This is a genomic window from Phaeodactylibacter xiamenensis, from assembly GCF_000759025.1.
Classification (GTDB): Bacteria; Bacteroidota; Bacteroidia; order Chitinophagales; family Saprospiraceae; genus Phaeodactylibacter; species Phaeodactylibacter xiamenensis.
In genome coordinates, this window is the sequence record NZ_JPOS01000039.1 from 346,030 (window position 1) to 403,700 (window position 57,671).

The following is a 57,671-nucleotide window of genomic DNA, read 5'->3' on the forward strand; positions in this document are numbered from 1 at the left end:
GCTGCCGACCAGCATTAAAGCGCCGGCAAACCAGATCCAACCTGCAAACCTGCGTCGGGTTTTTTCGGGTACAGCGGGCTGAGGGACAGGGCGCTCACCATCGAGGATGGCAGACATTTCCTTCCAGCCAGTGGAAGGCACTTCGTGCTCAAAGTCCTCCAACTGCTCCCGTAAGTGCTGAAATCCGTCTTTACGCTCCTTCATGCTCGCTCAATTTAATCATTTCACGAAGTTTTTTCTTTCCATCGGACAGATGCCATTTTGAGGTGCCCTCGCTGATGCCCAGCATATCGGCAATTTCCCGGTGATTATACCCGTCCAGGGTGTAGAGGGAAAAGACCGCTCGTGTGGCGGCAGGCAATTGCTGTACCAGCTCCAGTAATTCTTCCAGAGCCAGGTTTTGCATGGCTTCGTTATCGACCGGTATATCTCCTGAGGTTTCAAAATCCATACGCTTGCGGTAGCTGGCTTGCCGCCTTAACCAGTCAATGCAGGTGTACATGATGACTTTGGCAATCCAGGCTTTGAAGGAACCCCGGCCTTCAAATTGCCCTACCTTTTGGAAAACCTTGAAAAATCCGGCATTAAGCATGTCCATAGCTTCCTCTTTTCCGTTGGCGAAGCGCATACAAACCCCCATCATATATCCCCCGTAGCGGTCGTACACGTACTTTTGAGCCAGGCGGTCCCCTTTGACGCACCCCTCCCGGAGCACCTCATCAGAACTGTCAGGCTTGCAAACAATGGCTGTGGACATGCTGGGCAACGATTTTGGTCCTAAGGCGAAGTCCATTACTGCGATTTACCTTACAGTCGCAGCCTGCATGGGAAAGGGTTGGGTGGAGGACTATTTTTTTTCTGGCTTTTCCTTTTTGGAGAGGAAATACTTGAAAAAATCAATGATGGCATCGATCAGTTTGCGGAATGCGGATTTGTCACTCATAGTTATAGGTTTTTGGGGATAAGATTCAGCAGTTCAGGATTCAAGGCCCGGTAAGTTATGCAGTTCTTCCGGCCGGCTGCCCAGCAAGAAGGCAAGGGCAGTACGGTTGAAGGTTTCATACTGCTCAATGTTGCATACATGCCCGCACTTTTCAACGATCACCAGCTGGGCCCGCTGATGGGTTTGCGCAAAACGCTTGGCGGCTTTGAAAAATACGTGGTCCTGATCGCCCATCACAACCAAGCTCAGGTTGCGGAGCTCCCGGTTGAAAAACTGGCGTAAGAGGCGGAAGAAATCTTTGTATAGCCCCACCCACTTCAGGTATTCCTTTGGGCTCAGCTTTTGAGATTGCATGCGGAACATCCGGCGGGACCGGCGGTGGTTGCGCCGGGGTAGTACGACCCAGGAGAACAGATTATAAATAGCACGATACGGCAGAAAGTGGTTGAGGAATTTTGCCGAATGCACAAACAACTTGATGGTGAAAGTGGCCCGGAAAACCCCGCCTGCCATGATCATCTTGTTTACCAGCTCAGGGCGTAGTTCATCCAGCTTTTGCAGGACAACACTGCCCAGGGAGACCGAAAGGAAATGCGCCCGCTTGATTTGAAGGTGGTCAATGACCTTTAACACATCAGAGGTCACAATATCAAAATTGTACGCTTCGTAGGCCGGCTCTATATTCTTGGATTTTCCATGATCGCGTAAATCAAGCAACAACAAATTGAAAAAAGGCTTGAAGGCATCCACCTGATATTTCCAGGTTACAATGCTGCCGCCGGCACCATGTATAAACACCACCCATTCTGCTTTGGGGTCCAGTAAGTGGGTTTCGTAATGTAGGAGCAGTCTGCCCTGTTGTTTAGATTGCATATTGACCTTTACGGGAATAAAACGCTAAAATTACTACAATATAACAACAACAGCCAAACACTTGGTTCGTTTACGGGCTAAACACCTGATTTTAGTCCAATTACAGGCAAAACATAAAGCATTCTACCGCCAGCTCCCAGGTATTGATTTGCAGGCTGAAGCCGCACAATTGCCTGCAAAGGCCTTTGTTTTTTGCAAGCTTACTGAACAGACAGCAGTTTCCGTTCCGTTCCGCCTGCTCCGGTCATTTCTACTACATAGGTGCCGCTGGCGATGCCTTCCAAATTAAAAGTCACTGACATTTCAGCGTTCTCCTGCCGGGCAACAGACCTGCCATCCACAGACCAGAGTTGGAAAATCTTGTGCCCTTCCAGCGTAGTGCGCAGCTGGACTTTTGTTCTGGCCGGATTAGGAAAAACCTGTAGCCTGTCCATCGGTACCTGCTGTCCGGTCGTTGCTCCGGGAGCACTAAACGAATGGCAGGCCGGATCCGCACTCAGGGTGATGGTTTCCGAAACCCGGCAACCATTAGGCAGTTTTACCCGGAGGGCATACTCGCCCGCCACACTGGGAGAAGTGTAGGGAAAGGTCAGGCAATTGCCTGTCTGTATAAACCCTATGGGGCTGATCCAGAGGTATTGATTATCGTCAGGCAGGCAAAAACTGAAAGCTTCGCCCGGACAAAAAGCCAGGGGTTCGTCCGGGATGACATCTCCTGGTACTTCATCTACAAAAATAGTCACTGCATCCACTCCGGTGCAGCCCTGTGCATTGGTTACTGTGACTTCATAGATTGTGGTTTGCGAAGGAGTGGCTACCGGGTTTGGGCAATCCGTACAGTCCAGCCCGGCAGCTGGCACCCAGCTGATGACTGCGTCTGCTTCAGCCTCGATAGCTAAGGCTATTCCGGCAGCACTGCAAAGCAGCGTGTCTGGCCCGGCATCCGGTTGCGGGCAGCTATTGGTCACGCATGTCTTTTCCACTACCTTGAGCGGGCAGTCGCCTTGCCCTTCTATTGTCAGTTCCAGCGTGGCAGTTTCACCGGGAGAGAGATTGTCGACTGTAAAAGTTGAATTTCCCGTCATTTGACCGATCTGCCCGGTAAGCAGGATGGGAAGGTATGATGTATCAGCTGCCAGAGCCGCCCATGAGAATGCGATACTGTTTTCAGTAGTGCTGCAATAAATCTCAGGTAGGGTGTTTACTACTTCAACCTCCGCTGCCGGGATGGGGCAATTGTTGAAGAAAGATTCCAGAAGATAAGTGCCCGTTTGAAGCACTGTCGGGTTTTGAAGGTCAGAAGCAAAGTTGTCTGGGCCCGACCAGTTATAGGCCATTCCGGTAACACTCCCACCCACATTAGCCTGCAGTTGGTAAGGGTCGTCGGCAAAGCAGGCAGGCAGGAAAGTGGCAGCCACATCTGGCAAATCGGTAGCTGGTACTTCCACGCTAAGCACTTGTTCATTACCCCCTGCCTCAATAACAAACTGATAGGTGCCCGGGCATAGGTCACTAATCAGGGTATTAACGATCGGCCCGGCACCACTGAATACGGGCTGCCCATCGGGGCCGAGGAGGGTAATGTTGCTATTGTTGCCTCCAGATAAGCTCAGGCGGCCATTGCAGAGGGCAGGGCAGGCAGGCTGTACAACGGTTATGCCAGGCTGAGCACTGACCGGTGGTACAGCGGTAGCAAAAAAGGCACTTGTGGTAGCCGGAGCGCAGCTTTCCATCATCCATGAACCGGACGTGCCATCGCCTAGCATCATGATGCTCAGGTTAAGATTGGCTTCTTCGGCACTATTGAAAGTTGACCGGACGCGGACCGTCCAGCAAAATTCAAGATCTATAGGTGCAGGTGCAAGGTTGCCACAGGGGCCGTCGCCGAAATTATTGCCGGGCAGCCCGTCGCTGGCGGTTGCGCCGGGGCATAGCAGCCCCCTTTTGCTATCAAAGGCAAAGCCTGGCCCAAAGATATCGTTGGTATTGCAGCTTTCCCAGTTTTCGTACCAGTTCCAGTTGCCGTCCGGTGCCGTACAGGCGGTGGGGGCGGTGGTCTCCAGCGTAGTCAGGTCCCAGCCCAACCCAAAGTCAATGTCCAGCCCATGCAGCCATTCCAGGCTAAAACCCGGTGCCCAGAGCGTAGGCGTATAGCAAAACGTGACTTCCTGTCCGGTTTCATAAGTGCCGTTTACCGGGGCTGGGGTTGCTGAGAGTTGGCCGCGGCGCTCTCCACATATGCTGCAGTCATTTTGAGATTTGATCTTCAGGCTGAAGCTGCCCTCCGCCCCAAAGTCTCCGGTACTGACCAGCAGGTAGTATTGGGATCCGGGTTCGGTTCGGGCGCTCAGCGTAGTGCCCAGTGTTCCGGGGGCTCCGCTTTGCAGCGCGACGGGGAATTTTGCATTGCAGGCATTTCCTTCAAAAAGGACGAGCACGGGTTGTTCCAGCGCGCCGGTCATGGAAATTGTGGTTTGATTAGCCACAGCGATAAAGGAGTACCAGACATCTGCACTGTTGCTGTTAAAGGTAAGCCCCTGTACCGGTTGGCTGAGGCGCAGGGCAGGTTGCGTAGGCGTAGCTGCCAGTGTTGTGCCCGATAGCCCTGTCTCGAAAGACGCATCATTAGGGCAGTTGATCACCTGCCCCAAATCAATGGGAATGGCGGTTGCGCATAAGTCGTTTTCCGGTTGTCCAAAAGCGTTGGTAGTGACCGAAGCGAAAAGGCAAAGAAGCGTAAAGAATCTCCTCATTGTCCAGACAAATAATTAGTGAGCTAATTGGAAATGTATTGGCTGATGCCCCATACAGGGCTATTGCGGCAAATCCACAATGGGCTCAATACCAGCTAAGGGGGGCTTGAATAGGGGGGCTGCATTTGTGTCCTGGATGTTTGGGTAGATTAGTTGAAATTACTCCTTAATGTTTGTCCGGTTGTGTTCATTTTCAGGTAAGACCCGGAAGGACGGGTTTTTGCTGCCCGGTGTGGAGGTTTTTTCTCAATTGCCGGTCTGTAAACGCCTCATTTTACTGATAAAGCTTTGGTTGATAGTGTTTTGGGAGACAGGAAAAAAAGGGGTCTCCCTAACTGGCCAGAAGCGCTTGTTTGACCTGAGTCATGACGGGAAAAAAGCGGGAGGAAGGTTCCTTAAATGAGAAAAGGGCAACCAATCACATCAGTTGCCCTTTCCATTTGGTATATCAATATAGCCTTACCGGCTGATGATCAGTCGTACCTGCTCCGTCTTTTGCGGCGTGAACACCTTCAGGAAATAGGCTCCGGCAGGGAGTTGCTCCACCGGAAGGGCCCACTGTTGCCCCTCAAACTGATGGGAGGCTACCATTTGTCCGGTAGCGCTCCAGAGTTGCAGCGTTTTAAGTCCTTGCAGTGGAGTGAGCACATTGACCTCATTTGTAGCTGGGTTGGGGAAGACCTTCAGCATGCTGAGCCCGGAAACGTCATTGCCCGGAAGAGGAGCGGGGGCGCAGTCGTCGACAAAGACCACAGCCTGGGCGGTTGCTGTACAGCCAAAGGTGTCCGTAGCCGTCAGGACAAAGGTTGCCGTCTGAGGCACGCTGCCCGTTACCGTTGGGCAGGTCGAACAGTCGAGGTAAGCTGCAGGCGACCAGCTCAGGCTGCTGGCATCCGGTGCAATTGCGGTAATGCTGAAGGTATCATTCGGGCAAACCGTTTGCAATTCGGGGATGATCTTTACCTCCGGTTCCGGTGCAGCTATTAATATAAATGCCTTAATGAACCGGCAGCCATTGCTCCGCATGAAAGCGTAGTAATTGCCGGCATCAGCCGCTGTGATGTTGCTAAAGCTCAAACACTGATCGGTCGCGATAAAGGCATTCGGCCCAATCCAGTAGTGGATGTCTCCGTCCGGCATGCAGAACTCGAAAGCCTCGCCGGGGCAAAAGGTAACCGGCTCATCCGGTATGTAGCTGCTGGGGAGCTGCTGCACGTAAATGGTATACTCAATGGTGTCCGTGCAGCCTCCAGCATCGGAAGCAATCAGCTGATAGGTCGTTGTTGAGCCCGGCGCTGCAGCAGGGGCCGGGCAATCGGTGCAACTCAGGCCAGTAGCTGGGGACCAGCTGTAGGTACTCCATTCTGGGGTATCTGCAAAATCCAGGATGACCGAAGCTCCGTTGCAAATGAAAGTGTCTGCCGGCACATTGATCTCCGGGCATACCGGGGTAGTCAGGCTGCATCCTGCAGCGACCTCGTATTCGCCACAAGGGCCATCCGTCTGCACGGTAAGGAGAATCTCAACCGTATCTCCGGTGTTTAACCCCGGAATGCTAAAGCTGTTGCCTTCTAACACCCCATTCTGCCCGGAGGCTACCACCACGCTGTAACCAATATCCTGATCCAGTGCAGGCCAGGAGAAGACCAGCGTGTCCGCCACAGAAGTACAGCTGATTTGTCCCGGGGACAATTGACCGGCGACCTCAATGAGAGAGGTGTCACTTACGGTACAGCCCTGGTCCGTGTAGGTGTAAATCAGCTCGTGCAAACCCGCACCAGCTACTTCCGGGTCAAAAATCAGCCCGGTACTGTCCAGACCGGGGCCAGACCATTGGCCTTCGCCCTGATTAGTCCCACCGGCAACGTCTGCCAGCAAAGCAATCGTCCCATCGCTGATGCAAACGGATTCTGGAACGAGCGTAAAGAGGTCCAGTACACTACAATCAGGAGTCGTACAACTCGCTGCGACTGTGGTTGAGCAACCGGCGTTCTGGCTGACCTCCAGATTGATGCTTACGGTTTGTCCGGGAGCCAGGCCAATGATAGCATATTGATGGTCACTTTGGAAAAATCCTTCCGGTCCGTCCACTACGGTGACTGTATAGGAATAATTGGTGTCCAGTGCCCAGGAAAAACGCACCGCGCCCAGGCGGGATTCGCAACTGATGACTGGGGCAACCGACTCAGAAACAGGCGTGATGGTAAGGCTGTCCGTGCCACTGCATCCGGTAATCGTATCGGTAGCGGTTAGGTAGTAAGTAGTGGTGCCGTCAGGAACGGCAAGCAGGCTGTCGCCTAAAGTGCCATCTCCCCATTGCAGCTGTCCTGCACCTGTGCCCGTCAGCCAGACGCTGTCCAGCCCACAAAGTGTGTCCGGGCCGGCTATTTCAATATCAGGCAGGGGGCTCACATAAACCTGAAATGCAGGAACAGATTGGCAGCCAAAATCGAAGGGTGGCAGATAGGCTGCGTCTGCCGGTGGGCTGACGAGGGTATCCCACAGCAAAGTGTCGGTCTGATACAGCTCAAGCAGGACCTCATCGCCCGCGCAAATCAGCACCTCTGCGGGATTATAAGTGAGCTGAGGATCGGGATTGACGGTGACTGTTACGGAGTCGGTATGGGTACAGCCAAAAGCATCGGTTTGGGTAACGGTATAAGTCTGAGTGGTATCAGGTGTCACGGTAATGCTGTTGGTCGTATCTCCAGTGCTCCAAAGAAAGCTTTCGCCACCGCTTGCACCAAGCATAGCACTTTCGCCTGCGCAAAGTTCCTGGTCCTGGAACACGAAAAAACCATTGCCGGAAGCAACCGCCACATTGGCTGGCAATACCGTGCTGCAGCCATTGTCATCCGTCACTGTCACTGTATAGGTAGTGTTGCCGGAGGGGCTTACGGAAATCTGCTGAGTGGTGTCTCCGGTACTCCAGCTCCAGCTAGTGCCCTGATCAACGGACAAGGAGGCGGCTTCTCCAGGACAAAGTGTGTCGCCGGGCAATACGGACAGGGTAGGGGATAAGGCAATCTGGAAAACTACATAGTCCATTCCGGTACAGCCATTCGGGCTAACTCCTTCCACCTGATAAATGGCCCCATCAGTTGGCGTAACCGTCACAGAATCAGCCGTGGACAAAACAGCGTCACTGCCTGCTTCCGTCCAGGTCAGGCTTTCAGCGGTGCCAGTGGAAGTCAGGGTGATGCTTTCTCCCGGGCAGATGGTCAGGGTATCCGGGCCAAGCTGCACGATTCCTATATCACTGATCGCTGGTATGGTGAAGTGGTAGGGCGCTGCGGGGCAACCATTGACGGTAACCTCCAGGGTATAATCACCGGGGAACAGGGCAAACGGGTCAGGCGTGGTCCGCACATAGCCATTCGGGCCGGTCCACAGGTAAGTGATATCGCCATTTGCTGGCTCTACTGTGGCGCTTAGTGGAATGGGCTCCCCTTCAAAGCAAGGCAAAGTGAAGCTGGCAGTAGCCGCAGGTACAATACCAATACTGATTTCTACCAATTGCTTACGGGTTTCATTACTGGTGTTGTCCACAATCAGTATTTCGTATAGGCCCGGGCACAATCCGGAAATGGTATCCGGTCCGGGAATGCTGGTGGCCAGGTATAAAAGATTGCCGCTGGTGTCAGACAGGACATAATCCCAGGGGCCTGCCCCTGCGCCGGTAAGCGCCAGGCTGCCGTCGCAGTTTTCACCACAGCTGGCATCACTAATGTTGATCTCAGGTGCAAAAGCGTCCGGGCAGTACAGGCTGGCACTGAAGGTCTCGGTCACGGGGTTATAACAGGCCGTTTGCCCCCACGCTCCGGAAAGGCCATCACCCAGCAGTCGTGCGCCCATATTCAGGGTGGCAGGATAGCCAAATTCTGCCGTCGGGCAATCTGCAGTAGTTATGGTCCAGCAAAACTGCAGGGTGTTGTCATTTCCCACACCGCCAATATCCGCGCAGCCGAGCCCGTCCATGCCGCGGTTGTTGCCCGGATTGCCGTCCTGAATGCCATTTTTGATTTCGTCAAAGGCAAAGCCAGGGCCAAAAGCATCGCCGGTCGCCTCGCTGAGCCAGCCGTTGTACCAGCCCCAGGTGCCGTTGTCCGAGCAGGAAACGGGGGGCTGCGGCAGGAAAGTGGCCATGTCCCAGCCTTCGTCGAAGTCAAGCTCCAGCGCGTGCAGCAACTCGCTGTTGGGCGTGCTGGACCAGCGGTCAACGGTGAAGCACATCTGCACTTCCTGCCCGCCCGGATAGCTACCGTTGACCGGAGCAGGGGAGGCCGTAAAGTAGCCATCCCGGACCAGGCTGCAGGGGCTGCAATCGGTAGTGGAGGTAACCTTGAGTTGAGCAGAGCCTGCCCCACCTGCAATGAGGAGGTAGTAGGCTTCATTTGGGCTCACGCTGGCCTGCAGGGTAGCCTCTGTTGCTCCCGAAGCGCACCCAATGGGTATCAGCTGCTCGCAGGTAGTTCCCCGGAGCAACACCATATGAGGCTGGTCAATGCCGGAAAGCGTCAGGGTCAGGGTATTGCCTTTGGGCAGGAACGTGACCCAGATGTCGCCATTGGCAGTAGCCACATCCGGATTGGCACAGTTGCTGGCATTCAGATAAGCCGAGGGCAGGGCTTCTTCCAGGCTGAAGGTGAAGGTGTCTGTTTCAATGGAAGATTCAGGACAGGTGGAAGGCAGGCTAAGTTCGATAGGCAGGGCCTGTTCACAATTGTCGAGGGGGTGCTGCGCCCAAAGCGGGCTGCACAACAAGCTGCCAAGGAGCAGCATCAGGGACCTAATCATTGTCGTCGTTTTTAGGATTATGTATTCGTGAAATCTGTTGTTGCGATCCCGCAAAAGCAAATGACCGAATGCGGAACGGTGCAAAACCTCGTACAATTCTGTACGCTTTGAAGTCCGTTCATTTTAGTTTTTGGTATGCTAAAGATACGAATAAATGGGGAAAGGTGATAGACTGATCAGTGATTTTCCAGGTCACAAATAGGTGGAAACTAATGGTGGACCGTTACAGTGTTCGGCTTAGGTGTCCAATAAGAAATATTACTGGAAAGCCACATTCATCACTGATGATCTATTGGCTTTTTCCCACAGTGCGGGCAGGCCGTTTCCTCCTTTTTCGAGAGCTCCTCCGAAAAGCCGGAAGCGAGGATGCCGGTGGGCAGCGCAAACAGCCCGATGCCGATGACGGCGATGACTCCACCCAGCAACTTGCCCAGGGCAGTGACTGGGTACACATCTCCGTAGCCTACGGTGGTGAGGGTCGCGATGCCCCACCACATGGTCTCGGGTATGCTGGAGAAGACCTCGGGCTGGGCTTCGTGCTCAGCATAGTACATAAGGGTGGAGGCGAGCAACAAAAGTAGCGTGGTGAAAGTCAGTGAAATGCCGAGTTCTTCCCGCTTGTCGCGGAAGACGATACTGATGTGGTGCAGGGCTTTGGTGTAGCGGGAGATTTTGAATAACCGCAACAGCCGGAATAACCGCAGTGTGCGTGCAATACGGAAATCAAAGCCGAGCAGGGGCAGGTAAAAGGGGAGCACGGCCAGAAGGTCAATCAGGGCAAGGGGTGTCAGAGCGTAGCGGAGGTTGCCGGTGAAGGGCTTGCGGTATTTCGGATCGGCATTGGCAGACCAGACTCTTAGCACGTATTCCACCGAAAAAATGATCACCGAAACGAGCTCGAAGTAATAGAAAAAGGTGGCATGTTGCTGGTAAATGGGCTCTACCGTTTCCAAAATCAGCGCCAGTGCATTCAGGCTGATCAGGGTGATGAGCAGCATGTCTAACCCACCAGCTCAGGTCTCCCTTTTTCCGGGAGAGGTTTAGGATTTCATAGGTTCGCTGTTTCAGGCTCATGTCCATTGTTTTTGATATCAGTACGGGTCTACGTCCACGCTCACCCGCACATTGCTCAGCCCTTTGGCTTGGTTGAGGTATTCAGTAGCTTCCCGGATGCTGGCCTTGGCATAAGCCAGCTTTTTGGGGTCTTTTGGTACTTTGATCATAAAATCCAGCAGGTAGTAGCTTCGTATTCTTGAGACATAAGGCACCGCCGGGCCCATGGCCCAGTCTCCCAGCCGCTTTTTCAGCACTTTTTCGAATAGCTTGGCTCCATCGTTGACGGTAGCGGGCTTGGTGTGCTTAAGCGTGATGCGGATCAGGCGCACGTAGGGCGGGTACTGGAACTGATTGCGCTCCATCATCTCCCGGGTGAAAAAGCCGGGGTAATCTCCTGCCAGGACTTCCCGCAGCACCGGGCTTGTGGTATTGAAGGCTTGTATGATGACCTGTCCGCGCTTGTGCTTACGCCCGGCCCGGCCAGCCACCTGCAACATGAGCTGAAAGGCCCGCTCCCCCGCCCGGAAATCCGGGAACTGCAACAGCTGATCGGCACTAAGCACGCCCACCACTGCGACCTTCTCAAAATCTAGCCCTTTGGTCACCATTTGTGTGCCCACCAGGATATCGGTACGGCCTTCCTCAAAATCATTGATAAGCCGGGCGTGGGCATGTTTGCCGCGCACCGTGTCGAGGTCCATGCGAGCTATGCGTGCCTCCGGCAGGTAAATCTTAAGCTCATCCTCAATTTTCTCGGTACCAAATCCTTTAATGACCAATTTTTTATCGCCGCAGGCCGGGCAGGACGAAGGCAGGTTGGTCTGATAGCCGCAGTAATGGCAGCGCAGGTTGTTGTGGTATTTGTGGTAGGTCAGGCTGACATCGCACTGAATGCACTCCGCATGCCAGCCGCAGGTGGTGCAGCGGTAGGTCGGGGAATAGCCGCGCCGGTTTTGGAACAAAATAGCTTGTTGCCCCTGCTCCAGCGTGGTTTTCAGGGCATCGATAAGCACGGAGGTGAAGTGGGATTGCAATTTGCGCTCTTTTAGTTCCTGCTTAGCATCCACAATTTTCATTTCAGGCAGTTGCAGCCCTCCGAAGCGCTCCGGCATTTCCACGAGCCGGTACTTGTCCTTTTTGGTATTGGAAAAGGACTCCAGCGATGGCGTGGCGGTGCCCAGAATGACCTTTGCGCCGTGCAGATGTGCCAAAAAGACGGCCGCATCCCGGGCATTGTACCGCGGGTTGGGGTCGTATTGCTTAAAGGAAGGGTCATGCTCCTCGTCGACCACAATGAGCCCCAGCTTGGAAAAAGGCAGAAAGAGGGCGGAACGTGCCCCCAGAAGTACGGGTTTGCCATTGAGCACGCTGTTCCAAAGCTCCACCCGCTCGTTGTTGTTGAGGCGGCTGTGGTAAACAGTAATATCATCGCCAAAAACCCGCTCCAGGCGGGAAACAATCTGCGTAGTCAGGGCAATTTCCGGCAATAGGTACAGCACCTGCTCGCCCCGGTCAATGGTTTCCTGAATCAGTTCAATGTAGACCCGGGTCTTGCCACTACCGGTCACCCCATGCAGCAATACCGGTTTGTTGTCTTCAAATCCGGCGCGTATTTCAGCCATTGCCCGGGTCTGTTGGTCAGAAAGGGTGCTGGCTTCGATGGTCGTTTCTTCATATCCGCCAATTCGGCTGACCTCATGCTCATACAGTTCAAAAATACCTTTTTTCTCAATGGCTCGCAGCACGGTACTATCCACACCCGCTTTGTCATAGACATCTTGTTTGCGCACATGGTCCAGCCCTCTTGAAATCTGAACGTAGGCCATCAGTGCTTCCACCTGACGGGTAGAGCGGCTCAGTTTGGTGAATGCTTCTTCCAGCAGCTTGGGCTGAGAGGCATAGGGCTCCTGCAGGCGGACACAGCCTATGGTTTTGGGCTTGTATTTTTGTTTGAGGTCTTCCTTGAGGTAAAGAATACGCTTGTCAAGCATCCGGCGGATGAGCGGGTAGACCGTTTTGCGCTGAAGAATGCCGCGCACATCATCAATCGTGATCTCCTTCTGAATCGTCAGGGCTTCCGCAATTAGGTATTCCTGGTCATTCAGGTCGCTGAAGTCCTGCCCGAAGAGGGGGCTGAGGCTGAGAATTGTCTCACTGCTGAGCTTGAGATTGGCCGGCAGGGCAGCGTTCATGACCTCCCCAAGGGTGCAGAGGTAATAATCCGCAATCCAGCGCCAGAGCCGGACCTGCGTTTCGTTGACGATGGGCGATTCATCGATGACGGATAGCAGCAGCTTGGGCTGATAGGCGGCCGGTGGCTGATTGGTAACTTCCATGATGAGGGCGCTATACCGTTTGGCTTTTCCAAACTCCACTTCTACCCGTTTGCCGAAGTCGGCTTCCGGTACCAGGGGCTCCGGTACTTCGTAGGTAAACGGTTTAGGTACCGCCAGCGGTAGGATGACGGTGACGTAGGTTTGCGTGGCCGGTGCCGGGTGTAGTTGTTCTTCCAAAGGGATTGCGTTTGAGGGCAAGGTAGCCAATTTAGGTTACTCTCCGTGGATCAACTGTGTCATTGCCCATTGCTGTGGCCCTGTTTTTTCAAATTGGGCGCGGTAGCCAGTAGGGCGTGCCACAAATTTACCATATACAAACCCCACTTTCCTCCCGGATAGTTCAATACGGGACCACGGGTGGGTTTCCCCGCCGATGACTTCGGTCTGATCGGTCGTTTCGAGGTATTGGACGAGTTCGTAGGAAACGGTATTGACAATATCGCTGTTGAGCCTCGGCTCACTGCGTATGCGTACACCACTCCCTGTGATAGCGGCATACTCGTTTTTGGAAAGTTCCTCCGGCCAGGTGGCAGCGTAGTAGGGGGCTGTGAATACCCGGCCGTTGTTGCTGAAGGCTCCTCCGGCTTTTAGCAGTTCCTCCAGTATGGGCCAGATAGGGAGACTGTCGGCGACGGTAGGAGTAAGCCCGTAGTGGCTCACCAGGCCTGCTACGCCCGGTTCTGTTGCTCCTGAAACCTTGATGTCTTTGTCCACGGCATCCAGCAGCGCAAAAACATCGCGTTCCTGCACGGCTTGCAGCAGTTGTTCGCGAAAAACGAAGAAGGCAGTGTCCATAGAGGCTTCGTCCACCGGATAAAGTTTTTGGCGTTCCTGTACCTGTCTTGCAGGCAGGGTGTCGGTGCGCATCAAACGGTATTGCCGGTACAGTTGGCGCAGGGAGTCGAGTGGGATTCGGCTGGTGGTTTCGGCGGAATCCGGCTGTGGGGAATCGCCCCCGCAGCCAGAGCCCAGGATGAATAAAAAAATAAGGATGGTCATGCAGCCTCTCATGATGTTTGGTTTCCGTTTGTTGGATATTTGCTAACTCCTAAAGTTAAAAGATCATTTGCGGATTCAGCGCATAGGGCAAACAATGATTTAGGATTAATGGGCCTCAGGCGTTCTTATTTTTCAGTTATTTCTTGCAAATAAGTGCATGGAGTTCGATATTACAGGTCTGTACGGAGGCACCTCTGACAAAACCCTGGATATGCGCAGCCTGTTAACTATACTTTTATTTTTTCTCCTCTCCCTTTCGGGGAGCTCATTGTTGGCACAGCAGTATAAGGTGTTTGGTTACAATGAGTTGAATGGCATGCAAAATACCCTGATCAAAGCCACTGCTGTAGACCCGTTTGGGCTGATTTGGCTGGCTACAGACGGCGGGCTCATCCGGTACGACGGTAATCAGTTCAATTCCTTTCGTGATAAGATCCCCACGCCTTTTATCAAAGATATTCAGCCGGTGGGAGAACGGCTCCTGGTTTCCACAGACGAGGGCTTGTATTGGGTTGAGCCTTCCCTGCAGTCAGCTGTTATTAGAAAAGCCTTTCCCGATCAGCGCATCCGGCTGACCAAAAAATTATTCAAGGATGAACAGGGTCGTATCTGGGGCAGCAACAACAACAACGTCTTTTGTATAGAAGGCAAGGCGATAAAAATCCACCCCTTCAGCGCGGAGCATCACAGTGAGGATTTCACGCTCTCCTTCAGTTTTGCTGAAGATGGCCGGGGACATTTATTCACCGTGTCCAAGAATGGTGCCCTTTTCCGGTATGATAAGGAGAATGACGCATTCTCCGGGCCGCTACATCAGCTTCCGGTAGGGGCTAATGCTGCATTGCAAGTGGGCCGTGGAAAAATCTGGGTGGCCACTTATGGTGGTGTTTATCAGGTATTGCTTAGTGAAACAGGTACGCTGGAGCGTGTAGAACAGCTTAACGGCATAGGGCCGATTGCTATGAGACGGCTCAGGGATGGCCATGTAGTGGTAGCGGTGCGCAATGATGGTATTTTTCGATTGGACGAAAATGGGCAGGTTTATGCGCTCAAACAAGATTGGGAAGTCTCCTCATTCTCCTCTTTAAGTGAAGGCATGAACGGAGATCTGTGGGTAGGTACCGATAATGGATTGCTGCTGCTCAAGCCCAAGTCGTTTGAATCAGCTTTTCCTGGTCAGCTGGGCAACCGCTATATTCAGAATATAACCCACTTTGAGGGGAAGACTTATCTTTCAGATGGAGGGCAGGTTTTTGTTACCGCTACAAACAGGGCGGAGGACAGCAGCCTTCAGCCTTTTTTTCGCCCTCCCTTTGAGGTGTATACCATGGTGGCCACGCCTTTCGGGTTATGGCTGGGCGGAGCCGGAGGCAGGGTGTTAATGCTTAGTTGGGATAAGCGCTCGCAAAAGACTTATGACCTATCGGGTTACGGCAGGGAGGTTTTTAATATGGCTGTTGATCCGAAGGGTCGGATATGGATCTGTCAGGCACAGTCTTTGGGGCTGCTCAGCCTTGAGCCTGATGGTAGCATGAAAGTATACCAGGAACAGGAGAATGGCTGGCCCGACAATCCTGAGGCTCTCCTTTTTAACCCTCAGGACAGTCAGTTATACCTTGGAGGAACAAGCGCAGATCAGCCGCTTTTCCGGTTTGACGAAGCTCAGGGGCGTTTCCTGCCGGTAGAAGGACAGCTTGACGTCGATAAGGAGCAAGACTTCCGGGTTATTGACCTGGCGTACAGCACAGATCAGGGGATGGTACTGGGGGCGTCTCTTGGCCTGTTTCAATACAAGGAAGGAGAATACTCAGCTATCGCTTCTGAAGAAACCAATGGTATTTCTGTCTCAGCAGTCTCCATTGGTGCTGACAATGAGATCTGGTTTGCTACTGCAAACGGGCTGAACCTGCTGCAGGATAATGTGCTGCTCACCTACACGACTATGCATGGCTTGCCTTCCAAAGCTATTAACTGGAGGAATATCAAGGCTGATGGCTCAGGAAGTATATGGGTGGGCACGCCCAACGGGCTAGCTGTTTCTGCTCGGCCTATGCCCGATAATAATACCGATCAGCCATTGCTGCTGCAGGTGGAGTCCTCCAAAGGGGTAGTATACGAAAAGGCCCGCAACCGCTCTGAAGCAGATATGGATGACTATCTTTCGGTACGCTACCTCAGCGTAGGTTATCCGTCCACGCTCACCGAATACCGCATCCAAATAGCAGGAGGGCAGGAAGCCCCCCGGACGATCTATACCCGGAATAATGAATTGTCTTTTTCTGACCTTAGCAAAGGGGTGTCTGAGATCACCGTTCAGGGCCGTCAGTCTTCGGCTCACCGCTGGAGTGAACCCTTAAAATTTGACCTGCAAATTTCTACGGTTTGGTATAAGTCCTGGTACGGTATTCTGGGGTTACTCGCAGCTCTGGGGGCAGTAGCCTTTTTTGTCAATATGGTACGGCAGACCCACTACGAACGGCAAAGCAAACGCCTGAGCCAGTACAACCAGGAACTGGAAAAGAAAGTGGAAGCGGGCCGGCAGGATTACCAGATGCTGGTCAACTATATTGGGGATAGCGTGCTGAAGGTCAATACGGAAGGCGAAGTGCTTTATACCTCGCCCAGCTGGCTGGACAACTACGGGTATACCTCCGAAGAGACCGATGGACACCGCTTGTCCTTGTTCCTGCACCCGGAAGATATTGAGAAAACTATCCTCGCCCTGGAGGCCCTGAAAGAGGATGACGCGCAAAGTTCGTTCGAGCTGGAACACCGCTTTAAACACCGGAATGGGGCATGGCTCTGGGTGGAGACCAAAGGTGAGCTGGAGCCCCGCTCCGGAGAAATTGTACTGATCAGCCGGGAAATTACGGAGCGCAAGATTTCAGAGCAACGCCTGCAGAGCCTAACGCAGATGCAGAAAATCCTGATGGATATCTCTTCCAAGTATATCAATCTGCCGCTTGGAGAGGTCGCTTCCGCTATCAATATTTCCTTACAGCAGATGGGCGAGTTTGTAGATGCGGACCGGGTCTACATTTTTGATTATCACTTTGAGCGGGAGACTTGCACCAATACTTACGAATGGTGCCGGGTGGGCATTGAGCCGGAGATCGATAACCTGCAGGATGTTCCGCTTGAATTACTGCCCGATTGGGTGGATACGCACACCAAAGGACTCCCAATGTATATTCCGGATGTATTCGATTTGCCAAAGGATTCGGGTATCAGGCAGGTATTGGAGCCACAGGGGATCAAAAGCCTCTTGGCCGTACCGCTTATGAATGGGGAAATGTGCATTGGTTTCGTAGGTTTCGATTCGGTCCGGCACTGGCATCAGTACACCCAGCGGGAGATCACCCTTTTGAAGCTTTTCGGCCAGATGCTGGTCAATATTCAGATGCGTACCCAAAAGCAAAGGGACCTGGAGCAGCTGCTTGAGAAAACAACGGATCAGAACGAGCGCCTTCGGGAATTTTCCTTCATGACCTCACACAACATCCGGGCTTCCGTCGCCAACCTGCTCGCGCTAAACGAAATGATCAAAGCAGAGCCTGATAACCGGGAATACCTCGAAATGCTCGATTTGACGACTAAAAAGCTGGATACGACCATCTCGAACATCAATCACCTGCTGAATTTCGAAAAGGAAATCAACCAAAAAGATAAGGAAGACTGCAACCTGGCGGAAACTATTGGGCGTGTGATTGATCTGAACAACCAAATTATCAAAAAGCATAACGTAAAGGTGTCTGTCAATGTACCGGGAAAAATAACGGTGAGCGCGATACCCGCTCATTTAGACAGCATCTTTCACAACCTCCTTACAAATGCGATCAAATATGGTACGACAAAGACCTCCAAAAACATTATAATCGAAGCTCACTTGCATAACGATACCGTTACGGTTTCTGTAAAAGATTTTGGTTTGGGTATTGATCTGGACCGTTTCCGCGATAAACTCTTTCAGCTGGGCTCCAGGCTGCATGTTGCGAGTGCCGAGGGGCAGGGTTTAGGGTTGTACATGACTAAAAATCAGATTGAAGGCCTGGGCGGGCAGATAGAAGTGGAAAGCGAAGTGGGCAAGGGTACTACTTTCAGGGTTACACTGCCCATAAAGGCGGTTGATCTTGCTGCTTCCGGTACCTTGCCAGAAGTGTAATGGTGCTTGTAGGTAAGGGTTTGGGATTCGAGCGGTGCTGGTGGGAAGGTTAAAAGTTTAGAGGTTAGGGTTTAAGGTTTAGAGTGGGGAGCGTTGCCGGTCAGTGGGCAGGCTCGCCCGGCGCTCTCCCTTCGCCGGGCGTGCTTGTTGGAGCAGGTCATGAGATTCGAGCGTTGCCGGTGGGTGTGGCTGGACGCTTACATTTCGTACCTACGGCACGAGGCGATGGTTGGTCTTGGAGGTTACCGACATTTTGCCCCTATGGGGCATTGATGTGTTAGGTCTGCCGGGGCGGTGGCGGGTAAAAATGGAAAATGTAAAACTGAGAAATGTAAAAGTGGCGAGCGTTGCCGGTCCCTGTGGCTTGGGGAATTACAACGCCGGGGGCTCTCCCTTTCTCCGGCGTTGTGTAAGCAGTACCTAGCCAGGGTGGCTCGGGCTTTCACATTTCGTACCTGTCTGCCATGGCCAGCCAGGCAGGCCTACGGCACTGGGCGTTGGTTGGTCTATGAGGTTACCTACATTTTGCCCTTCACGGGTCAGTGGGCTGGGCTGGGCCTTGCCCAGGGCCAACCTTGACCTTGGCAGGGGCTTCCGGGGCAGACCGTTGGCTGTTTCCGGGGGCGATGGCTGGTTAGCCTGGGGCGCGACAATTAATTGTCGTCTCAGGGAAGACCGGGCAGAGCGCTCAACCTTAACCTCGGTTAGACCTTGCACTGGACCAACCTCAACCTGGGCTGTGGCTTCCTGGTCCGACCGTTGGCGGTTTCCTTCCTGGGGCGAGCGTTGCCGGTCGGTGTGGCGCTGTTTTTAGGTAATGGAGAAGGTTGGATGTCTACCCCCGACCCCCGCCAGGATGGAAATAGTTTTGTCCGTACGGAGGTTATTGGTGTATAGCGGGCAACACCAGCCTTCGCTTGAGGCTTGGGCTGACGGGGCGAGGTTTGCCGGCCGGTAGGCAGGCTCGCCCGGTGCTCTCCTTTCACCGGGCGTGCTTGTTGGGGTGGGTCCTATGTTGCGAGCGTTGCCGGTCGGTGTGGCAGCCTCACCCGGCGCACTCGCTGTCCGACGTAGTTTTATACGCCAACGAGATATCATAAGGACGTGATCCTACCGCCTTCTTTTTGAGCAGCGAAGTGTTTTCATCCGTTCCCCTCGGGTGCAGAACGGGCGATCCGAAGCAGGAAAAATCCCGTGATGACGCCCACGCTAAGTCCTCCGGCAATGCCACCCAGCGCACCCGCCAGCAGGATAAGCGGCCAGCCTGTGTTGGCATCCGACCAGCTTGCGCCCAGGAAGATGAACACCATGCCCAATGCCCAGCCGAGGGCATTGGCGGGGATCCAAAGCATAGCCTCTTTGCGCAGCCCCTTCAGTGGCAGCCACTGAAAGTAGCCGAATAAAGCACCGAGCAATAGCCCCATCAAAGCTGCCATGCTGTAGTAAACGAGGGGAGACGGTTCCATGCCGGGATCGGTAGCGCCATTTCCTGTAAGGAAAAGGGAGGGCAGCATACCCAGCATCCACGCGGTGACAGCTGCTGCAATTGTATACGCCAGCCACTGCTTCCAGGCAATTTCCGGGAAAATTTTGCCGATAAGGCGATACTGGAAGTAAGCGAGGATGCTGCCTTCCAGGGCACCCGCCATCAGCATGAAGAACAGGTTGAGCATACGGTCGGAATTACTTGCCGGTTCCCCCAATAATAAACGGTGGGCAATAGCAATAGCAGCGGCTGCGGTAATGCCCAGAAATTCTCCCGTGCCACAGGCGAGTACCCATTTTTTCCAGGTGCCAGGGGGCAGGCCAGGGCGGCCATTGGGGATATACTGCGTCATCTTGTGTGTCGGTTAGTCTGCCGCAATATTAGTGGATCATCGCTATCGGCGTACTGATTTTTGTTACCGGGCAACGGGCAGGGGAGGAGGGGCTTTTCGGTTGAGCGGAATCGTGACCCCCAGCCCGATGGTAGGTGTATTGAAGCCATTAAAGTCCAGGGTAGGCTTGATTTCCATTCCGATGTCGTCGTCTATATCAAAGCTTTTGAGGTGAGCGTCCACGAAAGCTTCCAGTGCCTGCAGGGTGTAGACGAGGAACATGCCCACATAAGCCATCTGTGTGTTTTTGTCAAACTCGTCGCGCAGGGACCGCAAGGCCCGTTCATTGTCTATTGAAGTGCCTGAAAATTCATGCTCCATGGTATCCCGCTTCAGCTCCAAAGCATCCCGCAGCCGCCGGTAGTTAGACTGATTGTAGTCGATGGTGAGCCCCATGCCCACCACCGCGCCGTAGACGAGGGGCAGTTTCCACCAGCGCTTGTTGTAAATCTGCCCGCCACCGGGGATAGCCAGGGAGAGGATGGCGGCTTTGCGCGGAGAAGGGTAGTCCTGGGTGAACCAGTTTTTCCGTTTGGGCCGTTGCACCGTATCCGTAGCGGTTGCATCTGCGGCAACGATAGCGGTGTCTGGGTACTCCAGGCTGGAAGGCGGGACCTGCCCGGTGAGGGTTGTTGCCCAAAAGAAGAGAGCCGGTGCAAGAAACAGGCGGAAGATGTCAAGCTTGCCCTTCAGTAAGTCATACTTTTCTGATATTTTTATCGGAGCCATATCTTAAGCTGCGCTTTTTCCAGGTTTGAAACTACAAAAGTAACGCAAAAAACGCTCCGGCATTGAAAAAAGGGTGGGTATTGGGAAAGGGTTAACGTTTGGGGGTAGGGGGTGACGGCTTTGGAGACGTGAGAGGAGCCATTATAATTCTACGTATTTATCGTAGATATATTTCAATTCATCATGAATGCCCCAGCCCAGCCCAAAAGTTTTACTCAACATCAACTGAGCGTAAGATCGAAACTCAGTGGACAGTTGTTCCTTTTGCATGATTTTGCAAGCCTGTTCGAAGCCGCTTGCCAGAGAATTGTAGAAGGGTTCGTCTATATCACCAAACTCCAAAGTGAAATCTATCATCACTTCTGTGCGATAGAGCCACAGCTCTACCACATCTTTGGGATGGGTAGAGATTTTTTTAAACTCGGTAATCACTTTTCTGGATGCCCCGTTCCCAGCCCTGCCGAAGCCGCGTTTCGGGAAATATTCTGCTTTGATTTTATCTTTGTACTGCTGTAGAATTTCAGCCGTACTTTCATCGAGTTCGAGCTGGTAATATTCTCTTACGGGTTTGAAGATATCGTAGAGCTTTTTGACCTCCTGCTCTAAATCCTTTCTTGAAAGGGTTGACAGATACTTGTTCAACGATCGTTTCAAAGTGTAGTTTTTAAGTTCAGGTTGATGGATGCCGGGTAACAATTTATAGTCGGCCTCTGACTATATAAGCTCAGATGAACAGCTTAGTTCGAAGTGATTTCACACTTTCCGGCCCTCAGGTCTTTCTCCACCTTCTTGAATTTGATATCCGACCGTACTTCCCCATCCGCGTAGCGGACAGTAATCTTCTGGTTGCGACCGATACCTTTGAAAGGGTCTTCGGGAGGCGTGGTGTTCCGGGGCTGCTCAGCAAATGCCGCCATCTGCCGTTGCATGAGATAGGCTTCGATAGACTCTTTGCTTGACAAATCGACTCCCTGCTGCATGGCCTCCATCATCATCGCTTTGGCGGGGCCCCAATTGCTTTCCTTAGCGGCCTCCACTGGTATGCGGTCTTTGATCTCTTCAACGGTTTCGATCAATTCAGCTGCATTTTTAATATGCCCGGCATCGCCCAAAAAGCGCAGGAATGCAATGACGACCTTCCCATAAGGTCTAAATTCTTCGGGACGTGCGGTGACTTTCCCCGGCGCCCATTCCAGGCAAACGGCCCTTACATGCTCCGGTGCCCATTCCTCCGGTAGCACGCACTCGTAATTGTACAGGTAGTTCAGGAAGGAGTCCACTGCCATACTGACGTTGCTGGTTTCGAACTCCGCTATCGGCTCAAAGAACGGGCTTTCGCGGAAAGCAGTTTTCCAGGCCTCCTGCTTTGCCACCCAAAGGCTTTCCTCCGTCAGTTCCAGTTTTCTCTCCCGGTCGACCAGCCGTTCAATTGCGGCCATAATTTCCTGCTCTGTGCTTCGGCTAGGCGCATGTTCCAGGTCTTCTGCCTTGAAATAATATTCCACCACCTCTTCACCTCTTTCACGGACATGGGTTAAGTATTCGTCAGAAAGGGAGTCGATGGTAGGCGCGTCGAGCCCCATACCATAAAGCCCATCTTTCTCATTCACATGGAATATCTCCCCGCCCCAATTTTCGGCGATTTCTCCGGTATCCAGTACTGTTCCCGGTTTCACGCGTACAAAGTCTCCTCTTTTGAACATTGGATCTAATGATTTTCTGGTCTTTTAATTCAGGCGGGAAATTATAGAAATTTACGGGGTATTGCAATAGTTTTTGGGACTATGCATGCCTGTCGCCGTTCTGCCCGCTTCCAAGATTCCGAAAGTTGCCGGGATGTGGCGCCTGGAGAATGGCGGAAACATTTGCCTGAAAAGAATGATCTTTTAAATCCATCAGTACTATTCGGGGAGAGCCCCTTTTTGAGCTCTGCCTACGGCGGATGGTGTATTGTACAAAGGGGGCAGCTATGCCCAAAGCACCAGATATTTTTCAACAGGAGATGATTTTTCCAGCTTCCACAGGGGGGCTCAAATATCCACCTCCAACTCCTCCAACAGCGCATTCAGCTCCTCCACAGAGCCAAACGGCACCACAATCTGCCCCTTTCCGGCCGCCTCGTCCTTCAGCTTGAGGTCAATGCGTTTGGAGCCCAGCTTGGCGCGGAGCTCATTGAGGATGCGCTGATAGTTGTCGGGCAGGGCCTTTTTCTTTTTGGTCTGCTTGCTGTACTCGCGGACTAGACGCTCGGTGTCCCGGACGCTCAGGCGGCTTTCCAGGACTTTGTCGAGGACTTTCTTTTGCAGCAGCTTGTCTGCAATGCCGGCCAGTGCGCGGCCGTGGCCCATGCTGATGCCGCCCGACTTCAGGGCTTGCATGACTTCGAGGTGGACGTCGAGGAGGCGGAGGTAGTTGGTGATGGTAGCCCGCTTTTTGCCAACACGCTCGGCCAGCATCTCGTGGGAGAGGTTGAATTCCTCAATCAGGCGGTGGTAGGAGAAGGCAACCTCCATGGGGTTGAGGTTTTCACGCTGAATATTTTCCACCAGGGCCATCTCGGTCATTTCCTGGTCGCTGGCGATGCGGATGTAGGTGGGAATCTCCTCCAGTTTGGCGAGTTGGGCGGCGCGCCAGCGGCGTTCTCCGGAGATGATCTGGTATTCGTGGTCGTTGAAGCGGCGCACGGTGATGGGCTGAATGAGCCCGTAGGTCTTTAGGGAATCGGCCAGTTCCTGCAGGGCTTCCGGCTCGAACTCCTTACGCGGCTGGTCTGGGTTGGGGGCGATTTGCACCACGGGGATCATCGCTACGGTGTTGGCGAGCTCTTTGCTGACGCCTGCCGGGTCATTTTGGATATCTTCTTCGGTGATGTTGAAGTACGACAGCCGCCCGCCGCTGCCTGTGCCTTTACCGGCAACGGTACGCAGGGAGCTTCGCAAATCATCTGCACTGGGCTTTTTCTTCTTGCTGATGCGTTTGGCCATAGGTTATTTGGTTTTGGGAACGTGACTAATCTGCCTGCAGAGTGGGCACACCTTCCATTTGATCGTTATTGTTGGTCAGAAACTCCCGGGCCAAATTGAGGAAGTTGATGCTGCCCCGGCTGCCGGCGTTGAGCATGACTACCGGCATGTGCAGGTTGGGCGCTTCGCCAATTTTGGAGTTGCGGTGGATAATGGTGTCAAATACCTCATCTTCAAACATCTTCTGTACTTCTTCCACCACAATATTGGCCAGCCTAAGCCGGGTGTCGTACATGGACAACAGAATGCCTTCGATTTCCAGGTTGGGGTTGATTTTCTTTTGCACCAGGTCGATGGTCTCCCGGAGCTTAGACAGGCCTTCCAGCGCAAAAAACTCGCACTGCACCGGTATGAGAATGGAGTCGGCGGCGGTCAGTGCATTAACGGTGATAAGCCCGAGGGAAGGCAGGCAATCGATGAAGATGTAGTCGTAGTCGTCCCGTACCTGATTCACCACGTCTTGCATCAGGAACTCTCGTTTCATCTGGCTGACCAGTTCGATTTCGGCCCCGACCAGGTCGATGGTGGAAGGGATGATGTGCAGGTTGGGGGTGTCCGTCTCGTAGATGGCCTCCTCCGTTTCCAGTCCGCCCACGAGGCAATCGTAGATTGTCGTTTCAATGTCTTCCGGCATCACTCCTACGCCGGAGGTGGCGTTGCCCTGCGGGTCGGCATCAATGAGCAGGACCTTTTTTTCCAGGATGGCCAGGCTGGCGGCCAGGTTGATGGCGGTGGTGGTTTTGCCTACGCCACCTTTTTGGTTGGCTATAGCTACGACTTTTCCCATAATCTGAATCCATGTTGATGGCCCGGCAATACTGTCCGGCCCGCTAAAAAATGAAGGGTGAAGTAGTGTGCTTCGGCTGCTTGGTGGTTGTAACACCTTAGTAACCTCACAGTACCGTTACTGGTATGCTGCGAAAATATTGGTTACCTGGCCGGAAGAACAAAAACGTACTTCACCCTGCTGTGAATGATACAGGTTAATACCGCATCATAGTTCAAGGCTTTCGCCGATTGCTGGCAAAATTAACGCTTTTCCTTTAGCATCAAAAGCTTTTTGCGCGGCCTTATGGTCTATTTTAATATACCCAAAGGTGTCGTAGTGACAGCCGACGACCCGGTCACAGTCGATGAAATCGCAGGCCATCAGGGCATCTTCATACCCCATGGTGAAGTTATCACCTACAGGCAAAATAGCCACGTCAAGGGCCGGGCAGGTCATAGGAATAAGCTTCATGTCCATGGTCAGGGCGGTGTCGCCGGCAAAGTAAAGGCAGCCTTCCTCATTCCAGATAACGAAGCCGCCGGGGTTGCCGCCGTAGGTGCCATCAGGCAATACACTGGAATGGACAGCATTGACATACTTGACGATACCAAAGTCGAATTTGACCTTGCCACCGTGGTTCATAGGGTGGCCTTCCAGCCCCTTTTCTCCGTACCAGCTGACGATCTCAAAGTTGGAAATGATTTTGGCGCCGGTACGCTTGGCAATAGACTCGACATCCACCACATGGTCCTGATGCCCGTGAGAAACGAGGATGTAGTCGGCTTTTATCTTGTCCACCTCCACCTCAGCTGCTAATTCGTTGGGTGAAATAAAGGGGTCGAAGAGGATGTGCTTGCCCATGGTTTCCAGCCCGAAGGCGGAGTGGCCGTAGTACGTTAGTTTCACTATTTTTTGCTTTTGGTGATGATTTGATTTTATCTGTGCTTGAATATAGGAAAATTGGTTAGAATCAGAAAGTGTTAAACATTTTTAGGGCTCCAACTGTGTATACTGACGATTAAGTGGTTTGCTACAGCAAACCTACTCAATGTCTGCCTGCGTGTCGGTACTTCGGCAGACAGGTCAGCATTTACGCTGGGAAGTGGCTCGCGTTTGTCCTGATAAGCTACGCTTCGTCACGGATCAATGTTGCAAACCACTTCATATTGCGTAAACTATGTCTGTATTTCAAACGAGCCGCTAAACAAAATTATGATAACCGTTATATCCGGTACCAACCGAAAGGGCAGCGAATGCCTGAATTTTGCGAAATTGTACGCCGACTTGCTGCAAAAGCATACGGAAGAAGAAGTGAAGCTACTGGCGCTCGAGCAAATCCCGCACGACTGGTTCCATGCGGCGATGTATTCCGAACAGTCGCCTTCTGTTGCCGCCCTGCAGGACGAGTACGTGTTGCCGGCTGATAAAATGGTGTTCGTAATGCCAGAGTACAACGGTAGCTACCCGGGCTCAGTGAAGCTCTTCATTGATGCCTGCTCGGTGCGGGAGTACAGCCGCAACTTCCAGAATAAAAAAGCCGCTTTGGTGGGTATCGCTTCGGGCAGGGCAGGCAACCTGCGCGGGATGGACCATCTGACCGGCGTCCTCAACTACCTGGGTATGACGGTAATGCCCAACAAACTGCCCATTTCCAGCATTTTTAAACTAAAAAACGGCAACGGCGAGATCGCTGATGCGGACACCCTGAAGGTGATGGAGGCGCATGCCCGGGAGTTTGTGGGGTATTAGGGTTGTGGTGTTATGGTTTTGTCTTGGCTCAGGCTCAGGTTGAGGTTGGTCCTGTGCCAGTCCTATGGGAGGATGAGGTTGAGACCAACCGGGGCCCTCTGCAGGGAGCGACAGTAAACTGTCGCCTCAGGGGAGCCATCAGAGCGCCCTCAACCTTAACCTTAGCCTTAACCTTAACCTCGCTCAGCCCCCGCCTCGCTTAATACGACAGCAAATAAGGCATACGGGCCTGCACACCCTTACTTTCCGCCAAGTCTTTCACCAGCCGGTAATGGTTGTATTGGTCACCCAGCTGATACTTCAGCATCGCCTGTGCACGGACGTTTTCTTCGCCCAGCCACTGTTCCATTAGTTGCTGAAAAGGATCCTTGACCTTTGGGTAATCGGTAGTTCGGTATTCATCCAGTTCTGCCAGCGTAGCGGCGGCATCAATGGCGCGGTCCAGCCCGCCGAGGGCGTCCACCAGCCCGATTTTGAGGCCTGCATTACCGGTCCAGACCCGTCCCTGTGCAATCGCGTGGACGGAATCTCTGGGTAGCCCGCGGCCTTCGCTTACCCGCTGCAGGAAAGTCTCATACATACTATCGGTGCGGATTTGCATCAGGCGCGCGCCCTGAGGGGACATCGGGAAGAATGGCGTAATGCCAAGGGAGAAATCGCCGGTCTTCACCGTATCGAAGTGGATGCCCAGCTTCTCGTTCATCAACTCGCTGGCATCCGGGATCAGGGAAAAGACGCCGATGGAGCCGGTCAGGGTATTGGGCTCGGCAAAAATCGAATCGGCGGCTGCGGAGATATAGTAACCTCCGGAAGCTGCGTAGTCGCCCATTGACACGACCACCGGTTTGCCGGCTTCCTGTGTCAGGCGGATTTCCTTCCAGATGTTTTCGGAAGCCATGGCACTGCCGCCCGGTGAGTTGACCCGGAGTACAACGGCTTTGATGCGGTCGCTTTTGCGGGCCTCTTTGATGTATTTTACGTACTGCTCGTCACCTATTGTGCCCGGTGTCCCATTGCCATCCACAATAGCGCCTTCTGCATAAATAATGGCGATCTTGTCTTTGACGGAGTAATCTTTGTCTGCTTTGCTGGCTTTGGCATAGGTGCTCAGTCCCACCCGCTTGATGTCTTCGTCTTCTTCAAGCCCAAGGCGCTCGCGGAGGCGGTCGAGGGCAGCGTCCCGGTGGTCGATTACATCGACAAGGCCGCTGCTCAGCGCGCTGTTGGGGTCAATACCTTCGTAGTCGTTGGCAATCTGCCGGAGCTCCGGTACACTTAGTCCGCGGGCGTCGCTCAGCCCCATCAGAAAGTGGTGGTACACATCATCCAGGTAAGTGCGGATTTGCTGCCGGTTGGCATCGCTCAGTTCATTAAGGCGGTAGGGCTCGGTAGCGCCTTTGAATTTGCCGGCGTAGTATACCTGCATGTTGACGCCAATGCGGTCCAGCATGTCCTTGAAGAACGGGATTTGCGTGGAGAAGCCACGTAAGTCCACGATACCCAGTGGATTGAGTAAGACCTCATCAGCAGTAGCCGCCAGGTAGTAGCCGGCCTGCGTGTAGTAGTCGCCGTAGGCAATGATGAATTTGCCTTTTTTCTTGAAATCCACCAGCGCATCGCGGATCACTCCTGAGGAGGCGAGCCCGATAGCGCTTAGCTGCTCCGGCTCCAGAAATATACCTTTGATGTCGTCGTCCTCAGCTGCCCGGTCAATGGCATCTACGATTGCGGTCAGGCCAAGGGTACTCTCCGTTTCGAAAGCGAAGGGGTCGATTTCCAGGTTGTTGGTTTGCTCCGGGATGGGGCGGTCGAGGGTTAGGTGGAGCACCGAGTTGGCCTCTACATCCTTTACTTTTTCGGATGCGCTGATTGCCTGCCCGATCACAAGGGCACCAATGCCCATGAGCAGGAAGAAACCAATGAACAGTCCAAGGCAGGAGGCTAATAAGAATTTCAGAAATTGTCCCATAGAATGGTATGATTATAATCGTTTGTCGTTGTGGCTTTCCGGTGCGTTTGGCTGAATTATGCGAAGCGATCTGGCATTTTGGTCTTTCCCAAAGCTTGCCAAAAGCCGTTCCGTACTCAACAGAACAGCCCGGTTTTACAGGAGGTATAACAGTCGTTTTACGGGTGAGTGTTCTTAACAACGTCCGAAAATACCTGGCATTTGGAAAGAATGCCGTACTTTTTAGATTAACAGCGTCAAAATATAGAGTAAAATGTCAAATTCAGAACCCTCCGGCGAATTGATGAGGGCGGAACACTTCATTTTGGCGCAAACACCTTATTTTTGAAAAATATTGCCAAAGATCATTGCAGTGCATTTCTGTTTTGATGAGTGGCGGAAAAGGGGAAACTCATTCTTAGGAATGCCCACGCTGCCATTTTTGCTTTATTTTGACTGAGACTACAACTTATGAATCACCCGGCCCGGCAGGCTTTTAAAAGTGTTATACCGCATACTATGAGCACCATTACCAGAAAACTACTGAGCGCATCGGCTTTCCTGATTTTTTGCCTTACCGCTTTTGGACAGGATATGAGCGTCGCTACCGGCGCCCCCTTTACGCCTCAAAATCTCATCTCGAATGTCTTCCTGGGCGAAGGTGTGGAAGTGCTGGATATACAATTCAACGGCAACCCTCAGTCCGTGGGCTTTTTCAATCAGGCACAGGACGAAATCGGTATCGACCGGGGCATCGTTATGTCTACTGGTTTTGCGGCTTCTAATGCAGGGACGGGGGTGGATCAGGTGGGAGATGACTTCTCCAATTCCAATATGGGCACGAATCTTGCGGACCCTGATCTGCTGGCCATCACCGGTGGGGTAGAGGTGAATGACCTGGTGCGCTACATCATCACTTTTATTCCGATATCGGATACGCTGCGCTTCAACTACATCTTTGGCTCCGAGGAATACCCGGAGTATGCCTGCTCTAACTTCAATGATGTCTTCGGGTTTTTCATCAGCGGGCCAGGCATCAACGGCCCTTTTACCAATAATGCAGAAAATATTGCCCTCCTGCCCGGTACTGACCTGCCGGTGACGATTAACAACCTCAATTCCGGTACAGTAGGGTCGAATGGTAGCATTGGCAACTGTACGCCTCCGGAGGGCAGCCTGGACTATTCCGAATTTTACAACGACAACGACAACTCCAATAACCAACCGGTCTTCGATGGTTTCTCCAATGTTTTTACGGCTGAAGCGGTGGTACAGCCATGCAGCACCTATACCATCAAGCTGGTGATTGCGGATGTGAGCGACGGAGCGTTCGACTCTGGCGTTTTCCTTGAGGCCAAGAGCTTCGGTACGGGCTCCCTGAATGTTGAAGCCGCGACCGTTAGCCTGGACGGATCGGTGGCGGAGGGTTGTGCGGAAGGTTTGCTGACCTTTAGCCTCCCTGGCCCGGTGGAATCGGATTATCCGATCGACTACCAGATTCTGGGCACGGCTGAGAATGGCGTGGACTATGCCTTTATCCCTTCCGATCTGTTCATTCCTGCCGGCGACAGTGCTATCAGTATCCCGATTATTGCCTTTGAAGATGGCATCGATGAGGGGGAAGAGACCATCCTGATCGACGTGCAGCGGGACCCCTGCAACCGCGATACCATACCTATTCTCATACGCGAAAACCCGCTGATACCTGCTGATTTAGGCCCGGATGTGCAGTTGTGCCTGGGCGATAGCCTGGAACTGATGGGCGAGCTGCCAGTGCCTTTGCCGCCTCCGCCTTCCTTTACCAGTACCTCCCCCGTTAGTATTCCGGCCAATCCGCCAAATGTGCAGTTGTTCTCTCCGGTGACGGCCATCGGGGTCATCCCGCCCACGCTTGGCCCGGGGGTCATCCAATCGGTTTGTATTGATAGCTTCAACCACCGCTGGATTGATGATATGGACTTTTTCCTTATTGGGCCCAACGATCAGTTTATGGAGCTGGCGACAGATGTGGGCGCAGATGGTGGGAATGCCCTGGGGCAGGACTTTTTCATTGATATGTGCTTTACGCCGGAGGCTACCACCAACATCAATACCCTGCCGGTCAGCGATTTGCCATTCACCGGCAGCTGGGCGCCGGAGGGCGTTTGGTCTGACCTCTACGGGGACGATAAGAATTCCAATGGCACCTGGCAGCTACTGATGATTGACGATACACCAAGTGCGGGTGGTACGCTGCACAGCTGGACCATCACTTTCAATCCGGTCTACGAGATTGCCTACGAATGGCAGCCTGCCGCCGGGCTGAGTTGTGCGGACTGCCCCAATCCGATCGCCACACCGGATACGACCACCACCTACATTCTGAATGCCACCGATTCCTACGGCTGTACCACATCAGATACGATTACGGTTGAAGTTATTGAAGGGCCTGAGGCGCCGGCATTGAACTGTGCGAATGTTACAGGCAGCAGTGTCACAGTAGACTGGGAAGAAGTGGCCGGTGCTACCGGCGGATACGAAGTCAATGTGAATGGCGGGCCCTGGATGCCTTCCAATGGCACTACCGATCATACGGTCAGCAACCTGGGCTTTTTGACCAATGTAACTATTGAGGTGCGCGGAGTGGGCGAATGCCCCGGTTTTTCAAGGACCATCACCTGTCAGACGTTGGATTGTGTGCCTCCAAATGTCACGCTTTTGGATACTACGCCCATCACCTGTAACGGGGGCAGCGACGGAGGCGTTGAAGTGAGCGCTTCCGGCACCGTCGGCCCGTATCAGTTTGCACTGAATGGGGTGGAAAACACGACCGGTATCTTCAATGGCTTAGCTGCCGGGACCTATCAGGTAGCAGTAGTGGATGGCGCTAATTGCGGTACCACTCTAAGTATAACGGTCACCGAACCTGCACCGCTGGAAATCATCGGGCAAATCACGCCGGTTAGCTGCAAAGATGCTGCTGATGGCGCTATTGCACTGGAACTTCCAGCGCCCAATGGCCCCTACAGTTTCGACTGGGAAGGGCTGGGCACGGACTCCCTGCAAACGGGCTTATCTGCCGGCGATTACCCGGTGGCCATTACAGATGTGACGGGTTGTGTGGCTTTGGACACCCTTGCGGTCCCGGAGCCAGACAGCCTTCTGGCCACCGCAATGGTTACAGATATCAGTTGTGCCGGCGATTCCTCGGGTGTGGTCAGCCTTGAGCTTACCGGCGGCACCCTGCCGTATCAAGTTGCCTACGACGGTGGGTTGGTGGCGGTTTCGGATAGCTCAGTGGTGACTGAGATCCCTGCCGGTAGCTATGCTGCGAATATTCAGGATGCCAATGGATGTACGCTTTCGGTACCCTTTGAAATAGAGGAACCCACACCGCTAAACCTGCAATTATCAGGTACAGATGCGTTATGTGCGGACAGCCTCAGCGGGCGTGCTGTTGTAGCTCCCACCGGGGGCACAGCCGGATACAGCTACCTGTGGCGAAACGATGGGGCGCTTATCGGTACGGATTCCATCATCGCAGAGGTGCCGGCCGGCACTTACACCCTGGAGCTAACCGATGCTAACGGCTGCCTTGTTACCGATTCTATAAGTATTGGTGAGCCCGACAGCATTGCTTATGAACTGCTGCCTTTTCCAGCCAGTTGCGCTGGCTTGTCGGACGGCGGCGTGGAGGTAACGGCTTCCGGTGGTACGGGTACGCTGGTATACAACTGGAGTGATATTGGGGCTGGCCCGGAAGACCGCTCTGGCCTGAGCAGCGGTACCTATTTCCTGACTATTAGCGATGACAATAACTGCACGGTAGCGGATAGTATTTCGGTTACCCAGCCTGAAGAATTGCTTAACGTTACGGAGACGACCCCCACGCAGTGCAACGGCGATGCTTCAGGCACGGCAACGGTGACGCCGGCAGGAGGCACCGGGCCCTATACTTACCTTTGGGCAGATGGGCAACAGGATTCCATTGCCACGGGGCTGCTGTCGGGACCCATTGAGGTGACGGTGACAGATGCGAACGGGTGTACGGCATTGGATACAGTCGTTGTTGCCGAAGCCACTGAACTGGCCTTATCCTTTGCGCCCAATGACCCGCTTTGTCAGGGTACGCCTACAGGTAGCATCACTGTAACTCCGGAAGGAGGAGCAGGGGGCTACACCTTTGCCTGGAGCGATCAGCAAAGCACGGCTACGGCTTCAAACTTGTTGGCGGGAACCTACACCCTCACCCTCACGGATGCCAATGGGTGTACCTTAACAGACTCCGTGACTCTGCAAGACCCTGAGGCACTAAGTTCTTCCACCAATTCGACAATGGCTACCTGTTTGCCGGAACCCGATGGTTCTGCCACGGTAGTCGTAGGGGGAGGAACCCCTGGCTATGAGTATGAATGGAGCAATGGTCAGACTGTACCGGTGGCTCAGGGATTGGATGAAGGCATGTACATGGTCACCGTTTCCGATGCCAATGATTGTACGATCGTCGATACGGCTTATGTGGATGGTATTCCAGAGTTGGGCCTGGATTTTACAACGGCTCAGACTTCCTGCAATGGCGCTGCAGATGGTTCGATCACCATTACCCCAAGTGGGGGCGATGGCAACTACACGTACAGCTGGAGCAACGGGCTGCCCGCACAGCCTGACCAAACGGGGCTGGAAAGCGGGGTTTACGGCCTGACGCTTACGGACGGCTTGGGTTGTGAAGTGACGGCTTCTATCACTGTCGCCCAACCTTCGGCGATTGTCATTACTGCTGATGTTGACCGGGTAACCTGCTCAGGTGGCGAAGACGGGCAAATTGCCCTGACCGTTACCGGCGGCACCCCACCTTACACCACTACCTGGAGCAACGGCGCAACGGGCCTGAATATTGACAATCTTGGCTTGGGTACCTACACCGCAACCGTTCGGGATGCCAATAACTGTGTCGCTACTTTAGATGTAGCCGTAGCAGAATCCAGCCCAATCAGCCTGTCTAGCGGGATGACGGAAGTGGAGTGTTTCGGCGAGCGTAGCGGTGGTGCCTCCATTAATGTATCCGGTGGACTACCCCCTTATACCTATCTCTGGTCAAACGGAGGGACGGACTCTCTGATCACCGGTGTGGCTGCGGGTGCATATACGGTATCCATCACAGATGCCGCCAACTGCACCCAAACGGAGACCATAGTCATTGAACAGCCCGATACGGCATTAACCGCCACAGTAGAAGGGCTGGATGTGAGTTGTTTTGGCGACAGGGACGGTCGTATTGAAATTGCGGCCGCTGGTGGAACGCCTACTTACCGCTATTCTATTGATGGCGGTGCCTTTTTCTCCGGGAATTCCACTTTCATTGGGCTGGACCCCGGTACTTATGATGTGCAGGTCACTGATGCTAATGGCTGCCGCTTCTTTGCAGAAGATGCCGTTGTAGGTGAGCCGGATGAAATCATCGTAGACCTTGGAGGTACCCAATCTATCAACTACGGGGATACCGTTCGGATCAATCCGGAGATTACCGGAGGGTTGTCGCCCTTTGGCTTTGAGTGGTTCCCTAAGGATTCCTCTGTACTGAGCTGCTTCCGCTGCAGTGCGCCTCTGGCTACCGTCGAGTTTCAGCGGAGCATACAAGTAATTGTCACCGATATTGCCGGGTGTGCCGGAGAAGATATTATGACGCTATACGCCAAAAAGTTCCGCCCCGTTGAGCTGCCAACCGGCTTTACGCCCAATGGCGATGGCAATAACGACATACTCAGCGTGCTGGCGCGCGAAGATATCGAAGTAGACATTCTGACGTTCCGCATTTTCGACCGCTGGGGCGAGTTGATCTTTGAGCGAAAGGATATACAGCCCAATCAGCCGGCGGAAGGCTGGGATGGCGATTACCGTGGGGCGCTGGCACAGCCGGGCGTCTACCTGTGGGTGGTGGAAGTGGAATATGCAGATGGGCTTACGGAAGTCTTCAAGGGGCATACGACCCTTATTCGTTAAAAAAGTGAGTTATGAACCGCATTCTAATCATCCTAATGGCCCTGAGCGCCGCTTTTTGCTCTAAGAACCCCACATCGGATTCAGAGACGGCCGCTGTTACTGAAAAGCCAGCTTACGCCATCGTCATCCACGGTGGGGCAGGGACAATCCTGCCGGAAAACATCACCGGAGAACAGGAAGCTGCTTACCGGGAAGCCCTGAATACCGCCCTGACGATTGGGGAAGATATCCTCAACGCCGGAGGCAGCAGCCGGGACGCGGTGGAGCAAACCATCATCTATCTGGAAGATTCTCCCCTGTTCAATGCCGGAAAAGGAGCGGTTTTCACCAGCGATGGGCAAAACGAACTTGACGCTTCCATCATGGATGGGGCTACCCGGAACGCAGGTGCCGTGGGTGGATTACACCACGTGCGCAACCCCATCCGGGCAGCGCGCGCGGTACTGGAGCATTCCAGGCACGTACTCCTGACGGGGGCGGGCGCAGAAACCTTTGCCATTGAGCAGGGGCTGGATACGGTCGCTGCGGATTATTTCTATACCGAAAGCCGGTGGGAAGCCCTTGAGCGCGCCCGGGCAAAGGAGGATCAAAAAAGTGGCGCTTTGCTGCATGTGGATTACAAATACGGTACGGTGGGCTGTGTGGCACTGGATAAAGATGGCAACATCACGGCGGGCACCTCCACCGGAGGGATGACCAATAAACGCTACGGCCGTTTCGGGGATGTCCCGGTGATCGGTGCCGGCACTTACGCGGATAATGCAACCTGTGGGGTGTCCTGTACCGGGCACGGAGAGTATTTCATCCGGTACGCCGTTGGGCACGATATGACGGCACTAATGGCCTACAAGGGCATGAGCCTGGAAGCGGCAGGACAGCATATCATCCATGAAAAACTCAAGGAGGCGGGCGGTGCCGGGGGGCTTATTGCCATCGACAAAAACGGCAACATTACGATGCCATTTAACACCCCCGGCATGTATCGTGGGTATGCCCGCCCGGGCGAGCGTGAAGTGGGCTTGTTTGGCGAAATGGCGGAGTAAATGATCTTGGCAAACGCTTTGAAATTTGCACTAAAACTGTAACATCTCCCGTGCTTCGTGTGCATCAGCAGGCTGCCCAAGTACTTCCATCTCAAGGGTTGCAGGCTTTCCTGGCTTCTGATTGATGCGGCGGAGCTGAGCGGACCGGAGTACCGCTATTTCATTATCGGGCGTAACCACCCAAATCAGGTTATCGGCGTTCTGGTTGAGGCCTTCCACCACCTCACTGCCCGAGTAGAACTGGTAAATAGTGTTTTTGCTTTTATCTACCAGGTACATTTTTTCCTTTTGGTAAGTATTGCCGTATTGGTCCTTGTACTTTGCTTTAAGGGGCTGAATGGAGACCGGCACAGGGCGGGCGCAGTTCCAAACGCCTAGCTTGTCTGCCTTGAAACGATTCATCACCTTGCTGCGTACCAAATGTTGCAGGTCCCGGGCACTTTCTTCCCCGGCAATCGTTTCATCATAGCTGGCAATGGCGGCTTGCTTTTCCTGCTCAGCCGTTTCAATGATAGCTTCCCTTTCTTCGCTTAGCCGGGCTTCGCGTTCTGTCATTGTTTTTTGGTAGGTGGTTAGCTCCTGACTGTACCGGTTAAGGGCATTTTGGTAATCCTCACCCATGAGGACCGGGCTGACGATCAGGGTAACCTGGTTTTTCGGATGAATCAGTGTCAGCTCGTAGTCCAGGTTGTTGATGGGGCGAATGCTAACGGACTCCCATTCCACAGCAAAGGCTCTGGAATCATAAGCCGGGCTGTCATCCGAAATTTGCCAGATGACATTTTGATACATTTGTTGTAATTGCGCCAGCTCACTTTGTACCTGTCCGTTCCGGGAATCTTCCACCTGTACGGAGCCATCCAGGAAGTTGAGCTCCAAGGTAGGCCGGTCGCCGCTTGCCTGTACAGGGCGCAGGGGCTTCACCAGAGAGGGAATACTGCCTTCGAGTGCAGACAACCGCTTCTCCTTACGGGCTTCGATGGCCTGTAATTCGCTAAGCAGGGTATTTTTTTCCTTTTGATAAGGATCGTTCGTCATCGTCTGCCCGTTAGCCATTAATTGCAGCTGATTGACATCCTGATAGCGCCATTGATTGATCAGGGTGTCCAGGAAATATACGTTGTAGCGGGGCGGGGCGTTGAGCTGATCTGCCCGGATCAGGATTTCAGAAGCGAGTTCGATATCAATTTTCTTACCTACCGCCAGCTGAACCCGTTGCCCATCCTGCTCGGCGTAAAGTTCAATCATGCCGGAAGATTCCAGCTGATAGGCATTGCCGGCAGAATCGTAGCGCATGGGGATGCCCGAAGTAAAAAAGTCCACATAGTCATGCATCTCGCGGTAGAACACGTCCACCTCTCCCCCAATGAGCTGTCCGTAATCATTAGCGAAGGCTGCGGCCGGGACAACCAATTTTGACCCGCTGGGGTACTCATAAACGCCACCTTTGGCGGTATTCACACGGAAATTGGCGAAAGCCGGTGCGGCAAGAGATTCTATGGGCTGATCGATGAACGGCTGCTCCGCCAGGAAAGCTGTATTGCTTATTGGAGGTGCTGTTTCACCAGAGAAAAAGACTGCCCGGACCCCGATCGCAAGCAAAGCTACAGCGGCAGCGGCACTCAGGCTCCGAATGACAAGCTTTCGGACTTTTGCCGTTCGTTGTGCCCGTTCTGCAGCGTGGTACTGCCCCAACAGCGCATCGAAGTCGCGGTGCTTGTCGATGTCTGATTTGGAAGGCAGATCCGGGTTGAATTTGAAATTGTAATTTTTACTCATAGTTGCTGGTTTTGCAGCCCGGTCAGGGGCGTCCAACAGGCATAATGTCCAGGCACTGCATTTCTGCTCGGTTTTGTAGTCAGGGGATACATCATTCGCCCAGATTTTTCTTTATACGGTTCAGAATCCGGAAAGTCTTCACTTTGGCGTAGTTTTCCGTAATTCCCAATATTTCGCCAACTTCCTTATATGGGCGCTCCTCGAAGAAACGCAATTCAATAATTTGGAGATCCTCTTCCTTCAGCGAGTCCAGTGCCTGAACAAGCAGGGGCGTAAAGTCTTCCGGTATTTCCCTGCCAATTTCTTCGGACAGGTGCGAAAGGGGTGCATCCTCGATAGTGACTACCCTTGTTTTGTTTGCTTTGCGAAAATGCTGGGCGATTTCATTGCTGGCAATCCGGTACAGCCATGCCGAGAAAGGTACACCCTGATATTCGTAGCGGTGGATTTTCTGCATAGCTTTGAGGAACACCTGTGAGCAAAGGTCTGCCGTCAGCATCTCATCCGTAGTCCGGCGAAAAATGTAGATATAGATGGGCTCGTGGTAGCGCTCATAGAGGGGCCTGAACATAGCGGGATCCTTTTGAGCAGCCTGCACTTCAAGCCACTCTTCCTGCATGTCTGCTTCTGAGACCGTCCGCTTGGGCGCACTCATAGGAATGGTTTTTGCAAAAGAACGGCTTAATTGCAAATTCGATAGCATCTATCATACATTTTTTCCGAAAGCCTGGCGCTTACAGTCAGGCTAATGGTCCAATTGGGTTTTAAAGAGCCCCGGGGCATCCAATAAATTAGGAACATCGGAAAAACCTGTCCCTAAATTTTGGTTCGTTGCCTTCATAATGCAGGAGTGGGGATTGGTTACAGGGGGCTGGGAATTTTATGGCTTTGATGGAGCGCAATAGGCACCATAGCTATTATTTTTTTCGTTCTGCTATTCAATCAAACCCTGTTTAATGAAAAAATTAGGCATAATTCCCGCTCTTTTACTCCTGCTTCTCACGGTAGGCTGCCGTGAAGAAGCCATAGAAATCAACAGCATCGAGGATTTCGAAGCCTTCCTGGAAGCGGAAATGGACGAGCAGAACATCCCGGCAGCTGCGGTGCTGATTTTCAGGGGAGAAGAGGTTCTATATGAGAAGTATGCTGGTTTTTCGAACCTCGAACAAGAGGTTGCTTTACAACCGGACCATCTGTTCCTGACGGCTTCCATTTCCAAGGTCGTTACAGCAACCGCCCTCCTGCAGCTGTATGATGAAGACGCTTTTGAACTCGACGACCCGGTCAACGACTACCTCCCTTTCGAAGTCAATGTGCCGGGTTATACTCAATCCATCACATTCCGGATGCTGCTTACGCATACCTCCGGCATAGCCGATAACGACTCTGTTATGGACGAGCAGTATTATTATGGTGAGGACCCGCCAGTATCTTTGTCTTTCTTTATCGAAAATTACCTGTCGCAGGGTGGGCAGTTTTACGATGCCGATGAAAACTTTTATGACTTCGAACCGGGCACCGATTATGAATACAGCAATATTGGTAGCGCCCTGATCGGTGTATTGGTGGAAGAAATTTCGGGGCTCGATTTCAACGACTATTGCAAGGCAGCAATTTTCAGCCCTTTGCAGCTGTCGCACACTTCCTGGCGGCTGGACGAAATCTTAGGGCGGATTGTCACTCCCTACGATGATATCGGTGGGCAGAACGAACCTATCGCTCATTACACCAATGCCGATTACCCCAACGGCGGGCTCCGGACTACCGCAAGAGATCTTCACAAGATCGCCGCTGCGATTGCCAGCGATGGGCAGCTCGCGGGCGTCAGCCTGCTGAAGCCCGCCACTGCACAAGCTATGATGACCCCTCAGATCGCCGAGATAGACGATGAGGTCGGGCTGCACCTCTTTGAATTGTACAAACCTGATGCCCTTTGGGGGCACGACGGAGGCGAACAGGGTGTGGCCACCATCATGGGCTTTAACCGTTCTGCAAAAACCGGCGTCATTATTCTGACCAATCAGGGCGAAGCATACCTGGAGGATTTGTTTGTTGGGGCTTATCAGTTGGGGGTGAAGCTTTGAGTTTTATTTTATAGACCACGGTATAACCTGCCTTTCCAACCATGGCACCACGGAATACCCGCCCGTATGGGCACGGAAGACACGGAAGGCGGCATTATTGTGGCGCATTGGGGGGCAGGAAACATCGTCCGTGTATTCTGTGTGTTCAGTGGTCCTCTATCCGCAACACACTCAGGCTGGGGTGGGCACCACGGAATAACCTGCCCGTATGGGCACGGAGCATATGGAATAATACGCTTGTGTACGGGCACGGGACAGCCCGGAAAGTTGTTGTGGTTGGCTTAACGTAAATTTCACAGGGTCAGACGCTGCCTGTTCAGGCTGTTGTTGGGGGATGAAGCGCTGATTTTGATGAAGTAACAAATACATTCTGACAAGGTCTCTTAGCCAGGCACATCCACACCCCTACCAAACTTCGTATCTTGTCCGTATGAAGACAGCCGTATTCACAATGCTTTGCCTGGGGGCATACCTGCTGCCTGCGCAAGCTCAGGAGGACACTACGCAGCAATCCGATTCCCGTTTGGTGGCCCTGCCCATTGTCTTCCTCACCCCGGAAACGAGCTGGGGCTTTGGGGCAGCCGGGATTTATACCTTTAGGCTACCGGGAGAGGCGCCGGACAGCCGGCCTTCGCAACTGCAACTGGGCGGAGCGTATACGCTGGAAAATCAGATCTTATCGTACCTGCCGTTTCAAATCTTCGCCAAAGACGAGACCTATAATATCTATGGGGAACTGGGCTATTACCGGTACACCTATTTCTATTATGGTATTGGCAACGGGTTTGAAGATTACGAGGGCGAGCTATTTGACCTGAGTTTCCCAAGAGTACGCCTCAATGCGGCGCGTAAATTTTGGGGCGACTGGTACGCTGGCTTTCGCTACTGGCTGGATGATATGCAGGTAGGCGGGCTGGAGCCGGGAGGCTTGCTGGCCGGAGCGTCAACCGTAGGCCAATCGGGCGGATTGCTTTCCGCTGCGGGTGGTTTTGTGCTGCTGGACCAGCGGAATAACGTTTTTTACCCCACAGCCGGGCATTATTTTGAACTTGGTGCCATCAACAGCGGTTCCCGCACCGGGAGCCGGTTTGATTTTACCAAATTTGCTTTGGATGCCCGAAAGTACTGGGCTACAGGTGAGGATGCCGTCTTTGCGCTTAATGCCTATCTGGAGTTCAATACCGGAGCGCCTCCCTTTACCCATTTAGCCCTCATGGGCGGCACCCGGCGTATGAGGGGCTACTACGAAGGGCGTTACCGCGACCGGCAAATGGCAATATTGCAGGGCGGTTACCGCTTTCCGCTATTCTGGCGGCTTAAGGGTGCCGTTTTTGGAGGACTGGGTAACGTGGCTGGTGAAGTGTCTGGTTTTTAGCTGCAAAATACCCGATGGACAGCCGGGCTGGGGCTGCGGTTTTTGCTGCTGGAAGCGGAGCAGGTACACGTGCGCCTCGACTATGGTTTTGCAGCAGGCAGCAGTGGCTTTTACCTCACGGTGGGGGAAGCCTTTTAAAAAGAGACTATGACGGTAAGCATCATTATTCCCGTACTGAATGAAGCGGAGGAAATCGTAAAGGTAGTCACTCATCTGTGTGAAAATGCCGACCAACGCCTGGCAGACTTGCTGGTCGTTGATGCCGGCAGCACAGACGGTACCGCAGCTATTGCCGCTGCAGCCGGTGCAACTGTACTAGCCGCTCCTGAGAAAGGGCGGTCCCGGCAAATGAACTACGGGGCGGGGCAGAGTAGGGGAGAGGTCCTCTATTTTGTACATGCGGACACCCTGCCCCCGGCTACTTACCTGGATGATATTGCGGCGGCCAGATCAGAAGGCTACCCTATTGGGTCTTACCAATCGGTTTACGATACGGATCACCGGCTTTTAAAAATCAATGCCTACTTCACGCGCTTTGATTTTATGTGGTGCCGGGGCGGCGATCAGTCGATCTATGTGGACCGCTCTGTCTTTGAAGCCTTTGGCGGTTACCGGGAGGATTATCAAATCATGGAGGAGTACGATTTCATGCAACGGGTACGCGAAAAGCATCCGTTCAAAATTATGCCCAAGGCTACGCTGATCTCTGCGCGCAAGTACGAAGAAAACAACTACATGCGGGTGCAGCTCGCCAATTTAATCGTATTCAATATGTACCGGATGGGCTTTTCTCAGGAGCGGTTGGCCAATACCTACTGCAGGCTTTTGAAATATCGTTAACTTTACCCCTCATTCACCAATGGAGAGCTTACATGTTGTACTCGTTCGTGCGGCCGATTGCCCGTTTGGGGCTAAAAGCCTTTTATCGAAAAATTTATGTCTCCAACGCGGAGCGTATGCCCCGGGATAAGCCGGTTTTCCTGGCTTCCAATCATCCTACTGCTTTTATTGAGCCCTGTCTGATGGCTTGTTTTCTGGACCGCCCGCTCTTTTTTCTGGTACGCGGCAACCTGTTTCAGAAAAAGATTTTCGACACCCTGCTGCGCAGCCTCAATATGCTGCCTATTTACCGCCGTAAGGACGGAGGTTACAGCAAATTGAAGAACAACTATGAGACGTTCCAGTCCGTTTTCGGCGCCCTGCACGATAACCGTACTGTCATGATCCTCATCGAAGGGAGCACCATTCAGGTCAAGCGGCTGCGACCGCTCAAGAAAGGGACTGCCCGCATGGCTTTCGGGGCGATTGAGGCTTATGATCTGGAGGAGGTGTACATCGTGCCGGGTGGCGTGAACTTTACCTATGCAGAGCGGCCGCGGTCGGAGGTAATGATTGAAATCGGCGAGCCTGTAAAGGCTAAGGACTACCTGGAGGATTACGTACATAATGCCAATAAAGCCATCATGGACCTCACCAATGCCGTCCGCCCTGCCCTGGAGGACTGCCTGGTTCATGTGGAAAACCCTGAGCATGATGAGCTGGTGGAAGGCCTGCTGCAAATGCACCGGAGTACTTTTGTGGAACCCCGCTTTCCCATTTTTTCTATAGATCCTGCCCGTTTTGAGATGGAAAAGGGTGTCGCTGAAAAAGTCAATGCATCAGACCCGGCTGCCCTGCCTGAATTGCGGGAAGCAGTAGCGGACTATATGGAACACCTGGGGCAATTTGGTTTGGAAGACCGTACACTAATGCAGCGCAAGCAACCTCCCTCCGCCTGGCCGCTGTGGCTGGGCTTCCCCATTTTCTTACTGGGTTATGCTTTCAACAAGCCCCTGACCCTGCCGGGCAAACACATTTCGGAGACACGGGTGAAAACCCATGAATTTATCATGCCGGTACGCTGGGCTGTGAGCCTTGGGGTATACCTGGTTACGACGATAGCCGTGGTGGTAGCAACTCTGGCCACGCAGTGGCAATGGCTGCCCCTCGTGTATGCAGGGCTTCTGTTGTCCGGCCATTTCGCATTATACTATCTCGAATACCGGGACGAGTACCGGCAGCACCAACGCCTGAAAATCGTTCCGGAAAAACAACTGGAAGCTCTGCTGCAACGGCGGGCACAGGTGATGGAACTGTACAACAACCTCAGGCCCAAATACGAAAACGCCTGACACCAAGAAAGAGAAGCGGCATGCTCCCGGTGTGGGAACATGCCGCTCGGCATTTAACTAAAAAAGTATGGGAGACTGTTAGGTAAATAGTTACAATTAGAAGTTGTGGCTGATACCTACGCTTACGGAAACGCCCGGATTCACCCGGTTGAACACCTGCGGTGTCGCCTCGAAGGACTGATAGAAGCTCTCCACCTTGTCATTCAGAATATTGTTGATGCCAAAGTCGAGGGTCGTATTCTGCTCTGCGCCCAGCTTTTTGTTAAAGCTGAAGTTCAGGCTGTGGAAAGGCTGGAAGAAAACATCCGGATAAAGACCAGTTCCTACAATTTCGAGGGTCTCGCCTTTTACATTGTAAAACAGGCCTGCATCGATTCCTTTCTCAAGGTTGCCATAAGTGATTCCAGCGTTAATTACATAAGGAGCCTGCCCGGCCATTTGACGGGTGTTCTCGATGGTTTGCCCTTCGCGCTCAAACAACTGACGGTTGTTAAACTCTGCATTGGTCATGTCAATCTGAGATTCCACCACGGTGACATTACCGCTGAATGAGAAGTTCTCCAGCGCAGGAGAGATGAAGTTCAGCTTTTTGCGCACTTCAAATTCCAATCCGAAGAGCTGCCCGTTACCCACGTTACGGGGCTGAAATTCTGCACTGGTAGCGGCTTGAGGCAGCCGCACCAGTTCGATGGGCTGATCGAATCGCTTGTAGAAACCACTGATGGAGAAGATTTGTCCACCCTCCATAAACAGCTCCCAGCGCAGGTCGATGTTATCAATGCGGGTCGCTACCAGATTGCCATCCCAGTCCTGGATGCTAAATAAACTTCCGTTAAAGATACGGTTAGTTACCGGGTCAATGATTTGCGCAAAAGATAGCTCCTTAAATGAAGGACGGGCAATGGTACGGGAGTAAGCGGCACGCAGGTTTTGTTCCTTCTGCAAACTGTAGATCAGATTGACAGAGGGGAAAAAGTCTAAGTCGTCCAGTACGGCCTCATTCTCAAGGTTGTTTCCTCCGGGGTCTCCACTTGCGAAACGCTGGTCGCGGCCAGTATGGCGCTGTACGAAGTTCTCTGCCCGAACTCCAAATATAGTTTTGAGGTTAGGGAGCAGATCGGCTTCGTTGGAGACGTAAAATGCAGTATTGTTAACGGTCGAGTTGTACTCGTTGGGGTTGGGGGTATTATTACCCGACTGATAGTAGATATTACCAGTAGGGAATATGTTCTCGTCAACAAGCACGTCATTGGGGATTGGATCAAAAGAGGTGCTGCCGCCAAAGAACTGAATATCGTAGAAGAGGATTTCGTAGTCCCGCTCTTTGAAGGTATGACTACCACCGAACTTTAGCTTTGCATTTTCGCCTCGGAAGGTGTAATTCTTTGTAATGTCCAGCCTCCCAACGGTATTAGTTTCATCAAGATAACGCCAGATTCGGGATGGGTTTCCACCGGCACCTGCTACAAAGTTAGTATCTACAGGAGAAACGGTAAATGCTGTTTTGCGGATATCGGGGTCATCTGAAGAGGAAATGGTCATAGAGCCCCGCCAGTCAATTTCCCAGCCACTCTCGCCAAGGACGTGTGTTCCATTGAGCAAGAAGTTGCTCAGGGAGCGCTGATTATATTCCAGGTTGTCTGACAGGGCAATATAACCAGACTGGCCTACAGCATCACCATTGTTGTCAATTGTGAACTTACCGGCGCGATTTTCACCGTTTTGAAGGCGCATAGCTGTAAATCGGTATTTCGATAACTTTGTTTTGTAAGCTAAACCAGCAAGCCCCCCGATAAGAATGTTCTGTTCTCCAAGCTGTCCGAACTGATCATTGGCGTATATCAACTCATAATCTGCCGGGTCTGCCACCCGCTGATATTCTCCGTAGAATACATCATCGTAATAGGTATAGTCGTTGCGATAGGAGAGTGAAAAGATATAGCCCAGCTTACCCTCTCGTTGGTTGTTTAAATCAAATTGATTGCCAATTGAAAAGCTTGCACTATAGTCAAGTAAGCTGGTTTCGCGATTGGCGCCCAACTCCGGGTTAAAACTGCGAATAAAATCCCCTACTTCTCTATCGGTATTTCCACTAATTGGGGTTGGGATCCGTTCCGCATCTGCACCGACAGGCAACGCCCGGGCTCCATCGTCGAAACCAAGGAAATCAGTATCTCCACCATCGTAGGTCAGAAAATCGTTAGTGAGGTTCATCTGTGGATTATACCCGAGGCTTACAGAGGCAGAGAGAATCCGCTCTTCCGGGAAGTCTTTGGTTTCGATGTTGAGCAAACCTCCCGTAAAGTCGGCCGGCATATCAGCCGTGAAGTTTTTGCTGACAACCAGGTTGTCAATCAGGTTGGTGGGGAAGATATCCATTTGAATGGTATTCCGGTCGGGGTCCAGTCCCGGGATGTCCACACCGTTGAGTGTTGTCTTGGAATAGCGGTCACCCAGGCCACGGACGTAAACGTACTTGCCACCTTCAATGGAAACTCCGGTCACGCGCTTGGCTGCTTCTACTGCTGTCGCATCGCCCGTTAGCTGCATGCGTGCCGAGGAGATACCGTCCAGCATGGCAGGGGCTTTCTTTTTGATGGTCATCAGAGCCGCCTCCGTTGTTCGGATGGCTTTGCCAGTGACGACGACCTCCTGTAGTTGTTGGGTGTCATCGCCCAGGCGGATCTCACCCAGGGCGTTAACCTCACCAGCCACTACTTCGACGTCAGCAATTGTCAGGGTCTGAAAACCGATGTAGGAAATCTGCACGGAATAAGTGCCAGGTGCAATTGAGATGGAAAACTCACCGTCCAGATCGGTAACGGTACCCCGGTCAGTATCTTTAACCAATACGTTTGCTCCGATCACGGTGAAGCCGCTCTCATCTTCAATTACGGTGCCGCGAATGGTGCCTGTTTGGGCGGTCACAAGATAAACAGTCAGTACGAATAGGATAGTTAAAATCTGCCTCATGTGCTTATTATTATTTAGGGCATTGTAAAGTGAAAAGATTCACAGCCGGGGAGGCCATGAATCTTTTCAGGTATCACTTATCAAAAATGATGGAGATCAATTAAGTCAATACAATGTGGTTTGTCAACTGTGGTTTAGAGACCGTCCAGTCCACCCACTTGTGCTGCCCAAGTCCAACCCAGGTTAGATTTGTCAGCAACCGGAGAACCACCTGCGGAGATACCTGCAGGTACCATACCTGCTTCCATCAGGTCTACCAGATTAGCAGGGTCAACATCGAATGTGATGTTGTTGAAAGTAGTGTTATCCAACTCATCGTCAGTTACGTCCTGTCCATCAACGAATGGGCCTACAAAGTGGACGTTTGACATGTCAAGTGGTGTGTTGGTGTCCGTGTCGATCAGTAGGCCAGTCGCTCCGGCTACCAGCTCGAGTTCACCGTCATCGTTAGTCTCGAAGAGGCCTGGTACAATAGTACCATTCTGAATAGTCTGACGAGCTACGTAAGAACCTTCAGGACCATCCAACTCGAAGCAGCTACCAACAGGAGTTACAACGAAGAAGTTGTCAAGTGTACCACCCCAGGACTGATCTGTATCGATGGCATCGTCACCGGCGTTCCAAACAACTACATCATCAACGCTAACGGTACCACCGAACCACTCGATGCCATCGTCCTGATTAGCTACTACCTCAACGTTGTTGATTATGGTGCTTGAACCAACACCGCCTAGGGTCAGACCATTAATTTCGTTACCTGCACCGATGTTTGAACCACCGTGGCGGATAGAGATGTGAGAAATAACGCCGGAATTGTCGCTGTCGTCAGTACCGCCGTACAGACCGTTAGTGTCCGTTGCAGGAATACCCTCGATCTGTACTTCGCTTACATCGTCGTCATTATCATTCGAAGCAGAGATAGTAGCGTTACCCAGTACGATAACACCACCCCACAGACCATTGATATCAGGATCGAGGTTAGGGCTGGTAAAGTCGCCTGAAGCTACTCTTTCCGGAGTAATCTCGTCAGCTACAGAAGTGAAGATAATTGGAGCGTTAGCAGTACCTTCAGCTAACAGGGTTGCATTACGAGCAATCAGGAGTGCAGTTGCGTTAGCACCAGTACCCGCTTCACCCTTAATGACAGTACCAGGCTGAATCGTCAGTGTGGCACCAGCCTCAACTGTAATACGGCCGCCAAGAACCCAGGTCTTGTCAGAAGTCCAGGTTGCGTCTTCGGTGATGTTTTCACGAAGGATAATGGTGTTTGGATCCTCAGCGATGTTAATAACCGCTGTAGCCTCGTCAGAGTCTCCTTCAGAGTCTGTAACCGTTACAGTAATTGAAGCAGCACCACCAGTGGTACCCGCGTCGTAGTTGATGGTTATTGAGGAACCAGTTACATCACCGTTTGGGTTTGTAACAGTAACACCAGAACCAACAGCTTCGTAGCTTGCAGTAAGCTCAGAATCGAAAGAGACATCAAAAGTCATAGAAAGACCAGTCTCGCCGTTGTTCACAGCCTGAACGCCAGAAGGCGCAGTTACGTTTACAGAAGAAAACATGGAGTCGCCATCATCGTCGCAGGCAGTGAAAACCAGCGCGGACACAGCGAAAAGCATGGCTAACAGTCGAAAGTTCATAAACAAAAGTTTTTTTGTGTAAGTGTAATCTGCCGCAAATGTCGGGGCCAGTTGATAACCGAAGATTAAAAGGGTGTTAATTAATGATTAACTTGTTTTTGGGTGCGTAGCCAGCAGGATAGGCTGTTTTTAGTCAGGACATTTCAGCAATGCCTAATAAGGGGCGGATAAAATTTAAACTTAACCTTAGCTTAACACTGCCCGCAGGTGTAGTCGCTAATTTTGTCGCTCACTATATTATAAGCAAACAACACATGGATCCATCCCTGATTTTTATGTGGGCGGGTTTTATCCTCGCTGGTTATTCTGTGGTAGGCAACGACAGTATTCAAACGCTCGGTACCTTCCTTTCTTCCAATGAGGAGCGCTCCTGGTTCGTCCTCTGGCTTTTTGCCGGGAGCATTCTGTCCGCCACCTTGATATACGGCTGGATGAATTATGGTGGCGACGTTTCCTACGGCCGACTGGAAAAGTACCCTTTGCCGCAACCTTTTGCCTGGTACTACCTGCTGCCGCCTTTGGTGCTGATGTCGCTAACCCGAACGGGTATTCCGGTGAGTACCTCTTTCCTTATCCTCACTTTCTTCAATGAGAAGAACCTGGTGGATATGACGGTGAAGTCGCTACTGGGTTATGTTGTTGCCTTCACGGTAGCCATTATCATCTACCTGCTGATTACCAAAACGATAGAGCGCCGCTTTATCGAAACCCGGCCCACAGATGCCGACCGCCGCATCTGGGTGCCCCTGCAATGGCTTTCGACCGGCTTTCTCTGGTCGCAGTGGCTGATTCAGGATTTTGCCAATATATATGTATACCTGCCCCGGTCTACGAGCGCTACGACGCTGGCGATTTCCTTAACCATACTGCTGGTGCTGCTGGCCTACATTTTTTACAGTAAAGGCGGTGCCATCCAGAAAATCGTAAAAGCCAAGACCAATACCGTAGACATCCGTTCGGCCACCATCATTGATGCGACTTACGGCGTGGTATTGTATTTCTTCAAGGAGCTGAGCAACATCCCCATGAGTACGACCTGGGTGTTTATCGGTTTGCTGGCCGGCCGGGAAATCGCCATCCGCTATCAGTTGGACAAGAAGTTCTCCCGGGAGGTCTTTAGGATGATTCTTTCTGACCTTGGCAAAGTCTTCTTTGGTCTTGTGGTCAGCATTTTATTGGTGTTCCTCATTAAATTCCTGGCTGCATAAGGGCTTCTTGGAAAATGAAATACACAACCTTTAAAAAGGTTTTGCCCCACTGCTAAGGTATTCCGTAAATGAGATTGTTGCAATCCGGCCGGGAACCGCTATATTTGCTTTTGCATGGAAAAAGGACGCGTCATAGCAGGTCAAAAGCGCTTTGCGCTGACCATTGAGCGGCTCTGTCAGCAACTGATTGAGCAGCATGGTGCCTTTGAGGATACCTGCCTCATTGGGATTCAGCCCCGTGGCGTATTTCTGGGGGACCGCTTGCACCAAAGGCTGGAAGATCTGCTCGGTGGACCTGCAGTGGAGTATGGCAAGCTGGATATCACGTTCTACCGGGATGATTTCCGTACCCGGGCTAAGCCGCTTTCTGCCAGCCCCACTGAGCTGGATTTCCTCGTGGAAGGCAAAAAAGTTATTTTGGTGGATGATGTGCTCTATACCGGGCGGACCGTACAGGCCGCACTGACGGCGCTCAACCACTACGGCCGGCCAAAGAAGGTGGAATTGCTGGCTCTCGTCGACCGCCGCTTCAACCGGCATTTGCCTATTCAGGGAGACTATATTGGCATGACGGTAGATGCTGTGGACAAGGCGTTCGTCCGTGTGGAATGGAAAGAGCAGAGCAACGAAGATCGCGTTTTGATTTTTGCTGATAAGAGCGAGGCAGAAGAATAGGTCAACAGACAAATTGCCAAACGGCACTTAATTATATCGAATGGCTACGGTACAGCAACTGAGCACCAAGCATGTGTTGGGGATCAAATACCTCACAGCAGAGGATATCCGGCTGATTTTCGAAACTGCTGAAAGTTTCAAGGAAGTCATTAACCGGCCGATTAAGAAGGTACCTTCCCTGCGAGATGTTACCGTTGCGAATCTTTTCTTTGAGAACTCCACCCGCACCCGCATTTCTTTCGAACTGGCTGAAAAGCGCCTGTCAGCCGATGTGGTCAACTTCTCCGCCTCTTCCTCTTCTGTGAAGAAAGGGGAGACCCTGCTGGATACGGTGAATAACATCCTGGCCATGAAGGTCGATATGGTCGTGATGCGCCATCCGGCTCCCGGAGCACACCACTTCCTCGCTCAGCACATTGATGCCAATATCATCAACGCCGGAGACGGCACCCACGAGCATCCCACACAGGCACTGCTCGATGCCTTTTCCATGCAGGAGCAGGTGGGGGACCTGGCCGGCAAGCGGGTGGTGATTTTCGGAGATATCCTCCATTCCCGCGTTGCGCTGAGCAATATCTACTGCCTGACCAAGCTGGGCGCAAAAGTAAGGGTGTGCGGCCCGCCCACGCTTATCCCCAAGCATATTCAAAGCCTCGGGGTCGAGGTATCGCATGACGTTTGGGATTCCCTGAAGTGGTGCGATATCGCCAACGTGCTCCGCATACAGCTGGAGCGGCAGGACATCAAATACTTCCCTTCCCTGCGCGAGTACAGTCAGTACTTTGGGATCAATAAAACGCTTTTGGACAGCCTCGACAAGCCAATCGTCATCATGCACCCCGGTCCTATCAACCGGGGCGTGGAGATTTCCAGCGATGTGGCTGACTCCGACCACTCCATCATCCTCCAACAGGTAGAAAATGGCGTGGCCGTCCGGATGGCAGTGCTCTATCTGCTAGCGGCTGGGCGGTAGCCTGTTTCTCTCAGCAGGAATAGCTAAACAATTATTATTCCGGCAGAGACGTTGGTACTCTGATCTTTAAACCAACGTATTCCTTTTGATAAACCACGCACTGGCAACTCCCAAAAAATATTTGGCTATACCGTCAGGTAATCACTGGTTTATTTTTTAAGGTGTATCGAAAAAGGTTATCTTACACAGGACAAAACTCTGAATTGCTATGAGGTATGCTCTTCTTGCCTTCCTTATCTTATCTCTTTTTGCCCCATCCACTTTGCAGGCACAGTGCGAAAGCCTGATCACGGATGATCGTATCCTTAACGATATCCATGTGCTGAAAACGACCAATCAGACTCTGGTGGTCCGTGGTAACTATACCTATAGCCTGGAGCTGCACAGCGGGCGGCAGGGCATTACGGCCAAAATGTATTCTAAAGCAGGGGTGGAATTCAATCAGGATGATGAAATCATCTTCCTCAACAAGAGTGGGGAGCGACGATTTTACCGGTTCATCGAAATGGGGGAAATGGTCCGTGAGTCAGGTACGCCGGTTTACCAAAATGTACTGCAGATGGACCTCGCGGCCATTGACTGGATGCTGGAGACAGACGTGGAAGTCATGTACACTAAAAATAATGTAAGCAACCAGATTCGGAAATTTACCATCAACGGCAGCCGGCAAACGGAGTTCAAGACGATGCTGGCCTGCTTTAAGGAACGCCTTAAAGTAGACAAAGTCAATGATAATACACTGGATAATGTGATCGTCGTTAACCCTTCTGCATCCCAACCTACTGCTGCGACGACCTCCATCGGAACACCTCCGCCTGCCTCAGCTTCAACTACGGGTAAGCCACAGGCCCCGGCTGCTGACAATCAGGAGATAGCGGACCTGAGAAAAGAGCTGGCCGATACGAAAGCCCGCCTCAAAGCCGAAATTCAGGCCGAGAAAGAAAGAGCAGAAGGCATCAAGTCCCGTTTACAGGAAGAAGTGAACCTGGCCCGTGAGCAGGCTGCCGAGCAAAAGAAAAAGTATGCCGATGAGGTGGTGGCTGCCCGCGAAGCTGCCAATAAGGAGATAGAAGCCTCTCGTACTCAGATTGCCGATGAAGTGAAGGCTGCCCGGGATAAAGCAGGCACAGAATTGGAAAAAATAGCTCTCGATGTACAGGAAGCCCGCCGCAAAGCCAGTGAAGCGATTCAGCAGGCTGAGCTGGAATCGGCCAGGGAGGTAGCTGCCATCCGGGACAAAGCGGCAGCTGAGATCAAGAAGGTGCAGGACAAGCTGGAACTGGCCAAATTGGAGTATGCGGATGAAATATCTGTGGCAAGGGAAAACTCCGCTGCCGAATTAAAGCGCATCCGGGAAGAAACAGCTGCCATGATCACCAAAGCCCGGGAAGAAGCGAAGGAGGAAAGGGGCCGCACTCTTGAGGAAGTAGTGGGCACCAAAGAAACAGCCGCTCAGCAAATCCTGAAAATTCAGGAAGAGAAGGCAGAGGAAATCGCCCAGATCCGGGAAAATGCGGTTTTGGAAAAGGAAAAGCTGGCTTTTGAGCTGGCCGAGTCCCGCCGCCGGGCCGCCGAAGAAAAAGCCCTGGTGCAGGAGAATGCAGCTTCTGAACTGGCTGATATTAAGGAAAATGCCGCCCGCGAGAAGGAAGCGACCGCACGGGAGGTGGCTGAAGCGCGGCGCCGGGCATCGGAAGAGCTGAGTTCGATCCAGGAACAGGTTGTCATGGAGAAGCAAAAGGCAGGCCAGGAAGTGGAATCGGCTAAGGCAGCATCTGCAGCAGAGGTAGCGGCTTCCCGGGAGAAAGCTGCCATGACTATTAAGGAGATATCAGAACAGGAAGCGGCAAAGGTCGCAGAAGCCCAACAGAAAGCTGCTGCCGAGAAGTCGGCAATTGCAGAGGAGGTGACCGGTGCACGGGAGCGGGCTGCTGCCGAAAAGACACGCATACAGGAAGCGCTTAAAGAGGCTATCGCTGCCGCTGAAGCCCGTAAAAAAGAGGTACAGGAAGCCGCCGCTGCCGATGTGAAAGCCGCCAAGGAAAGAGCGGAAGCTGAAATTCAAAAAGCCCGCGAAACAGCCGCTCAGAAGGTAGCAGAGGCTACAGCCAATGCCGATCAGGCTTCAACAACGTATGCAGAGGAGGTGGCTGCTGCACAAAAAGCTGCCGAAACCCGCATCCAAAAGATTCAGGAAGAGGCTGCTGCAGCGGTTGCTGCTGCCCGCTCCAGAGAGGAGGAAGTAAAGAATATGTCGGCTGAAGAAATCGTCTCCGCCCGGCAAAAAGCCGAGGCCGAACTGCTCGCCCTTCAGGAACGCACGGCTCAGGAGATTGGCACCGCTAAAGAAAAAGCTGAACTTGCCCAACAGGAGGCTGCTAATCAGATTGCAGAAGCTAAGCGAAAGTCAGCCGAGCAGCTGGCGGTGATCCAAAAAGAAGAAGCTACGGCGGTGCGGGAAGCCCGGGAGCGCAGCGCAGCCGAACGGGAGCGCCTTGCTGCTGAAGTGGCTGCAGCCAAAGAGCGCGCGGCTGCCGAACAGTCCACCGCCAATAAGGAGGCCGCTGAAGCCATCAAGGCTGCCCGCGAACGCGCCAGTGCCGAGCAGGAGCGTCTGACCTTGCAAGTCCTCAAGGCACGGGAAGAGTCCGCAGATGCCATTGCCGAAGCCCGTGAAAAAGCTGCCAGCGAAGTCGCTACCGCGCAGCGGGAAGCCTCTGAAGCCATCGCTCAGGCACGTGCTGAAACTCAAAGCCGGCAGGAAGAGCTTCGGGCTCAGGTAGCTGAATCGGAGCAAGCTGCCCGGCAGCGGATTGCAACAGTACGGGAAGAAGAACAAGCGGCGGTTGCCAAAGCCCGGGAAGAATCTGCTGCTAAACGGGCGGAGTATCTGGCCAATACTGAAGCTGCCCGCGAACAGTCGCTGGCTGAAATCAATCAGGCGAAAAAGGAAGCTTCTGATGCCATCTACACCGCCAAGCAGAATGCCGTGGAGCAGGTGACGGCCGTCAAAGCGGCGAATGCAGAGAAAATCCGGGACCTACAGCAGGATTTTGCCGCCACCAAAGCGGAAATCGAAGCCAAAGTTCAGGCAGAACGCGAGCGGGCAATGGCTGCGCAGCAGGAGCGCAAAGCGGCAGAAAAGCAGCTGGAAGACCTCCGGGCAGAAATCAAAGCGGCCGAAGCCCGTCTGAAAGCACTAAAAGCGGAGGGTGAAAATTAAACAATTCGTTAAGGTGCTGTATTTTTAAAGAGAACACCCCGCAAATCGTGATATTTGGGGTGTTTCTTTTTGAACCTGTATAATAAATCAATCTTTCGATATGCGATCATTGCTATTGGTCTTTTCTCTTGCCCTTGTGGCGGTTTGTTCATTAAATGCCCAGAGCGGCTATGCTATCAAGGCTGAAATTGATGGTTATGAGGAAGAAGAGCTCTACCTCGGTTATTACTATGGCAACAAGCAGTACCTCGTGGATACTGCGCAGATGAAAGGCGGTAAGTTCCTCTTTGAAGATGATGAGCCGCTGGAGCCTGGTGTTTATCTGGTGGTCATGGCACCCGACAACAACTTCTTTCAAATCCTGATTACCGAAGACGAGCAACAGTTTGCTTTCCGGACAAGCAAAGATGCACCATCTGAGGATATGAAACTGGAGCAGGCACCAGACAATCAGCTTTTCTATTCCTATATGAACTTCCTGGACGAGCAAAAACCGGCTGCGGAAGAAATCGGGAAAGCAATGGAAGCCGCCTCTTCAGATAAGGAAAAGGAACGCCTGGAAGCCAAACGTGCAAAACTGGACGAAAAGGTGAAAAATTATCAGGAGACTCTGATTGCCAAACATCCGAATACCCTGACCGCAGCAATCATCAATGCTAACCTGCCCCTGGAAATGCCCGAATTTGAAGGTACAGAGGAGGAAGTACAACGCAAGCGGTGGCGCTATTCCCAAAAGCACTATTTCGACAATATTGACCTGGCCGATCCCCGTATGCTGCGTACGCCATTTCTGTTTCAGCGGGTGGACCACTATGTGAATAAGCTACAGGTACAGCATCCGGATACCGTCGCCCGAGCCGTTGAGTATGTGCTGGAGCAAATGCGCCCGGCTGAGGAGAGCTTCAAATACTACCTCATCCACTTCCTCAATGAAGCTGCCAAGTCCAAAATGGTGGGCATGGATGCCGCCTACGTTTACCTGGTCGACAAGTACTATGCAACCGGGCAGGCCTCCTGGACCGATGAAGAACAACTCGAGAAAATCATCGACAACGCTAAAACCCTCAAACCACTGCTGATTGGCAAAATTGCGCCTGATATTCAGCTGCAGACCAAAGAGGGGGAGCCCAGGTCGTTGCATGAAATTGAATCGGAGTATACCATTCTGTACTTCTGGCGTTATGACTGCGGGCACTGTAAGAAGTCGACTCCGCACATGAAAGAATTTTACGAAAAGTATAAAGACAAAGGCGTAAAGCTGGTATCCGTTTGTACCAAGTTTACCGATGAGATCGAAGGTTGCTGGGACTATATTGATGAGAATGAAATCGGGGATTGGATGCACCTGGTAGACCCTTATCACCGTAGCCGCTATATGAAAGTCTATAACATTAAGTCGACCCCGCAGCTCTACGTACTGGACCGTAACAAGGAAATCCTTTCCAAGCGGATTGGGGCAGAGCAGTTGGAGGAAGTGATGGACCGCATCATCGAAATGCGGGAGCAAGAGGACGCTAATCCGAATAAATAATGGAGACTACTTTACTGAAAACATTTGAGGCGGCAGGCGCCGCCTCAAATGTTACCCTTATACTGGCTTTGCTCGCAACATTCGCAGGGCTTGCGGGGACCGTCTTGTTGCTGAGAAAGCCCGCTCCCCGCGGGCAGCACAATCAGCGTATGCTAATCGCGATGCTTTTGTTCTTTATGTTTCTGATCGGTGCAAGTACCGCTTTCTTTACCTGGATGCGGACCAACCGGCTGCAGCCCGTGCTGATTTATTCAAATGCCGTGGTAACCTCCTACGGTAAGGTGGCTTTTGAAGATTTGGGCAATGCTAAGATCATGCTGGATCAGCAGAACAGCCCTTTCTCAAACCTTAGCCAGAAAAGCACCCGTATCCTTGCGATCATCGAGAAAGATGGCAAAACCCATGCACTATCTGAAGAGGATTATCCGGTCGAGGACATCCTCAGGGCATTACGCAGCGCAGTAAAAGAATGGAAAGAAGGTGCTAAATCGACACCTTCCGCCGGATAACATCGGTAAAAGAGCGCAGCTCTATGGTATAATTGCCTCCACCGTATTGGTTGAAGTCAATCTCGTATATGGTATCTACCGGCAAGTCGAAGACCTGCTCCCGCAGTACCACCTCGCCGTCATCCCGGGTCACGACGATATCGTTCAAGTTTACGCTAAGGGTAGCGAAATCCACATAGTAGAGGTTGTTCTCCTCATCGGAATAGAGCGACCAGCTTTCCGTATCCATATTCAGGAGGCTGCTGCTGACGGTCATATTTTCCGGTTCGGGAAGGGTTGAAGTCTGGAGGTTAGCGGTTTGAGCAACCACTACAGACAAGCTGCCTGTTAGGAACAGTGCGAGCAGGAAACTTAGCTTTTTAAGCATAGTGTGTTTTTTAATTAGGTACGCCATGGGGATCAAAGGCTGGACAAAAATATAAAAAGCCTGCGGTACAAAGAAGTCTAATTCTTGGACCACACGGTTAAAAAGTGTCGGGTATTAGGGATATCTGAAATTTTCTGGACTGGATCGGGCTTTTCGCCTTCATTTGTAGCGCTGCAGCCCGGTTTTTGTTGCGTGACTTTGGATAAATTTTCCGTTAAGGAAATGTTAAGACTTTGTGAGTGCCCTTATTTAACGGCCTGTTCAAGCACCAGCCGGATATTTGGGTAGACCGGCAAATCGCTTTCGAGAAAATCAGGGACGGACTTCCACTCGGCCTTTTCGATGCTTTCTTCAGCCTGAGGTGTTAACTGTGTTTCCGGGGTAGTCATCCGGTACCAGTAAGTAGGCTTCAGGATACGCCCTTTTTTCAAATGCCGGTAGGTATGATAAGTCATTTGGAGAAACGCTCCCAGTTGTACCTCTGTCAGCCCGGTTTCCTCCTGTACTTCCCTTACCGCAGCCATTTCCGGGGTTTCGCCGGGATCAATTTTCCCCTTCGGTAAATCCCAGGTATCAAGACGGTAGATGAACAGCGCCTGCCCTTCTGTGTTGAACACCAGGCCGCCTGCTGCTTCCAGGATTTTAAACTGGGTACAGAACTCCCGGAACAGGCGTTCTCCGTCCTTACCGTAAATAGTGACTTGCCTGAAATCACTGTTTTTTTCCAGCATGTCCACATAGCCCAGCAGGCCTTTAGGGTTGCCGGTGTAAATGGTGATGAAGTCATCCGGATTGCTGGAAGGCTGAAAACCTTGTTCGGGAAGAGTGGCGAGGACCATGGGCCTGCCGTTAACATAGATTTTGTACATTTGCCGAAAATTAATTCGCGATATGGATTTAGCAGCTGAAGTAGCCCACAGGCTTTTGCAAATAAATGCAATTAAGTTGAGTCCGCAAAAGCCTTTTACCTGGGCCAGCGGCATGCAGTCACCGATTTACTGCGACAACCGCACAGCGCTCTCCTTTCCTGAGGTACGGCGATTTATCATCAAAGGGTTTGCGCAGGCATCGGCGATTTTTCAGCCATTCAATGTAGTAGCCGGCGTAGCTACCGCAGGTATTCCGCACGGGGCGCTGCTGGCCGAAGAACTGGGGCTGCCTTTTGTTTATGTGCGGTCAAAGGCTAAATCCCATGGCCGACAGAATCAAATTGAAGGTGTTTTGCCGGAAGGTGCGCGGGTCCTGGTTATTGAAGACCTGATCAGCACCGGAGGAAGCGCGCTTAAGGCCGTTGAGGCGTTGCGGGAGGCGAATGCTGATGTTGTTGGCGTAATGGCCATTTTTAGCTATGGCTTTGACAAAGCCCGCACTGCTTTTGAAGCTGCCGGGACCTCCTTTGCAACGCTTTCCACCTATGATGCCTTACTAAAAGCTGCGGCTGAGGCAGAGTACATTGCACCGGAAGAGATGGACACCCTCGAAGACTGGCGAAAATCCCCGGAAACCTGGGGGAAATAATAGGCTGTACCGTCATTGACCGAGCTTGCTTTTCAGGCTTTTGCTCTCGTCAATGGTTAAAGGTCCGCTAACAATGCTAATTATTTATGCCTTAGCTATCATTATTTTGGGGGCAATCTCTATATTAGCTGGTCAAGCGTTATCCAAAAACCGCTCATCAATAAATACTTCACATGTCCGTAATTACATCCAAATCCGAAGCATTCCTGAAAGCTTACCTCAATAATGCTTCGCCTACCGGTTTTGAAGCCCCGGGGCAGCAGCTGTGGCTGGAATATATTAAGCCTTTCATTGACGAATGGCAGTTAGATAACTACGGTACCGTCTATGGCGTTATTAACCCCGGACAGGACTACAAAGTCGTGATCGAAGGGCATGCCGATGAGATTTCCTGGTTCGTTCACCATATTTCGGACGATGGCTTTATCAATGTGATTCGCAACGGTGGGTCTGACCATATGATCGCCCCCTCCAAACGGGTCAATATCCATACCAAAAAAGGTATCGTACGAGGTGTTTTCGGCTGGCCGGCCATTCATACCCGTCATGGTGAAGACGCCAAACTGGCACCGAAAATCAGTAATATTTTCATTGATGTCGGTGCGG

General features: G+C 52.4%; 39 protein-coding genes (2 of these 39 only partly in view). 17 read left to right on the forward strand and 22 right to left on the reverse strand.

The window, feature by feature from the left end; genetic code table 11:
* The 8 genes from IX84_RS17860 to IX84_RS17900 all read right to left on the reverse strand — a co-directional run.
* A protein-coding gene (locus tag IX84_RS17860; RefSeq protein ID WP_044223718.1) for a porin family protein crosses the window boundary here: on the reverse strand, positions 1-204 show its start. It extends 1,095 nt beyond the left edge of the window; the window shows 204 of its 1,299 coding nt (coding positions 1-204); its start codon is at positions 202-204; its stop codon lies beyond the left edge, outside the window.
* Positions 191-757 (reverse strand): RNA polymerase sigma factor, encoded by a 567-nt coding sequence (locus tag IX84_RS17865; RefSeq protein WP_044223720.1) that lies wholly within the window; start codon positions 755-757, stop codon positions 191-193. The genes IX84_RS17860 and IX84_RS17865 overlap by 14 nt, the downstream gene beginning before the upstream one ends.
* Positions 758-976: 219 nt before the next feature.
* Entirely contained in the window at positions 977-1,816 is an 840-nt protein-coding gene (locus IX84_RS17870; protein WP_044223723.1) for an alpha/beta fold hydrolase, read from the reverse strand.
* Between the two features lie 200 nt (positions 1,817-2,016).
* The gene (locus IX84_RS17875; protein ID WP_081968823.1) at positions 2,017-4,569 is read right to left on the reverse strand and encodes a T9SS type A sorting domain-containing protein; all 2,553 of its coding nucleotides are present in this window, start codon (positions 4,567-4,569) and stop codon (positions 2,017-2,019) included.
* A 459-nt stretch (positions 4,570-5,028) separates the two neighbouring features.
* The gene (locus IX84_RS17885) at positions 5,029-9,366 is read right to left on the reverse strand and encodes a T9SS type A sorting domain-containing protein (RefSeq protein WP_044223729.1); all 4,338 of its coding nucleotides are present in this window, start codon (positions 9,364-9,366) and stop codon (positions 5,029-5,031) included.
* A gap of 278 nt (positions 9,367-9,644) precedes the next feature.
* Entirely contained in the window at positions 9,645-10,364 is a 720-nt protein-coding gene (locus IX84_RS17890) for an ion transporter (RefSeq protein WP_202965266.1), read from the reverse strand.
* A 93-nt stretch (positions 10,365-10,457) separates the two neighbouring features.
* The gene (gene priA, locus IX84_RS17895) at positions 10,458-12,935 is read right to left on the reverse strand and encodes a replication restart helicase PriA (protein WP_173426313.1); all 2,478 of its coding nucleotides are present in this window, start codon (positions 12,933-12,935) and stop codon (positions 10,458-10,460) included.
* 36 nt (positions 12,936-12,971) lie between these two features.
* On the reverse strand, positions 12,972-13,757 hold the full coding sequence (locus IX84_RS17900; RefSeq protein WP_044223731.1) for an SH3 domain-containing protein: 786 nt from the start codon (positions 13,755-13,757) through the stop codon (positions 12,972-12,974).
* 157 nt (positions 13,758-13,914) lie between these two features.
* Here IX84_RS17900 and IX84_RS17905 point away from each other — a divergent pair, with 157 nt between their 5' ends.
* Positions 13,915-17,919, forward strand: coding sequence for an ATP-binding protein (locus IX84_RS17905; protein ID WP_044223734.1), 4,005 nt, complete (start codon positions 13,915-13,917; stop codon positions 17,917-17,919).
* Between the two features lie 711 nt (positions 17,920-18,630).
* Entirely contained in the window at positions 18,631-18,816 is a 186-nt protein-coding gene (locus tag IX84_RS33000) for a hypothetical protein (RefSeq protein ID WP_152605125.1), read from the forward strand.
* 245 nt (positions 18,817-19,061) lie between these two features.
* Here the strand turns inward: IX84_RS33000 and IX84_RS17910 are convergent, their stop codons facing one another.
* From IX84_RS17910 to IX84_RS17940, 7 genes are all read right to left on the reverse strand, one after another.
* The gene (locus tag IX84_RS17910) at positions 19,062-19,757 is read right to left on the reverse strand and encodes a hypothetical protein (protein ID WP_044223736.1); all 696 of its coding nucleotides are present in this window, start codon (positions 19,755-19,757) and stop codon (positions 19,062-19,064) included.
* A 63-nt stretch (positions 19,758-19,820) separates the two neighbouring features.
* Positions 19,821-20,525, reverse strand: coding sequence for a DUF5683 domain-containing protein (locus tag IX84_RS17915; protein ID WP_044223738.1), 705 nt, complete (start codon positions 20,523-20,525; stop codon positions 19,821-19,823).
* 141 nt (positions 20,526-20,666) lie between these two features.
* The gene (locus IX84_RS17920) at positions 20,667-21,179 is read right to left on the reverse strand and encodes a DUF6155 family protein (protein ID WP_152605126.1); all 513 of its coding nucleotides are present in this window, start codon (positions 21,177-21,179) and stop codon (positions 20,667-20,669) included.
* An 83-nt stretch (positions 21,180-21,262) separates the two neighbouring features.
* Positions 21,263-22,228, reverse strand: coding sequence for a hypothetical protein (locus IX84_RS17925; protein ID WP_044223743.1), 966 nt, complete (start codon positions 22,226-22,228; stop codon positions 21,263-21,265).
* A 327-nt stretch (positions 22,229-22,555) separates the two neighbouring features.
* The gene (locus IX84_RS17930) at positions 22,556-23,509 is read right to left on the reverse strand and encodes a ParB/RepB/Spo0J family partition protein (protein WP_052516161.1); all 954 of its coding nucleotides are present in this window, start codon (positions 23,507-23,509) and stop codon (positions 22,556-22,558) included.
* A gap of 25 nt (positions 23,510-23,534) precedes the next feature.
* Entirely contained in the window at positions 23,535-24,335 is an 801-nt protein-coding gene (locus IX84_RS17935) for a ParA family protein (protein ID WP_044223745.1), read from the reverse strand.
* A gap of 207 nt (positions 24,336-24,542) precedes the next feature.
* A complete protein-coding gene (locus IX84_RS17940) occupies positions 24,543-25,223 on the reverse strand; it encodes a metal-dependent hydrolase (protein ID WP_044223747.1) in 681 nt (226 codons plus the stop codon).
* A gap of 306 nt (positions 25,224-25,529) precedes the next feature.
* Here IX84_RS17940 and IX84_RS17945 point away from each other — a divergent pair, with 306 nt between their 5' ends.
* The gene (locus IX84_RS17945) at positions 25,530-26,066 is read left to right on the forward strand and encodes an NADPH-dependent FMN reductase (RefSeq protein ID WP_044223749.1); all 537 of its coding nucleotides are present in this window, start codon (positions 25,530-25,532) and stop codon (positions 26,064-26,066) included.
* Between the two features lie 199 nt (positions 26,067-26,265).
* On the opposite strand, the gene sppA is transcribed toward IX84_RS17945, so the two are convergent.
* Complete coding sequence (sppA, locus tag IX84_RS17950; protein ID WP_044223750.1) at positions 26,266-28,035, reverse strand: signal peptide peptidase SppA; 1,770 nt, start codon at positions 28,033-28,035, stop codon at positions 26,266-26,268.
* A 498-nt stretch (positions 28,036-28,533) separates the two neighbouring features.
* Between sppA and IX84_RS17955 the strand changes: the two genes are divergently transcribed.
* On the forward strand, positions 28,534-33,993 hold the full coding sequence (locus tag IX84_RS17955; protein ID WP_044223752.1) for a T9SS C-terminal target domain-containing protein: 5,460 nt from the start codon (positions 28,534-28,536) through the stop codon (positions 33,991-33,993).
* Between the two features lie 11 nt (positions 33,994-34,004).
* Complete coding sequence (locus IX84_RS17960) at positions 34,005-35,036, forward strand: isoaspartyl peptidase/L-asparaginase family protein (protein ID WP_044223754.1); 1,032 nt, start codon at positions 34,005-34,007, stop codon at positions 35,034-35,036.
* Positions 35,037-35,066: 30 nt separating this feature from the next.
* Here the strand turns inward: IX84_RS17960 and IX84_RS17965 are convergent, their stop codons facing one another.
* Positions 35,067-36,815 carry a hypothetical protein gene (locus IX84_RS17965; protein WP_044223757.1) on the reverse strand — a complete coding sequence of 583 codons (1,749 nt, stop codon included), beginning with the start codon at positions 36,813-36,815 and terminating at the stop codon, positions 35,067-35,069.
* A 91-nt stretch (positions 36,816-36,906) separates the two neighbouring features.
* Positions 36,907-37,470 carry an RNA polymerase sigma factor gene (locus IX84_RS17970; protein ID WP_044223759.1) on the reverse strand — a complete coding sequence of 188 codons (564 nt, stop codon included), beginning with the start codon at positions 37,468-37,470 and terminating at the stop codon, positions 36,907-36,909.
* Between the two features lie 301 nt (positions 37,471-37,771).
* On the opposite strand from IX84_RS17970, the gene IX84_RS17975 reads away from it, so the two are divergent.
* The 4 genes from IX84_RS17975 (at position 37,772) to IX84_RS17990 (ending at position 42,445) form a co-directional block, all read left to right on the forward strand.
* Positions 37,772-38,899, forward strand: a complete 1,128-nt coding sequence (locus IX84_RS17975; RefSeq protein ID WP_044223762.1) for a serine hydrolase domain-containing protein — start codon at positions 37,772-37,774, stop codon at positions 38,897-38,899.
* A gap of 430 nt (positions 38,900-39,329) precedes the next feature.
* Positions 39,330-40,274 (forward strand): BamA/TamA family outer membrane protein, encoded by a 945-nt coding sequence (locus IX84_RS17980; protein WP_052516163.1) that lies wholly within the window; start codon positions 39,330-39,332, stop codon positions 40,272-40,274.
* Positions 40,275-40,421: 147 nt separating this feature from the next.
* Entirely contained in the window at positions 40,422-41,114 is a 693-nt protein-coding gene (locus IX84_RS17985) for a TIGR04283 family arsenosugar biosynthesis glycosyltransferase (protein ID WP_044223764.1), read from the forward strand.
* A gap of 32 nt (positions 41,115-41,146) precedes the next feature.
* On the forward strand, positions 41,147-42,445 hold the full coding sequence (locus tag IX84_RS17990; protein ID WP_081968825.1) for a 1-acyl-sn-glycerol-3-phosphate acyltransferase: 1,299 nt from the start codon (positions 41,147-41,149) through the stop codon (positions 42,443-42,445).
* A 96-nt stretch (positions 42,446-42,541) separates the two neighbouring features.
* Here IX84_RS17990 and IX84_RS17995 read toward each other — a convergent pair whose 3' ends face one another.
* Together IX84_RS17995 and IX84_RS18000 are read right to left on the reverse strand one after the other, a co-directional pair.
* A complete protein-coding gene (locus IX84_RS17995) occupies positions 42,542-45,418 on the reverse strand; it encodes a TonB-dependent receptor (RefSeq protein WP_044223768.1) in 2,877 nt (958 codons plus the stop codon).
* A 134-nt stretch (positions 45,419-45,552) separates the two neighbouring features.
* Positions 45,553-47,061: an autotransporter outer membrane beta-barrel domain-containing protein gene (locus IX84_RS18000; protein ID WP_044223769.1), complete on the reverse strand. Its 1,509-nt coding sequence runs from the start codon at positions 47,059-47,061 to the stop codon at positions 45,553-45,555.
* Between the two features lie 254 nt (positions 47,062-47,315).
* Between IX84_RS18000 and IX84_RS18005 the strand changes: the two genes are divergently transcribed.
* From IX84_RS18005 to IX84_RS18030, 6 genes are all read left to right on the forward strand, one after another.
* Entirely contained in the window at positions 47,316-48,269 is a 954-nt protein-coding gene (locus IX84_RS18005; protein ID WP_044223771.1) for a hypothetical protein, read from the forward strand.
* Positions 48,270-48,383: 114 nt separating this feature from the next.
* Positions 48,384-48,944: a bifunctional pyr operon transcriptional regulator/uracil phosphoribosyltransferase PyrR gene (gene pyrR / locus IX84_RS18010; RefSeq protein ID WP_044223773.1), complete on the forward strand. Its 561-nt coding sequence runs from the start codon at positions 48,384-48,386 to the stop codon at positions 48,942-48,944.
* Between the two features lie 40 nt (positions 48,945-48,984).
* The gene (locus tag IX84_RS18015; RefSeq protein ID WP_044223775.1) at positions 48,985-49,917 is read left to right on the forward strand and encodes an aspartate carbamoyltransferase catalytic subunit; all 933 of its coding nucleotides are present in this window, start codon (positions 48,985-48,987) and stop codon (positions 49,915-49,917) included.
* 208 nt (positions 49,918-50,125) lie between these two features.
* A complete protein-coding gene (locus IX84_RS18020; RefSeq protein ID WP_044223777.1) occupies positions 50,126-53,140 on the forward strand; it encodes a hypothetical protein in 3,015 nt (1,004 codons plus the stop codon).
* Positions 53,141-53,240: 100 nt separating this feature from the next.
* Entirely contained in the window at positions 53,241-54,671 is a 1,431-nt protein-coding gene (locus tag IX84_RS18025) for a TlpA family protein disulfide reductase (RefSeq protein ID WP_052516168.1), read from the forward strand.
* Positions 54,671-55,180 (forward strand): hypothetical protein, encoded by a 510-nt coding sequence (locus IX84_RS18030; protein WP_044223780.1) that lies wholly within the window; start codon positions 54,671-54,673, stop codon positions 55,178-55,180. Before IX84_RS18025 ends, IX84_RS18030 begins: the two co-directional genes overlap by 1 nt.
* On the opposite strand, the gene IX84_RS18035 is transcribed toward IX84_RS18030, so the two are convergent.
* Together IX84_RS18035 and IX84_RS18040 are read right to left on the reverse strand one after the other, a co-directional pair.
* Positions 55,155-55,547: a hypothetical protein gene (locus IX84_RS18035; protein ID WP_044223782.1), complete on the reverse strand. Its 393-nt coding sequence runs from the start codon at positions 55,545-55,547 to the stop codon at positions 55,155-55,157. The two genes, IX84_RS18030 and IX84_RS18035, sit on opposite strands and share 26 nt — an antisense overlap.
* 245 nt (positions 55,548-55,792) lie before the next feature.
* Positions 55,793-56,416, reverse strand: coding sequence for an NUDIX hydrolase (locus IX84_RS18040; RefSeq protein WP_044223784.1), 624 nt, complete (start codon positions 56,414-56,416; stop codon positions 55,793-55,795).
* Between the two features lie 22 nt (positions 56,417-56,438).
* Here IX84_RS18040 and pyrE point away from each other — a divergent pair, with 22 nt between their 5' ends.
* Together pyrE and IX84_RS18050 are read left to right on the forward strand one after the other, a co-directional pair.
* On the forward strand, positions 56,439-57,065 hold the full coding sequence (gene pyrE, locus IX84_RS18045) for an orotate phosphoribosyltransferase (protein WP_044223786.1): 627 nt from the start codon (positions 56,439-56,441) through the stop codon (positions 57,063-57,065).
* Positions 57,066-57,238: 173 nt separating this feature from the next.
* Positions 57,239-57,671, forward strand: partial view of a M42 family metallopeptidase gene (locus IX84_RS18050; protein WP_044223788.1) — the start only. It continues 647 nt past the right edge of the window; only the first 433 of its 1,080 coding nucleotides appear in the window; it begins with the start codon at positions 57,239-57,241; its stop codon lies off the right edge, out of view.

Coding starts and splice junctions, on each gene's coding strand:
- IX84_RS17910 (WP_044223736.1), bottom strand. CDS start 19,757: ATGACGCAGTATATCCCCAATGGCCGCCCTGGCCTGCCCCCTGGCACC.
- IX84_RS17905 (WP_044223734.1), top strand. CDS start 13,915: ATGGAGTTCGATATTACAGGTCTGTACGGAGGCACCTCTGACAAAACC.
- IX84_RS18000 (WP_044223769.1), bottom strand. CDS start 47,061: ATGAACTTTCGACTGTTAGCCATGCTTTTCGCTGTGTCCGCGCTGGTT.
- IX84_RS18020 (WP_044223777.1), top strand. CDS start 50,126: ATGAGGTATGCTCTTCTTGCCTTCCTTATCTTATCTCTTTTTGCCCCA.
- IX84_RS17980 (WP_052516163.1), top strand. CDS start 39,330: ATGAAGACAGCCGTATTCACAATGCTTTGCCTGGGGGCATACCTGCTG.
- IX84_RS17970 (WP_044223759.1), bottom strand. CDS start 37,470: ATGAGTGCGCCCAAGCGGACGGTCTCAGAAGCAGACATGCAGGAAGAG.
- IX84_RS18005 (WP_044223771.1), top strand. CDS start 47,316: ATGGATCCATCCCTGATTTTTATGTGGGCGGGTTTTATCCTCGCTGGT.
- IX84_RS18040 (WP_044223784.1), bottom strand. CDS start 56,416: ATGTACAAAATCTATGTTAACGGCAGGCCCATGGTCCTCGCCACTCTT.
- IX84_RS17985 (WP_044223764.1), top strand. CDS start 40,422: ATGACGGTAAGCATCATTATTCCCGTACTGAATGAAGCGGAGGAAATC.
- IX84_RS17915 (WP_044223738.1), bottom strand. CDS start 20,525: ATGGCTCCGATAAAAATATCAGAAAAGTATGACTTACTGAAGGGCAAG.
- IX84_RS17865 (WP_044223720.1), bottom strand. CDS start 757: ATGTCCACAGCCATTGTTTGCAAGCCTGACAGTTCTGATGAGGTGCTC.
- pyrR (WP_044223773.1), top strand. CDS start 48,384: ATGGAAAAAGGACGCGTCATAGCAGGTCAAAAGCGCTTTGCGCTGACC.
- IX84_RS17990 (WP_081968825.1), top strand. CDS start 41,147: ATGTTGTACTCGTTCGTGCGGCCGATTGCCCGTTTGGGGCTAAAAGCC.
- IX84_RS17965 (WP_044223757.1), bottom strand. CDS start 36,815: ATGAGTAAAAATTACAATTTCAAATTCAACCCGGATCTGCCTTCCAAA.
- IX84_RS17925 (WP_044223743.1), bottom strand. CDS start 22,228: ATGTTCAAAAGAGGAGACTTTGTACGCGTGAAACCGGGAACAGTACTG.
- IX84_RS17975 (WP_044223762.1), top strand. CDS start 37,772: ATGAAAAAATTAGGCATAATTCCCGCTCTTTTACTCCTGCTTCTCACG.
- IX84_RS17955 (WP_044223752.1), top strand. CDS start 28,534: ATGAGCACCATTACCAGAAAACTACTGAGCGCATCGGCTTTCCTGATT.
- IX84_RS17870 (WP_044223723.1), bottom strand. CDS start 1,816: ATGCAATCTAAACAACAGGGCAGACTGCTCCTACATTACGAAACCCAC.
- IX84_RS17875 (WP_081968823.1), bottom strand. CDS start 4,569: ATGAGGAGATTCTTTACGCTTCTTTGCCTTTTCGCTTCGGTCACTACC.
- IX84_RS17900 (WP_044223731.1), bottom strand. CDS start 13,757: ATGACCATCCTTATTTTTTTATTCATCCTGGGCTCTGGCTGCGGGGGC.
- IX84_RS17885 (WP_044223729.1), bottom strand. CDS start 9,366: ATGATTAGGTCCCTGATGCTGCTCCTTGGCAGCTTGTTGTGCAGCCCG.
- IX84_RS17935 (WP_044223745.1), bottom strand. CDS start 24,335: ATGGGAAAAGTCGTAGCTATAGCCAACCAAAAAGGTGGCGTAGGCAAA.
- IX84_RS17960 (WP_044223754.1), top strand. CDS start 34,005: ATGAACCGCATTCTAATCATCCTAATGGCCCTGAGCGCCGCTTTTTGC.
- pyrE (WP_044223786.1), top strand. CDS start 56,439: ATGGATTTAGCAGCTGAAGTAGCCCACAGGCTTTTGCAAATAAATGCA.
- IX84_RS17995 (WP_044223768.1), bottom strand. CDS start 45,418: ATGAGGCAGATTTTAACTATCCTATTCGTACTGACTGTTTATCTTGTG.
- IX84_RS18015 (WP_044223775.1), top strand. CDS start 48,985: ATGGCTACGGTACAGCAACTGAGCACCAAGCATGTGTTGGGGATCAAA.
- IX84_RS17930 (WP_052516161.1), bottom strand. CDS start 23,509: ATGGCCAAACGCATCAGCAAGAAGAAAAAGCCCAGTGCAGATGATTTG.
- IX84_RS18025 (WP_052516168.1), top strand. CDS start 53,241: ATGCGATCATTGCTATTGGTCTTTTCTCTTGCCCTTGTGGCGGTTTGT.
- IX84_RS17890 (WP_202965266.1), bottom strand. CDS start 10,364: ATGCTGCTCATCACCCTGATCAGCCTGAATGCACTGGCGCTGATTTTG.
- IX84_RS17945 (WP_044223749.1), top strand. CDS start 25,530: ATGATAACCGTTATATCCGGTACCAACCGAAAGGGCAGCGAATGCCTG.
- IX84_RS18035 (WP_044223782.1), bottom strand. CDS start 55,547: ATGCTTAAAAAGCTAAGTTTCCTGCTCGCACTGTTCCTAACAGGCAGC.
- IX84_RS18030 (WP_044223780.1), top strand. CDS start 54,671: ATGGAGACTACTTTACTGAAAACATTTGAGGCGGCAGGCGCCGCCTCA.
- sppA (WP_044223750.1), bottom strand. CDS start 28,035: ATGGGACAATTTCTGAAATTCTTATTAGCCTCCTGCCTTGGACTGTTC.